The organism is Acidovorax sp. SUPP3434 (genome assembly GCF_030159015.1).
In the GTDB taxonomy this organism is placed as follows: domain Bacteria; phylum Pseudomonadota; class Gammaproteobacteria; order Burkholderiales; family Burkholderiaceae_C; genus Paracidovorax.
On record NZ_BQXL01000003.1, the window covers coordinates 225205 to 282875 of the forward strand.

Consider the following 57671-nt stretch of genomic DNA (forward strand, 5'->3'; position numbering starts at 1 on the left):
ATCGGCTTCTTCGACAGCCGCGCTCGCCTGTCGCCGCCGCTGCGCCAGCAGCGCGACCGCGACGCCCTCCTGGCCGCGCTGGCCGACGGCACCATCGATGCACTGGTGTCCGATCACACCCCGGTGGATGAAGACGCCAAGACCCTGCCGTTCGCCGAGGCCGAGCCCGGTGCGACGGGGCTCGAACTGCTGCTGGGCATCGCCCTCAAGTGGTCCGCCGACCACGGCGTGCCGCTGGCGCGTGCGCTGGCCACCGTCACGTCGGAACCCGCCCGCGTGCTGGGCAGCGCCCTGGGCACGCTGCAGGCCAGCGTGGGCCAGATCGTAGAAGGCGGCGTGGCCGACCTGTGCGTGGTCGATCCCGCCGCGGCCTGGACCGTGGAGGCCGGTGCGCTGCGCAGCCAGGGCAAGCACACGCCGTTCTCCGGCTACGAACTGCCCGGCCGCGTGCGCTGCACCCTGGTGGGTGGGCAGATCGCCTTCGAGCGCGGCAGCGAGTGAGCGTGCGCACCGCCGCCACCGGGCCCGCGGCATGAAGCGCCAGGTCCGCGCCGCATGGCGCCTGGTGCGCGTGCTGGCGCATCTGGTGACCGGGCTGGGCACCGTGGCGCTGCGGTTTCCCCGCATGCCGGAAAGCGAGCAGCATGCGCGCGTGCAGGCCTGGTCGCGGCAGATGCTGGTGCACGCCGGCATCACCCTCGACGTGCGCGGCACGCCCGCGCCCCATGGGCCGGTGCTGCTGGTGGCCAACCACCTGTCCTGGCTCGACATCACCGTCATGCATGCCGCGCGGCATTGCCGGTTCATCTCCAAGTCGGACGTCAAGGGCTGGCCGCTGGTGGGCACGCTCGCCACGGCGGCCGGCACGCTCTACCTGGAGCGCAGTTCGCGCCGCGATGCCGTGCGCATGGTCCGGCTGATGCAGGAAGCGCTGGCGCGCCGCGAGGTGCTGGCCGTGTTTCCCGAAGGCACCACGGCCGATGGCACCGCGCTGCTGCCGTTCCACGCCAACCTGCTGCAGGCTGCCGTGGCCGCCGACGCCCCCGTGCAGCCGGTGGGCCTGTGTTTCGTGGAGCGCGCCACCGGCGCGCCGACCACCGCGCCCAACTACGTGGGCGACGACACCCTGGTCGGCTCCCTGTGGCGCACCTTGACCGCAGACGCCTTGGTGGCGGTGGTGCACTACGGCCCGCTGGAGCAGGCGCAGGGCCGCGACCGCCGCGCCTGGGCCGACGATCTGCGCCACGCCGTGGACGCCCTGCGCCGCCCCTGAGCCACGCCCCAAGGCACGCCTGCCGGCATCGCAGCCATCGGCGGCTGCGCCAGTGTCGGTGTCAATGGGTGCGGGCGGGGTCTTCCAGCGGCAGGAGCCGGTTGGCGATCTGCGTGGACTTCACGATGGACGTGCTCGTCGTGGCATACGGCGCGAGCTTGCCCAGGCAAGGGTCCAGCGCTTCGATGTCGCGCAAATAAAGCCGGCAGAAGAATGCGTCGTCGCCGGTGACCTTGTCGCATTGCACGACTTCGTCGATTTCACGAATCACCTGCTCGACCCGGGATAGCTCTCCGGGCAGCGGGCGGACCCGCACGATCGCTGCAATCGGAAACCCAATGGCCTTGGGCGATACCTGGATGGAAAATTTCTCAATCACTCCCTGGTCGATCAGTCGCTTGATCCGTTCGGCGCAACTGGGGTGAGACAGGCCGACCCGCTCGCTGAGCGCTTTCACGGTGGTCTTGGCGTCTTCGTGCAAGGCGCTCAACAGATTCCGATCAATGTTGTCCATATTATTCAAATGAGGTGGCAGCTAAAAATATCTAATTTAATTAGGATGATTGGTATTTGAATCTCATTTTTTGCATTCCTCTCATTCATTCCCCCTTATTAGAATGGGTGCCGTTTCAGCAGAGGGGCAATATAAGCGACTTGGGGGAAATTGAAGGCACGATTTTCTCCGGGCTTATGCGGATCGGGCATGGCTTATTGCGTGCCAGGAATGCTGCTGGACTTTCAATGTGGCGCGCTCCCTGCGGTCCGGCTCGTGGCAAAGCGACATTTGCCGCCGAGAATCGACCGCGGTGCCGCCTTTTTAATGCAGAGATCAAATGATTAAAAACCAGCTCAAGACACACGGTTACTGCCAATTCATCCCCGAGATCGAATGCGATCCCGGCGAACTGAAAATCCTGCACCAGGAGTTCGATGGCCTGGAGCACGACCCCTATGCGCCTGCGCAGGTCCAGCGGTTCCGGCGGTATGGCAACGGGATCATCCTTCCGTGGGCCGACCAAGCCGACATCCATTGGATTCCGACGGTGCGGGACGACCAGGGCGCCCGCCTGTCTGGCTACGATCAGGGCGGCAACAACCCGGAGCACCCCGACATCCGGTACTTTCACGCCCTGAGCGAGGCCGCCAAGGCCACCGATTTCCTCTGCGATCTGGTGAAGAAGGATTTCTCGCACACCTTCTGGTCGGAGGCCGACCGCCGTGCACCCATCTACTTCGGCGTGCATTTCGTGAAGCTCCGGTCCGGGTCATCGTCCGACCTGGGCATCAGCTCACCCGACTGCTTCCACCAGGACGGCGAGCCTTTCACGTTCGCCCATCTGATGCGCCGCACGAAAAGCACCGTGGGCGGCTCCAATTACATCGGCACGGTGCAAGCGCGTGGCCTCGGGCTGCACGAAGTGCCCAAGGAGCAGGTCATCGCGGAATTCGAACTCTCGCAGTTTCTCGAGAGCTTCGTGGTGCATGATCCGCGCGTATCCCATTATGTGACGCCCATTCGTCGAAAAGAAAATGAAATGGGTGACGGAGAGCGCTGCGTTATACTCATCGACTTTTCCAGAATGAGGCAGAGCATTTAAACCATGGGTGTTTTTTATTCCTTGCTCCCGATCGTGCTGGCGCTGGCGGGCGGTTTCCTTTCCGGGAAAATCATTCCGCCCCGATTTTGCAAGCGGCTGATCGGTTGGATATTACCCCTGGTCTGGCTGCTGCTTTTCCTGATCGGCGTGGAGTTTGGCGAGGTCATTCTTTCTGCGCAATCGGTCGGGCAGGTGGTCAAGACGGCCGTGATCTTCGCCCTGCTGACCACCCTGGTGCCCTGCGGCCTGATTTTTGCGGCCGGCATTCGCAGCAGCGGCACGGCGGGCGCCAAGGCCGGCAAACTGGGCTTTCACACCATCTGGCCGCCGCTGAAGGAGTGCTGCATCGCCCTGTCCATGGTGGCGCTGGGCAGTGCCCTGTTTTTCGTCAACCAGGCGTATCTGGCCGGTGCCCTCTGGCTGCCATCGAGCTCCGCCATCCTGCTGGCCTTGATCGTGTTGGTGGGCATCGACCTGGCCCACGTCAAGCTCAGTTCCCACTGGTTTTCATGGGCCGTGCTGTCGGTGCCGGTGCTGGTGGTGATCGGCTCGTTCGTGGGCGCGGCCGCGGCGTCCTGGGCCACGGGCGAGGCCATGAGAACCTCGCTGGCGCTGTCGAGCGGCTTCGGCTGGTTCACCCTGTCGAGCGTCATGGTGGGGCACCACCTCGGGCAGACCTATGGGACCATGGCGCTGATGACCGACTTGTTCAGGGAGCTGATAGCGATCGTCGCGCTCTACGCCATCGGTCGCTACCAGCCCGCGATCGGCATCGGCAGCGCAGGGGCCACGGCACTGGATTCCACGCTGCCGATCGTCAAGCAGGCCTGCCATCCGGATGCGGTCCCGCTGGCCCTGGTGAGCGGCTTCATCCTCACCATCCTGGCCCCCGTCTTCATCGCCTTCTTCCTGTCGTAGACGGCCGCTGTTCGCCTTGGAGGGGGGCGAGGCAGGCCGCCGCCACCATCGACGCGCCCATCGCGGGATCAGGCCCGCGGAAACGCCACCACGTGGTCCACCTGCGGTCGAATGCCGATCCACTCGCCCACGGCGTGGTCATGGTGGCTCGGCACATGGGCCATCACCGTGAGGCCGTCCCGCAGCTGCAGCGTGTACAGGAACTCCGAGCCCCGGAACGACTTGCGGACGATGCGCGCCTGCACGGGCGAGGCGTCGTCGTGCACCACATCGTCGGCCCGCAGCAGCACGTCGCATTCCCCGCCGGGGTAGCTTGTGGGCAGGGGGCACTCGGCCGCATCGGTCAGGTCGCCCAGCGGCGTGCGGGCCACCACATTGTCCCCGCGCTGCTCGAGCGTGGCCGGCGCGAACACCCCGTGGCCGATGAAGTCGGCCACGAAGCGCGTGGCCGGGCGGTGGTAGAGCGCATAGGCATCGTCCCACTGGTGCAACTGGCCGCTTTCCATCACGCCGATGCGGTCGCCGATGGCGAAGGCCTCCAACTGGTCGTGGGTGACGAACAGCGCTGTGGCGCCGGCTGCTTTCAGAATGCCGCGCACCTCGTGCGCCAGGCGCTCGCGCAGGTCCACGTCCAGGTTGGAAAACGGTTCGTCCAGCAGCATCAGCTGCGGCCGGGGCGCCAGCGCGCGGGCCAGCGCCACGCGCTGCTGCTGCCCGCCGGAGAGCTCGTGCGGAAAGCGGGCGGCGCTGCCCTCCAGGCCCACGAGCCGCAGCACCTCTTCCACGCGCGCCGCCTGTTCGGCGCGCGGCAGGCGGTGGATGCCGAAGGCCACGTTGCGCCCCACGGACAGGTGGGGGAAGAGGGCGTAGTCCTGGAACACCATGCCGATGCGCCGCTGCTCCGGTGGCACGCTGCGGCCCGCGCCGCCGCTCACCACGGCGCCGCTGAGCCGGATCTCGCCGGCCGTCACGGGCTCCAGCCCGGCCACGGCGCGCAGCAGCGTGGTCTTACCGCAGCCGGAAGGGCCGATGAGCACGCCGATCTCGCCCGCTGCGAGGCCCAGGGTGACGCCGCGCACGGCGGCTTGCGCGCGGCCGGCGTAGCGCACTTCCAGTTGGGAGACTTCAAGGAACATGGCCGCGATTCTAGAAGGCGCCAATGCGTAGAATTCGCATTTGCATCCAGACGGCCCTGCCGGTCTGCCCCTCAGCGCTCGACCGAGGCCATCTTCGACCGGAATGCCCCGTCCGATTCTCCCGACCCTTCCCTTCAGGGCCCGTCCTTGCCACGCCTTCTTTCTGCCCTGCGATCCATTCCCCTGCTGCTGCTGGCCGCCGCGCTGACCTTGCCGGTGTTGGCCGTGCTCGCTTCGTGGCTGCCGGGCAGCGCCGGTGGCGCCGAGGCCGGGGCCATCCTTCGCGAAATGGCCGCCACCGTGCTGCCCAGCTACTTCGCCACCACCGTGTGGCTGGGCCTGGCCGTGGCCATCGGCGCGGCGGTGGTGGGCACGGCGACGGCCGCTGCCGTCACCCTGTTCGACTTTCGCGGCCGCCGCACGCTGGAATGGCTGCTGCTGCTGCCGCTGGCCATGCCGGCCTATGTGACCGCCTACGCGTACACCGACTTCCTGCAGTTCAGCGGCCCGCTGCAGGTGTGGCTGCGCGAAACCTATGGCCTGCAAGGCCGGCTGTTGCCCGAGGTGCGCAGCCTGGGCGGGGCGGTGTGGGTGTTCATCTTCTCGCTCTATCCCTATGTGTACCTGCTGGCCCGCACGGCACTGGGCGAGCGCGCCGCCCACCTCATGGAAGCCGCCCGCCTGCTGGGGGCGCCGCTGGAGCGGCGCGTGCGCACCGTCGCGCTGCCGCTGGCGCGCCCCGCGGTCGCGGCCGGCGTGGCGCTGGTCCTCATGGAAACGCTGGCCGACTTCGGCGTGGTGAGCTACTTCGGCATCCAGACCTTCACCACCGGCATCTACAAGGCTTGGCTGTCGATGGACAACCGCCTGGCCGCGGCGCAACTGGCCACCATCCTGCTGGTGCTCGTCATGCTGCTGCTGCAACTGGAGCAGCGTGCGCAGCGGCGCATGCGCTTTGCCGCGGGCGGGGCGGGCCGTGCGGGCTCCGCCGAGGCCCAGCCGCAGCGGCTGCAGGGGCTGCGCTGCGCCGCCGCCTGGGCGGTCTGCGTGCTGCCGGTGGTCTTCGGCTTCGTGGCCCCGGTGGCCTTCATGCTGCGGCCCCTGGCGGCCGACTGGTCCGTGCTGCCCTGGTCGCGCTTTCTGGAGTGGGCCGGCAACAGCGTGCGCCTGGGCAGCATCACCGCCGTGCTGGCCGTGGCCATCGCCCTGGTGCTGGCCTTCGCCGTGCGGCGGCGGGCCGGCGCGCTCACCCGCGGCGTGGCGCAGCTGGCCAGCCTGGGGTATGCCGTGCCCGGCGCCGTGATCGTCGTGGGCCTGCTGCTGCCCGTGGGCTGGCTGCAGGCGGCAGCCCCCCAGTGGGGCCTGCCATCAATCATCACCGCCACGGCGGTCGGCATCGTGTGGGCCTACCTCGTGCGGTTCTGCGCCGTGGCCCTGCAGTCCATGCAAAGCGGCTACGCGCGCATTCCCGCCAGTCTGGACGACTCCGCCCGCATGCTGGGCGCCGGCGGCGCCGGCCTGCTGGCCCGGGTGCACTGGCCCCTGCTCCAGCGCTCCACGGCCGCCGCGGCGCTGCTGGTGTTCGTCGACGTGATGAAGGAACTGCCCGCCACCATGGTGCTGCGGCCCTTCAACAGCGACACCCTGGCCGTGGTCGCCTACCAGTTGGCGCGCGACGAGCGGCTGGGCGAGGCTGCCTTGCCGTCGCTGGCGCTGGTGGCGGTGGGGCTGGTGCCTGTTGTGCTGTTGAGTCGGACGTTGCGGAGCCGGGGGTGAGGGGGAGATAGAGGGGGCGGCTTTTCAGAGCCTGTTTAAAACCACGCACCCGCACGGGGCGCGACTGCCTCGACCGAGGTCAGCTTGACGCGGATGTCCGTGTTTCAATCCAAGCGCCCGCACGGGGCGCGACGCTTATGCCCGCGCCACCATCACCGTGCGCATCAAGTTTCAACCCACGCGCCCGCACGGGGCGCGACGGATGTACGGATCGTTCTTCATGTCGTTCAGACGGTTTCAACCCACGCGCCCGCACGGGGCGCGACCAGGCGCCCGCAATGCACCACGTCACAGTTGGCGATGTTTCAACCCACGCGCCCGCACGGGGCGCGACACTTCTGGCGGTTTAGTAACCGGGCGCGTGCGGTGTTTCAACCCACGCGCCCGCACGGGGCGCGACGCGATCAGCTCGGCGGTGCCCTCGAAGTACGGCGCGTTTCAATCCACGCGCCCGCACGGGGCGCGACAGCCCGTGGCAATCTTGGCCGTGTTGGCAACGTTGTTTCAACCCATGCGCCCGCACGGGGCGCGACCCATGGCCGCGGCTGACGACAAGATCACACCCAATGTTTCAACCCACGCGCCCGCACGGGGCGCGACGACATTGCCATGCTTGTCGGCCAGTTCCTGATCCGAGTTTCAACCCACGCGCCCGCACGGGGCGCGACCGCATGCGAGCGTTCGACCTGCCCTCTCGCGTCGGGTTTCAACCCACGCGCCCGCACGGGGCGCGACGCATTCGTGCCGCAGAACGCTGGCGTGGGCGTGGTGTTTCAACCCACGCGCCCGCACGGGGCGCGACGTGGCGCCCCGAGCGTAAGTGACACGCCCCGACAGCGTTTCAACCCACGCGCCCGCACGGGGCGCGACTTTTGCAGATCGAGATCTCAGGATTCAATTTGCAGTTTCAACCCACGCGCCCGCACGGGGCGCGACGGGGCTCTTGGCCTCCAGCTTGATCGAGTCGTTGTGTTTCAACCCACGCGCCCGCACGGGGCGCGACCCGCCACGCGCTATGACCGCCGCAACAGCGTTCAGTTTCAACCCACGCGCCCGCACGGGGCGCGACGAGCACTACCTGGAGGCCGCTGTCCAGCATCGCGAGGTTTCAACCCACGCGCCCGCACGGGGCGCGACGATTGGCCCGGATACGGTGCTGGAATTCAGCCGTTCGTTTCAACCCACGCGCCCGCACGGGGCGCGACCGTTACCCCCATGGACTCCGCAACGGAGTCTTGAGTTTCAACCCACGCGCCCGCACGGGGCGCGACTTGGCCCCGTCTTCTTTGGCGGGGTGTGAGCGTTGGGTTTCAACCCACGCGCCCGCACGGGGCGCGACGCTCAACAGCGGCGGCAGCAGCTGGAAGTCGTTCACGTTTCAACCCACGCGCCCGCACGGGGCGCGACCATCTCGCATCCCGCGATCCGGAGCACCCCGCCCGTTTCAACCCACGCGCCCGCACGGGGCGCGACTTGTTAGGTGTGGCGGTGGTCCTGGGCGTCGGGTTGTTTCAACCCACGCGCCCGCACGGGGCGCGACGATGCGCGCTTCCGCAAACTCACGGGTGCTGCCAAAGTTTCAACCCACGCGCCCGCACGGGGCGCGACGGTCGGCAGTGGGGTGCAGGCCGGGGTTGTTCAGGTTTCAACCCATGCGCCCGCACGGGGCGCGACGCTGGCACCTATACCGACGCTGATAATGCACCGTTGTTTCAACCCACGCGCCCGCACGGGGCGCGACCCGAGCTGTCCCTGCTGGACATGATGCCGCTGCCGTTTCAACCCACGCGCCCGCACGGGGCGCGACACGGGCACCATGGCAGGCGCCAGGCCAGACACGATGTTTCAACCCACGCGCCCGCACGGGGCGCGACGGAGATCCTGGCCAGGGCCTCTTCCAGCTGCTGCTGTTTCAACCCACGCGCCCGCACGGGGCGCGACCCAGCGACCGGCAAGTCCTGGGCACACTGGCAGGAGTTTCAACCCACGCGCCCGCACGGGGCGCGACGCATCTGGCGGGCGAGGCGGTGGTGGCTCGTTCATGTTTCAACCCACGCGCCCGCACGGGGCGCGACGGCGCGCTCGCCGGCGGGCAGCCTGGCCTCGGCGTAGTTTCAACCCACGCGCCCGCACGGGGCGCGACCACTGCAGTGGCGCCAGGCTGTTTGTGGTCCGCATGTTTCAACCCACGCGCCCGCACGGGGCGCGACAAGCTCCTTGACCATTTGATCGGCAAATTTCGGCAAGTTTCAACCCACGCGCCCGCACGGGGCGCGACTTGCAAGGTCTTCGTGCCCTCGTTGAAAGAGCCCTTGTTTCAACCCACGCGCCCGCACGGGGCGCGACCAACGAGAGGGATTTTCATAGGATGTTGTCCAAAGTTTCAACCCACGCGCCCGCACGGGGCGCGACGTGCGAACCTGCAAGAGCAAATCGACAAGGCGCTGTTTCAACCCACGCGCCCGCACGGGGCGCGACCGGCAAACGGTGAATTGGTCGGTGCTACGAACTGGTTTCAACCCACGCGCCCGCACGGGGCGCGACGTATCAGCGTTGCCGTAGGCATGGCCCGACAAACCGTTTCAACCCACGCGCCCGCACGGGGCGCGACTCAGCGATGCACCGGCCGGCAGATGGGCGGGCGCTGTTTCAACCCACGCGCCCGCACGGGGCGCGACGTGACCCACAACCCGATCGACACGCGCGGCACGCAGTTTCAACCCACGCGCCCGCACGGGGCGCGACGCCGGCCCAGCCCGATACGTTCACGCTTGCAGAAAGTTTCAACCCACGCGCCCGCACGGGGCGCGACCGGCGGTGTGATTGGCCTCAGCGGGCAGGACGTTGTTTCAACCCACGCGCCCGCACGGGGCGCGACGTAAGCGTGGCGGCATCCAAGACCAATCAGGCCCCGTTTCAACCCACGCGCCCGCACGGGGCGCGACAACGCCTTCCTGGCCGAGGTGCGCGCCACGCCATGCGTTTCAACCCACGCGCCCGCACGGGGCGCGACTTGGCGATGTCGATCTGCCGGCGCCAGTACTCCAGTTTCAACCCACGCGCCCGCACGGGGCGCGACAAAAGACCCGCGCCGCTTACGTTCGGCGGGGCATGTTTCAACCCACGCGCCCGCACGGGGCGCGACGTGCGGACTCCTGAATTTCATTTTTCGCGGGCGTGTTTCAACCCACGCGCCCGCACGGGGCGCGACGCGGCGCCGCGGCTCAGGTACTGGCGCAGGAAGATGTTTCAACCCACGCGCCCGCACGGGGCGCGACGAACGTCTTTCCGCCCGACGTGGTGCCGCCAGAGTTTCAACCCACGCGCCCGCACGGGGCGCGACCAACAGCACCGCGGCGCGGATCGCGTCGTTGATCAGTTTCAACCCACGCGCCCGCACGGGGCGCGACCGAGAAAGGCGAGCCCCACCAGCTTCGGGCCGATGTTTCAACCCACGCGCCCGCACGGGGCGCGACTAGACCGCCTTGCCGTCCACCGACTTCTCAGGGCTGTTTCAACCCACGCGCCCGCACGGGGCGCGACGGCTGGGTCGTCACCCTGGCGGGCGACGACGGCAAGTTTCAACCCACGCGCCCGCACGGGGCGCGACCGTTGATGGCGTCATCACTCATCGGGCCAGCAAGACGTTTCAACCCACGCGCCCGCACGGGGCGCGACACGGTGGTGTCGTCGCGCTGGTCCAGGTAGGCCCAGTTTCAACCCACGCGCCCGCACGGGGCGCGACACACGATCCACACTCCCGGCCCCATCTCCTACGTCGTTTCAACCCACGCGCCCGCACGGGGCGCGACGGACAGCGAAGCCGATGGCCACGATGTGCCCAAGGTTTCAACCCACGCGCCCGCACGGGGCGCGACGCCTGAACCTGTTCGCGGATCCGGCGCCGGGCGTGTTTCAACCCACGCGCCCGCACGGGGCGCGACACGAGGGTCGTCTGCAGACTCCCCTGCCATATCGTTTCAACCCACGCGCCCGCACGGGGCGCGACTCGCGGCGACACAGAGCTTGTCGCCCGCGCAAATCGTTTCAACCCACGCGCCCGCACGGGGCGCGACAGACGGACCCGCTCACGGGTCTGCCGTACCTGTCGTTTCAACCCACGCGCCCGCACGGGGCGCGACTGGGGCAATCCTCCTTGGGCTGCAGGAGCGGGTTGTTTCAACCCACGCGCCCGCACGGGGCGCGACCCGGCCGCGTGGACATGACGGGCAGCACGCTGGCGTTTCAACCCACGCGCCCGCACGGGGCGCGACAGCTTCCACAGTCTGTGGCCGAGCAGATCTTCCAGTTTCAACCCACGCGCCCGCACGGGGCGCGACACGCCCGTGTGAACGGGTTGGACATCAGCATCGAGTTTCAACCCACGCGCCCGCACGGGGCGCGACGGCATCGAAGCCACGTTCATCAACGGCCGGTGGAAGTTTCAACCCACGCGCCCGCACGGGGCGCGACGGCGCGCCGCGGCGCTGAGCACCAGGCCGGCGCCGTTTCAACCCACGCGCCCGCACGGGGCGCGACGTTGCCATAACTCGTTCTCATTCGCGCCCGTAAGTTTCAACCCACGCGCCCGCACGGGGCGCGACGGCGGAGCATGCAGCGGCCGACGTGCGCCAGCAGCAGTTTCAACCCACGCGCCCGCACGGGGCGCGACTTGATCCGGCCGCACAAGGTCATCGAAGGCGCCGTGTTTCAACCCACGCGCCCGCACGGGGCGCGACAACGACTTCGCGGGCGCCGAGGACCAGATGTGGCGGGTTTCAACCCACGCGCCCGCACGGGGCGCGACTTTGCCTCACCCACAGTGATATAGCCTGCTGATTGGTTTCAACCCACGCGCCCGCACGGGGCGCGACGCGAGAGCACCATGCGCGGGGCTCGCACCATCGAGTTTCAACCCACGCGCCCGCACGGGGCGCGACGGGGCAATCCTCCTTGGGCTGCAGGAGCGGGTTGTTTCAACCCACGCGCCCGCACGGGGCGCGACAGCTGGCGAAGCACCTGGGCCTGTACGAGAAAGAGTTTCAACCCACGCGCCCGCACGGGGCGCGACAGGACGTGGCCGACGCCATCAACTTCAAGCTCAACGTTTCAACCCACGCGCCCGCACGGGGCGCGACGAGACGGACCCGCTCACGGGTCTGCCGTACCTGTCGTTTCAACCCACGCGCCCGCACGGGGCGCGACTTGGTGGCCTCGGCGCCCTTGTAGATCGACTCCAGGTTTCAACCCACGCGCCCGCACGGGGCGCGACTGCAGATCGGGGACACCACCATCACGCTGGCCAAGTTTCAACCCACGCGCCCGCACGGGGCGCGACGGCCCATTTATAACCGCCTGTCCCCACTAGCAAAAATCCCCTCTCTCCGCGAACCCCTTCCCTTTGGCAGGCGTACCAGCGCCTCTCCCACGTGCCAGGAGAAAAATCATCGATCAATCAAAGAGTTAGAACTCCGCGAAGCGCGATGGCCGTGCCCAGTCGCTTGGGGTTCGCAAAATGGCGCCGCTGGTGCCCAAGGCGTATCAGAGAATGAGCGGCGCGTTCAGGTCGAGAACGGGCTTGGCCCCCACGTGTTCCACCCGGTCTTTCCATTGTTGGCCCAGGTAGTAAAACCGCAGGCTGTCCGTGGCCGGGTCGATGATCTGGACCAAGCGGTTTTTCAGGGCCACCCATTGTGCCGAGTCCACTTCGATCTCGAACACCGAGTACTGCACGCGCTGGCCAAAATCCAGACACGCTTTGGCGATGTGCCGCAGGCGCCGGGCCCCCACCTTGTCCTGCGAACGGACGTCATAGCTCACAAGCACCATCATGATCGGCGATGCCTCATTTCCAAAGGAACGGTGGGTAGGCGTCGAGGTCGCCGCGCAAGTGGCGGGCCAGCAATTGGGCCTGAATGAATGGAAACAGCCCGATGGGTGCCTTCTCTTGCAGAAAAACGTGCCGCAGCGTTTCGCGCTTGCGCTCCTGGTAGGCCGTCAGCACCGTCTTGCGCGATTCTTCGCGCAGCAGCACGGCGCCGTTGTCCATCGTCTGAAAATCGCGCTCGCCGATCTGGCGCAAGTTGATCAGCGACAGCGCCAGCCGGTCGGCCAGCAGCGGCCGAAACTCCTCGAGAAGATCCAGCGCCAAGCTGGGCCGGCCCGGCCGGTCGCGGTGCAGAAAGCCCACCGCCGGGTCCAGCCCCACGCTTTCCAGGGCCGAGCGGCAATCGTGGGTCACCAGCGTGTATAAAAAAGAGAGCAGGGCGTTGACTGCATCCAGTGGCGGCCTGCGGCTGCGCCCGGTGAACCGCATGGCGGTGCCGGGCACGCGGATCAGGTGGTCGAACACCCCGAAGTAAGCCTGCGCCGCTTCGCCCTCGTACCCGCGCAGCAGGTCCACCGACAGTGTCTGGGCCAGCTTGCCGGCGATGCGTTCCAGACGCTGGCGGGCATGCGCCAGGGCGGCTTCGTCTCCGGCCGCCAGCTTGCTGCTGTGATCGCGCAGGGCCCGGCCCAGCACGGCGCGCTGGTTGTGCAGCTTGCCCTGCAGAAGATTGCGTACGACGCCGGCACACCCCTCGGGGTTGTCCGCGTTGCGGTATTGCGCGCGCCGCAGCAGGACGTTGCCGGACACCGGTCCTTCCACCCTTGCCAGAAACTTGCCGTTGGTCGTGAGAAAGCAGGTGCTGATGCCTTGTTCCGCGCAATAGCCGAGCAAAGGGGGCGACACCAGCACGCGGCCAAAGCACACCAGGCTTTCCAGCATGTGCACGGGCAGCCGGGCACGCACCGTTTGCTCGACTTCCATCACGATGTTCGCACCGTCCTTGTGAAGCCAAGCCCCTTCGGTGGTCACATACAGGGTGTTCAGCTGTCTGCGCATGGTGGCTCCGCCTCGCTGTCTTCTTTCAGTTGTCGGGCGAGCCAGTCGTTCACGCTGCTCTGGCGTCCCAGCAGCTTGGGCTGGCACAGGTCGAGCAGCGAGCAGGCATCGCAGCGCTTGGGGCTGTACTGCGCGGTGGGTGTGATGTTCGCGTCCAGCATGGCTCGTGTGGCACCGATGGTTTCCCGCGTGAGTTGGCGCAGGGCCTGATCGAACGGCACATCGGTGCGTCGGCGTGTCTCGCCATAGAACAGGGCGCCCTGCGCAATCGGCTGCTCCAGCATCGCTTCCAGGCACAGGGCCTGTGCGCACAGTTGCACTTCGTCCGCGCGATGGGCCTTGGGCCGCCCGCGTTTGTATTCCACGGGAAACGCCTGTTCGCCGTCTTCGTTCTCGTGGAACTCCACCACATCCGCAATGCCGGTGATACCCAGCCCCGGGTGCGCCAGCGGCATGGCCGTGACCGTGCGCACACCGCGTCGGCGCTCGCCCCGGGGCTTGTCGGCGCGCTCGTGAAGCACTCGCCCCTCTGCGGTGTGACGGCTTTCCGCCCACAGTTGCTCCACATGGATGAGGGCGCACTGGCGAGGGCAATACAGGTAGTGTTGCAGCGCCGAAAGGGGAATGAAGTCCGATGCGTCCACGGCCTGCCTCCAGGCGTGCGAAGCCGCGCTAGATCAGCTCACGAACGGCCACGCCCGAAGGAATGGCCGCTTGGTCGATCTCCACGCGGTAATCCGCGAACCGGCGTGGAGCGCTGTCTGCATCGGCCTGTGCCGGTGTGATCCGGACGGCATCGAACAGCACATGCGCTGGTGCATTGCCCATGGCGCTTTCATGCTCGAAAACGATCAGCTTGCGGGCCGCCATTTCGCCGCGTGCGGCCGAGCGGTCGTGTTCGAACATGTTGATGAGCGCGCGCCAGAACAGCGCCAGGTCTGCGTCGGAAAAGCCCGTGCGCTCGGCCAGCTTGGCCGAAACAAAACCGTGCGCGCGGTACAGCCCGTAGGGAATGATGTGCTTTCGACCCATGGTGCGGTTGTCGCCGCTCTGCGCCTCGGCCTCCTTCTCGGTGGTCACGGCCATGCGGGTGATCGAAATCTCCAGCGGCACCACGGGGTCGATGGAGGTGGCGAACGCCATCTGCACCGGCCCGCGCACCTGGCCCGCGTTGACACCTGTGGTCATCACCGCGCCAAAGGTGCGCACGTCGAAGAAGTTGTTGCACATCCATTGCGTGATGGCGCGTGCTTTCTCTTCTTCCTTGGGCAGTTTCTTGTCTTCGGGTTTCAGCGACTGGGCATCGTAGGCTTTGCGGTGCTGGTTGTTGAGCACGGCCTTTTCCTGCATGTAGATGGCATAGCCCGCGTCGGCCGGTTTGTCCAGGCTGACGAAGTTGCGGATCTTGCGCTTCAGGCACACGTCGGTCACCAGGCCCCGGTTGGTCTCGGGGTCCAGGCGCGGCAGGTTGCCGGCGTCTGGATCGCCATTGGGGTTGCCGTTGGTGATGTCGAAAAGGTAGACGAACTCGTAGCGGTGGGCAATGGCGGTCATGCGGGGGCTCCCTCGGTGTTGTCGGTGTTGGAATCTGCGGTGTCTTGTTCGGCCTCCGTGCCGCCTTTGGTGAAACGGCTTTGGGACTGGTGGTAGTACCCGATGGCGAAGCGGCCCTGGTCCTCGATGCGCAGGCTGCGCGGGAACTGCTCCCCCAGGCCATCGACGATTTCGCGGATGTCTTTTTCCAGGTTCACGGCCAGGCCCGGCTTGTCCTTGCGGAGCTTGCCCAGGTGGTTCTGCGTATTGCGCAGCAGCACCGGAAAGACGGATGCCGGCGTGGCCGATGCCGCGCCGTAATACCGGTCGCGGATGGTGGCATTGACTTGGCCGCCGAGCGCGCTGCGCTGCACCGCTTCCAGCACCGCGAACAGGCGGCCCAGCCGGTAGCCTGGGTTTTCGGATTGCTTGTCGAGACTCACGGGAACCTCCTCCTTGTGGATGTGTGTGTGGATGCCCAGCCGCTTCTCCCGGGCCAGGATGCCTTTGCAGATCGCCGCGCGCAGGCCCGAAAGATTGCCGTCCGAGCGGATGCGCATGAGGGTGTTGGCCAGCAGGCTGCGCGGATAGGGCCGGCCGCTCAGCACCGAGCGCATGAATTCGCCGGCCAGGTTGTTGAAGGCATCGTCCATCTTGGGCATGGCGCCTTCGCGGTTCGGTACCGTCGCAAGGAGGACGCGGCGCGCGGCCGGCGCGGTCTTCCAGGGAACAGGTTCGATCCGAAAGTCCTGCGCATGCTCTGCCAGGCGCTGGGCGAAGAGGCCCAGCGTGCCGGTCTCCCAGAAGCGGATGGAGATGCGCGAGGCGTTCGGAGCCAGCCCCAGCACGAACATGCGCGTACCGTCCTGCAGCTTCGGATTCAATTCGCTCAAGGGGCGTCCCTTGGCGATCTGCTCCAGCACCTCACGCACCCGGGCCGCTTCCTGGGAGTCGTCCGGCGGCGCGTTGAGCAGCGACTCGAACGTCAGTTCGGCTTCCTGCGCCTGATCGGCATCGTCCGCCTCCGCCCAGAACACTACGCTCGCATCGCCGATCTGGATGCGCTGGCGGTTGTGCTCGCCGCGCCGCAGCAGGTGGTTGAGCACGGTGGTGTAGGCAAAGGCGGCCTGCTCGGAAACGGGCGCGTTTTCGCCCTGGCTCTTGCCATACGACGTGAACGACTCCAAGTTGAACGACACGATGGACGCGCCCGCGCTTTGCGCGCCGTTCACGCCTTTGATGGCGGGGTGCAGGCGCGCCACTGGCAGTTGCTCGCCGGTCACCAGGCAGTGGGCCCGCGCGTGGGGCGCCGCATCTTCACTGCCCAGCAGCCGTGCGCGCACCGTTTGCGCGGCGGGGCGCTCGTGCAGGTGGGTGCGCTCGCCGTCCAGGCGAAAGACGACGTTGGCGTCCAGCATCTCCGGCGTGAAGGGGGCCTCGGCAAAGCGCGCCGGTGTCCAGCCGGACAGGAAGCCCAGCAGCGCCTTGAGTCCCGCATCCTCCGTGCCTGCCAGGCTTTCCTGGTGCAGCGCCTTGAAGGCTTCGTGCTCCTTGTCCGCACGCTTGCTCGTGGCACTGGCGCCCAGCACATAGCTGGTCTTGTCCCAAAGAAAGTTCGACTTGATGCCCACCGTGCGCTTTTCGGGCTGCGGTACGTTCATCGGGCGCGGCAGCGGCTTTTTTCCGGAGGTGTCGCGGATGTCGTTCACATCCACCACGCGCCCATCGGGTGCCAGCAGAATCTCGTAGCTGATCTTCTCGGGGCTGTAGCCGAAGGGCGAGAGCCCCTCTTCGCCGCGCGCCAGCAGGCGCTGGTAGTAGGTGTTGAGGGCCTGCAGGATCATGCCTTGACCTCTTCGCTGTGCCAGGGCGGCACCTCGATCACGCCGTCCGCCATCTGTGCGCGGAAGAAGCGGGGCGACATGCCCCGGTCGAAATCGATGTCGTGCAGCGTCCAACCCAGGTCGCGCGCCTCCTGCAGGCTTTCGTGCTTCTCGGGGATGGGGTCGCCGTCTTCGATCAGCTGGAAGTTCGCCGGAAACTCCCGCACGCCCATGCAGGGCTGCTGAAAGCACTGCCCCTTGCGTGCGCGGCGGTTGAAGATGTCCAGGTGCTTGCCGACCGAGTCCTCGGCCCCGGCCTTGGGGGTGAGATCGAAGTGCGCCTCGATCACATAGGCCACGTCGCGCAGGATGGTGGCAGCGCGCTGTTGCCGGTCCTCATCGACGTAATTCACCAGCCCCGCGGTGTCGCCGGCCTTCATGGCCTTGGTCACACTGGTCGGGGAGAGCTTGCCGCCCACTTCGTTGCGCCGGATCGATTCGAAGCGGATGGGTTTCAGCACGTGGATGCGGTCGACCTGCCATCGGATCGCCGGCTTCCAGTGGATCGCGTCGAGGATGCCGCGCGCGGCGGAAGGGGTGATGACGTCGTAGGAGACGCGTTCCACCTTCATTTCGGGGCGCGTAAAGCAAGCGCGTTCGCCCCAGACCTTGAGCTTCACTCCATATCCCATTGGCCCTCCCGGTTGTTTCATTGAATCATCGCTGGGCACCCCTACAGCGGGCTTACCAGTTCAGGTGCTCGGTGCGGATGAATGCCGGGTGATCCCAGCTCAATCCAAATTGCGGGTCGTAGAGGCCCTCATGGGCGAGCACCATGAACTGGTCGCCCCATTTTTGGGGCGCGACAGGAATGACCGCACCCGCCTCGTAGAGCGCATCGAAGCCCTGGCGGGGCAGTTGCACCAGATAGGGTTGCAGCTTGCGCGCGAGGCCGACGCTGCCTTCGGCGTGCTCCAGGTCGCGCAGCAGGCCTTTGGCGTCGTCGTCATACGGCACGATCACCGGCATCTGCACGCTGTCGATCATGCGGAATTTCGTGGCCAGCGTTTCCATGGGAAGGCTGTCGATGCGGCTTTCGCGCAGCAGGCCCATGAGGTTGGGTTTGTCGAGCGCATCGCCCCCTTTTTGCCAGTACAGCAAAGCGAAGTAGCGCCCGATGGCTTCGGGCGACAAAGGCAGGGACGGAGAGGCGCCTGCGGTTTGACGCAGCACTTCGCGGGCGGCCTGGGCGTATTGCTTCAGTTCAGGCGGTGGGGCCCAGTCTTCGTTGGCGTTGGCAAACACCAGCACGTCGCTGGCGTCCAGGGGCCTGCCGCCTTCGCGGTTGCAGCGGCCTGCCGCCTGGGCGATGGAGTCCAGGCCCGCTTCGGCGCGCAGCACGGTAGGGAAATCCACATCCACGCCGGCTTCGATCAAGCTCGTGCTCACCACCCGGCAAGGCTCACCATCCTTGAGCATCTGCCGCACCTCGGCCAGCACGGCGCTGCGGTGTTTGGCGCACATCAGCGTGGTCAGGTGGCGTGCGCCGGGCAGATCGGCCATGGCCTGGTACACGGCCCGCGCATGGCGGCGGTTGTTGACGATGCACAGCACCTGTTCGCGCGAGCGCATCTCGGTGGCCAGCGCCTCGTCGCTCAGCGTGCCCACATGCCGCACCCGCACGCGTTCGAGCTGGCGGAACAGCCGGTCCGGTTCCGGCGCCAGTTCGCGCACGCCCGTGAGCCCGCCCTCGAACGCCGGCGCCTCCAGGGCGGGCTGCGTGGCCGTGCACAGCACCACGCTCGTGCGGTAGTTGCGGGCCAGCTCATCGATGGCGGCCACGCAAGGCCGCAGCAACTGCAGCGGCATGGTCTGCGCCTCGTCCAGGATCACCACGCTGCCCGCGATGTGGTGCAGCTTGCGGCACTGCGAGGGTTTGGCCGCGAACAGGCTTTCGAAGAACTGCACGGCGGTGGTGACGACGATGGGAGCATCCCAGTTCTCCATGGCCAGCCGCAGCTTCTGGACCGACTGGTACTTCTCGGGGTCATTGCGCGGGGGCGGCTGCTCCACGAAGGCGCTGTGGTGCTCCAGCACGGCGGCATCGCCCAGCGGGCCCAGTGCCTTGCGGAACACGGCAGCGTTCTGCTCGACGATGCTGGTGAACGGGATCACGAAGATCACGCGCTGCAGCCCGTGGCGAATGGCGTGGTCGAGCGCGAACGCCAGCGATGCCAGCGTCTTGCCGCCCCCCGTGGGCACCGTGAGCGAAAACAATCCTGGCTCCTGCTCCGCCTGTCCTCGCACCTGGCGCAGGATGTCGGCACGCAGGCGGTTCACGCCGCTATCGGGCTGGAACTGGCCCAGGAAATGGTTGAGCTGCTCGCGCAGCGCCACGAGCGTGGGCGGCGCGCCGCCGCCACGGCGCAGGTCGGGGCGGTTTTCAGCGAGGTGGTAGAACGCCTCGGTATCGAGGAAGTCGGCATCCACCAGGCACGAGAACAGCATGCGTGCGAGAAACGCCAGCTGGAACGGATACCGGTCCTTGGCGTGCTGGCGGCCCTGGCTGCTGTAGGGCTTGAAGCCCGCAGGCGCCCCGAGGCGAGCGGGCAAGGCGATGTCCTGTTCCCAGGCGGGGTGCAGCGCCGGCAGGTCGGACGACAGCCGGTCGGCCAGGGCCGTGCGTTCGCCCTCGCCCTGCCCATTGGCCAGCCCCGCATGGTGGCCGGCAATGCCGTAGGCCAGCAGTTGCCCCATGTCCCCCAGGCGCTCCCGCGCGATGCGTGCCCCCCAGGAAGAGTGGTCCACACGCAGCGGACTGCCGCGCAGCCGTTCCTGAAAGGGCTCGGTGTACTTGCCCAGGTCGTGCAGATGGCCGATCACCCGGGCCAGCGACTCGCCGCCGAAAACCGCCGCGAATTCTCCGGCCCCTCGGCCCACGGCGTGCAGATGGTCCGGCAGGGGCTGCCAGCCTTGCGGGTCCGCGCTGGCGGTGGAATGCGCATAAAAGAGCGGCGTGCCAGTGCCTGGTTCTGGGTCGTTCAATGGTTTTCCTCCCTTTGGATCGGTGGCCGCAGTTCTTTATGGATGAGCTGTCGGCGGGGGCATTGTGGCGGGTGTGGGTGGCGCGCCGCCTGCGGGGTTTCCCTTTGGGGCGCTTTATTTTACTTGAAGTTACTTAACTGAGAGGCGGGCTGACCTGCATCGCCAGCCCTCCTGCGCCCCTAAGCCACCCCTAAGTCTCGTTGCCCAAACTGCCCCCATGCAACGACCCAACGAAAGGACTGCCATGAACTCCGTTCTCTCGACACCCCGCCGCCTGACCCTGGCCCTGTTGACGGCCGGCGCCATCGGTGCCACCGGCGCCGGGCTGGTGACCAACATGCACCCCAGCCGCGCCGCGATGCCGCCCGCTGTGACGCAGCCGGCGGCCATGCCGTACACGGGCGGCGTGGCGGCGCCGGACTTCGCGCAGATCACCGCGCGCAACGGTCCGGCGGTGGTCAACATCAGCGTGAGTGGTACCACCAAGACGTCCATGACCGATTCGGACGACGACGATGACGAGACCGCGGCCCACCCGCGCAGCGGTGCGCAGGGCATCGATCCGAACGATCCGATGTTCGAATTCTTCCGCCGTTTCGGCATGGTGCCGCCCGGCCTGCAGGCCCCCGGCCGCCAGCGCGAGGTGCCCACGCGGGGCGAAGGATCGGGCTTCATCGTGAGCGCCGATGGCGTGATCCTCACCAACGCCCACGTGGTCAAGGGCGCCAACATGGTCACCGTGAAGCTGACCGACCGGCGCGAGTTCCGGGCCAAGGTGCTGGGCTCCGACGCCAAGACCGACATCGCGGTGCTCAAGATCGACGCCAAGGACCTGCCCGTGGTGCAGCTGGGCAGCACGCGCAACCTGGCGGTGGGCGAGTGGGTGCTGGCCATCGGTTCGCCCTTCGGCTTCGAAAACAGCGTGACGGCCGGCGTGGTGAGCGCCAAGGGGCGCTCGCTGCCCGACGACAGCTACGTGCCCTTCATCCAGACCGACGTGGCGGTGAACCCCGGCAACTCGGGCGGCCCGCTGTTCAATGCGCGCGGCGAGGTGGTGGGCATCAATTCGCAGATCTACAGCCGCTCGGGCGGCTACCAGGGCGTGTCGTTCTCCATCCCGATCGAGGTGGCCGCCAAGGTCAAGGACCAGATCGTGGCCACGGGCAAGGCCAGCCATGCCCGCCTGGGCGTGTCGGTGCAGGAGGTGAACCAGGCCTTTGCCGATTCGTTCCAGCTCGACAAGCCCGAAGGGGCACTGGTGGCCGGCGTGGAAGAGGGCGGCCCGGCCGACAAGGCGGGCCTGAAGTCGGGCGACGTGATCCGCAGCGTGAACGGGCAGCCCATCGTGGCCTCGGGCGACCTGCCGGCCATCGTGGGCCAGGCGGCGCCCGGCACGCAGGCGCGGCTGGAGGTGTGGCGCCATGGCAAGCGCGAGGAGTTCACCGCCACGCTGGGCGATGCGAGCGACAAGGCCACCAAGATCGCCAGTTCGGAAAAGTCGAGCGGCAAGGGCCGGCTGGGCTTGGCGCTGCGGCCCTTGCAGCCGCAGGAGCGCCGCGATGCCGGCGTGGACGGCGGCCTGCTGGTGGAGGATGCCCGCGGCCCCGCCGCCCTGGCCGGCGTGCAGCCCGGCGACGTGCTGCTGGCCATCAACGGCACGCCGGCGCGGGGCGTGGAGCAGGTGCGCGAGGCGATGGCCAAGGCGGGCAAGTCGGTGGCCCTGCTGATCCAGCGCGACGGCGACAAGATCTTCGTGCCGGTGCCGCTGGGCTGAAGCCCCGTCCTGCGCGGCGGCATTGGGCCAGCCGCTATGCTTGGCGGCCATGGACGCCGCCGCCTGTTCGCAACCCCCACGCACCCGCGCCGCTGGCGCTGCGATTGCCGCAGCCGCCGCCGGCGCGGTGGCGTTTGAGACCTGAAAAGAAGAGGAGGGCCGCCCCATGCGCCTGCTGCTCGTGGAAGACGACACCATGATCGGAGAGGCCGTGCACGATCTGCTGCGCGCCGAGCATTACGCGGTGGACTGGGTGCGCGACGGCGAGATGGCCGACACCGCCCTGCGCACGCAGACCTACGACCTCGTGCTGCTGGACCTGGGCCTGCCCCGGCGCGACGGCCTGGCGGTGCTGCGCGACCTGCGCGCGCGCAAGGACCGCACGCCGGTGCTGGTGGCCACCGCGCGCGATGCGCTGGCCCAGCGCGTGGAGGGGCTGGACGCCGGCGCCGACGACTACGTGCTCAAGCCCTACGAACTCGATGAACTGCTGGCCCGCATCCGCGCCCTCACGCGGCGCGCGGCCGGGCGGGCCGAGCCGGCCTACGAGCACAAGGGCGTGCGGATTTTGCCGGCCACGCGCGAGGTGACGGTGAACGGCGCGCCCGTGGTGCTGTCGGCGCGCGAATGGGCGGTGCTGGAGCCGCTGCTGGCGCGCCCGGGCATGGTGCTGTCGCGCACCCAGCTCGAAGAAAAGCTCTACGGCTGGAAGGACGAGATCAGCAGCAACGCCGTGGAGGTGTATGTGCACGGCCTGCGCAAGAAGCTGGGCGCCGAACTGGTGCTGAACGTGCGCGGCGTGGGCTACATGGTGCCCAAGGCATGATGCCGCCCGCCGCCCAGGACCCGCCCCACAGCCAGCCCCCGGGCCCCGGCGGGCCGGCGCCGCGCGCGGGCGCACCGGCGCATTCGCTGCGCGCGCGGCTGCTGTGGTTCCTGCTGGCGGCGATCGTGTGCACGGCGCTGCTGCAGATCCTTTTGTCGTACCGCTCGGCGCTGTCCGAGGCCGACGAGATATTCGACTACCACATGGAGCAGATGGCGATGGCCCTGCGGCCCGGCCTGCCGGAGGTGCCGGCCAACGCGCCCGGGCCGCTGGTGCACGACGATGAGAACTACGAGTTCGTCGTGCAGGTCTGGTCGGCCGAAGGCTTGCGCGTGTTCGAGTCCGCCGTGGGCGCTGCCCTGCCGCAGCGCGCGGTGCTGGGCTTTTCCAAGGTGAAGGCGCACGGCACCACCTACCGCGTGTTTTCGGTGCAGACGCGCTCCCAGGTCATTCAGGTGGCGCAGGACATGGCCGTGCGCAAGGCGATGGCGCGCGACCTGGCCCTGCGCACGGCCGGGCCCATCGCGCTCATGGCGCCGCTGCTGGCGCTGGCCGTGTGGTGGGTGGTGAGCGGCTCGCTCGCGCCGGTGGAGCGCGTGCGCCGCGAGGTGGCGCAGCGCCAGGCGGACGACCTGTCGCCCGTCGACGGCGATGCGCTGCCCGCCGAGGTGCAGCCGCTGGTGGACGAGCTGAACCTGCTGTTCGCGCGGGTGCAGCGGGCTTTCGAGGCGCAGCAGCACTTCGTGGCCGATGCGGCGCACGAGCTGCGCTCGCCCCTGGCCGCGCTCAAGCTGCAGGCACAAGGGCTGCTGCGCGCACCCGATGCCGAGGCGCGGGGCGTGGCCGTGGCCCGCCTGTCGGCCGGCATCGACCGGGCCACGCGGCTGGTCGAGCAGCTGCTGGCCCTGGCGCGGCAGGAATCCAGCGTGGCCGCCGGGGCCCCCGCGCAGCCCGTGGTGCTGGCCGACCTGGCGCTGCAGGCCGTGGCCGATGCGGCGCCCGCCGCGCAGCAGCGCGGCATCGACCTGGGCCTGGCCCGGGCGGATGCCACCTCTATTGCGGGCCATGCCGAGGCCCTGCGCATCCTGCTGCGCAACCTGGTGGACAACGCGGTCAAGTACACGCCCGACGGCGGCGTGGTGGACGTGCATGTGATCGCCGATGCGCCCGCGAACGGCGCGGAGCCGGGCGGCGCCGTCACCCTGGTCGTGGACGACAGTGGTCCGGGCATCGGCGAAGGCGACCGCGAACGCGTGCTGGGCCGGTTCTACCGCGCGCCGCAGGCGGCCGAGGGCGGCGCGCAGGTGCCGGGCAGCGGTCTGGGGCTGGCGATCGTGCAGTCGATCGCGCGCATGCACCAGGCGCAGGTCGCCTTGGAGGGCTCGCCGCGCCTGGGGGGCTTGCGGGTGTCGGTGCGGTTCGATGCGCTGGCGGGGGCGGCACCCTCCGCGCCGGCCTCGCAGGCGCCATCGGCCGGGGATGGCGCTTGACCGGCTTCGCCGTCCTCTCGGGTCTGGGCCACGCGGTCTTCGTGGCGGTGGGCCTGCTGATCTACGTGATGGGCACGCGCATCGGGCGCCAGCGGCGCCACCCCTCCGCGGCGGTGGCCTGGGTGCTGGCCATCGTGGCCTTTCCGTACGTGGCGGTGCCGCTGTTCGTGCTGTTCGGCGCCCGCAAGTTCGCGCGGCCCCTGCGCCGCCCGCGCAAGGCGCAGCAGGAGACCGCCGCGGCCGCCGCGCAGCCCGCCGGCCCGCCCTGGGCCGCGCGGCTGCTGGCCAGCATGGAGCTGGAGCCGGCCGTGCGCAACGCGCGCGTCTTGCTGCACGCCGACGGCACGCAGGCCCTGCGCACGCTGCTGGCGACCATCGCCTCGGCGGGGCACCGGCTGGACGTGTGCACCTTCGTCTTCGGCGACGACCCGGTGGGCCGGCAGGTCGCACGGGCCCTGGGCGAATGCGCGCAGCGCGGTGTCGCCGTGCGGCTGCTGCTGGACGCGGTGGGCAGCCTGGCCACGCCCGGCGCGCTGGTGAAAACGCTGCAGGCGCAGGGCGTGCAGGTGCGCCGCTTCATGCCCATGCTGCACAACCCGATGCGTGGGCGCACCAACTTGCGCAACCACCGCAAGCTGGTGGTGGCCGACGGCGAGCGGCTGTGGAGCGGCGGGCGCAACCTGGCCTGCGAATACTTCCTCGACCAGCCCGGCCACCCGGCCTGGATCGACCTGAGCTACGAGGTGCACGGCCCCCTCGCCCTGCAGGCCGCCGCGCAGTTCGAGGCCGACTGGAGCACCGCCAGCGGCCGCCTGGTGCGCGCCGCGCTGCCCCAGCCGCTGCCGCCGGGCCCGCCCGATGGCCCGTTGGCCCAGTGGGTGCCCAGCGGGCCGGACCACGCCGACGACACCGTGCATGCCCTGCTGCTGGCCGGCGCCTACCACGCGCAGGAGCGCATCGTGGCCGTGACACCGTATTTCGTGCCCGACGATGCGCTGCTGGACGCCTGGTGCATGGCCTGCCGCCGCGGCGTGCGCGTGAGCCTGCTGGTGCCCTGGCGGTCCAACCACCGCCTGGCCGACTGGGCCCGCGAACGCGCTCTGCGCGAGCTGGGCCTGGCCGGCGCCGAGGTGTGGCTGGCACCGGGCATGGTGCATGCCAAGGCCGTGCTGATCGACGACGACCTGGCCCTGTCCGGCTCGCTCAACCTCGACGCGCGCAGCCTGTTCCTCAACTACGAGGCGATGACGGCCTTCTACGGCCCGGCCGAGGTGCAGTGGCTCTCGGACTGGTGCGCGCGCCAGATCGCCCTGGCGCGGCCCTATGTGCCCCGGCGCCCGTCCTGGCCACGCGACATCGGCGAGGGCGTGGTGCGGGCGGTGGGCTTTCAGCTGTAGGACGGCCGTTCGCCCGGCGCGGGGCTCCCGCGCAGCGGTGTTTTGCTATTGTTTTTATAGCTTTATCGGCAATAAGTACTAGGGCATGAGGCGGTTTTTATATCGAAACCGCCCGGTGAGCGCGTGCGGGCGCAAGGCGGGCCGGGCCCGAGCTCACGCCCGGCCCGCCTTGCGCCGCAGCCGCCGCCAGCCGATCACCATGCCCGTGGTGCTCAACGCCGCGCCCCCCAGGCCCAGCACCAGCATCACCGCGTCCCACAGCGGGCGCCGCTCCAGCAGCGGCACCCAGTCCCAGCTGTGCAGCATGGCGAAAAGCCAGCGGCTGGCGCGGCGGTGGCCGTCCAGGCGGCCCAGCACGGCGCCGGTGAGCGGGTCCACGTGCACCCAGGTGGCGTGTTCGTCGGCGAACACCGCGCGCAGCACCGGCAGGGGTTTGGCGGGCGCACCCGTCATGGTGTGGGGCGCGCGGGCGTAGTAGTACAGGTCGTAGTGCGCCAGCGTGTCCACGCGCACCAGGGGCGCAGCCACCAGGCGGGCGATGGCCTCGCGCAGCGAGGCGGCGTCGATGGCGGTGGGCGCGGCCGTGGCGGCATCGAGCACCTCGGGCGCGCCTTGGGCGGGCTGTGCCAGCACCAGCGTGCGGCCCGTGGCGCGCACCCAGCGCAGTTCGCGCGTGGCGCCGCCAGACTGGGCTAGCAGCGCGGCCAGCGAGGCCGTGGGCGGGTGCGGGCCCTGCGGCGGGCCCATGGCCAGCGGCCCGCCCTGCAGGGCCGCCGGATTCAGCGGCGGCGCGCCGCTGTCGAACAGCTTCCACGGGTTCATCGACATGAAGCCGCTGAAGATCCACGCGATGGTCGCCGCCGAAAACACCAGTCCCAGCGCATGGTGCCAGCGCATCGCGGGCGTGGGGTAGGGCGTGCGCGCGCCGCTGCGGTAGCGCCCGCGAAAGCGCCAGCGCTGCAGGCCCACGACGGTGCCGGCCAGCGCCGCCAGCGTGCCGGCCACGGCGAGCGTGTTCACCGTGGCGCTCCAGTAGGGCTGCAGCGCGTTGCCGCGCAGCGGGTAGAGCCAGTGGATCCACGTGCCCACGTAGCCCCACAGGCGCTCGGTGCGCGGCGCATCGCGCACCACCTCGCCCGTGGTGCCGGACACGTAGAGCACGGTGCCGTCCGCATCGTGCAGCCGCACGCGGTGCAGCGGCCGGTGCATGTCCAGCCCGCGCGAATGGGTGAACGCATCTTCCTGCAGCGTGCCCTCGTAGTCCGCGGCCACGCCGGGGCCGGCCCAGGCCGCGGCGCTGGCCAGCGCGCGTGGCGCATCCACCGCGCGCAGCACCTCGCCCGTCGCCGCGTCGATCACCGTGGCGGGCGAGCGGGGCGGCGCCCCTTCGGGCCGGACCAGGTACACCGCGCGCCCGCCGCTGGCCACCGCCAGGCGCAGTTCGGCCAGTGGCACCAGCGCCAGGCCGGCGGGCGCCAGCGCGGCGTCGGGCTCCCGCAGGCCCGCGCCGTCGCCCAGCGGCGGCAGGTGGGCGGTCCGCTCGGCCTCGGTGAGCTGGGGGTAGCCCACGTACATCATCACGATGCCGGAGATGAACCACATCGCGAAGAAGCCGCACAGCAGCACCCCCAGCCAGCGGTGGGTGAGAAACAGCCAGCGCTTGGCGCGCACAGGGCGGGTCCAGTCCATGGTGCGTTTCCCGTCGGCGGTCAGAACGCCACCTGCAGCGACACGTCCACCGTGCGCGGTGCGCCCAGGTACACCTGCGCGCTGCGCGCTTCGGCCGCATCGATGCGGTCGGTGGCGTTGCGCAGGTGGCCCGAGAGCGTGGCGGTGGGCGAGAGCTTCCACGACAACCCCAGGTCCAGCAGCGTGTACGAGGGCCAATACTGCGTGTTGGCCGCGTCCGCATAGATACGCCCTACGCGCCGCGCCCCCGCCGTGGCCTGCAGCGCGGGCGTGACCGCGTAGCCCAGCCACAGGTTGGCCACGCTCTCGGGCGTGTTGATGGGCGTGCGGCCGGCCAGCGACACGCCGCCCTGCACGAACTGCTCGTAGCGGGCGCGGGTGCGCATCGCGTTGGCCTGCAACTGCCATCGGTCGGTCAGGCGCAGGCCCACGGCGACCTCTGCGCCGCGCGACGACTGCTCGCCCACCAGCACGGTGAACGCGGGGTTGTTGGGGTCCTGCGAGGCGATGTTGCGCCGCGTGATCTGGAACGCCGCCACCGTGGCCGTGCCCCGCCCGCCCCAGAAGTCGAACTTGGCGCCCGCTTCCAGCTGCCGGCCCGTGGTGAGCGCGCTGTTGTTGGCCACGTCGGCGAACGAGGCCGTGGACAGCGAGCCCGACGGCGGGTCGCTCGCTGTGGCGTACTGGGCGTACACGTTGGCGCCGGGGGCCACGTCCCACACCACGCCCAGGCGGCCGGTGGTGGGCGTGTAGCTGCGCTCGAACGTGGCGGGGCTGGTGGCGGTGACGGCGCGGCGGTTGGTCAGGTCCAGCGCGATGCGCTCCTGCCGCAGCGCCGTCACCAGGTTCACGCCGGGCACCAGGGCCGTGCGGTTCTCCACGAACACCGCGGTGGTCTGCACGCGGTTGTCGCGGTCGGCGCGAAAGCCGGGGGCCATGCCGGGAATGTCGAAGAACCGCTCGGTCGTGAAGCGGTACGGGTCCACCGTGCTCACCATGCCGGCCAGGCTGTTGGGAAAGCGCGTCTGCCGGTTCACGCTCACGTCCAGGCCGAAGGCCCAGTCGCTCGCCCGGCCCGCCAGCGTGCCGTGCCAGGTGGCCTCGGTGCGGTTGCCCACCAGCTGCTGGTCGTGCCGCTGCAAATAAGCGCTGCCGCGCGAGACCAGGGTGTTGGCCGCGTTGAACTGGTAGGTCTCCACGTTGCGGTAGTCGCGCAGCGCGTCGTAGGCATAGAGCGTGTTGCGCCACTGCAGAACGTCGGACACGCGCCACTGCGCCACCGAGCGCAGCCACTGCACGCGGTGGGCGTACATGCCGTCGCTGCTGTTGTAGTTGGCAAAGCGCGTCCCGGGATCGATGCGCAGCGCGCCCACGGCGGGGTTGAGCACCGGCGTGCCCCAGTAGGGGCGGTCCACCGCGTCCTTCTGGTACTCGTACGCCAGGAGGTGCGTGAAGCCGCCGCCCAGGTCGGACAGCAGCGATGCGGCCAGCTGCGTGGACCGGGTCTGCGTGCCCGTGGTCCAGCTGCCGGCGTCGCGGTGGTTCACGTCGATGCGCGCGAAGTGGCTCGGACCTGCGCCGCCGTCCTGCGGCCCCGCGATGCGGCGGTTGAGGCCCGCCGAGGCTTCCTTGAGCCCATACGAGCCCGCGCGCAGCCGGCCTTCCGCGAAGTCGCCGCTGCGGTCGGGCGTCTTGGTGATGTAGTTGAGCGAGCCGCCCACGGCCCCCGCGCCGTACAGGAAGCTCGACGCGCCACCGACGGCCTCCACCCGGTCGTAGATCCAGCTGTCCACCGCGCGCGTGGCGCTGCCGTACTGCACCGTGATGCCGTTGTACAGCTGCGTGACCGAGTTGTTGCTGAAGCCCCGGTAGCTGGCCGCCATCGAGCCCGGCGCGTTGTGCGCGGTCACGCCGGGGATCGCCCGCAGGATCTCCTGCGTGTCCTGCGCGCCACGGGCTTCGATGGTGGCGCGGTCCACCACGGTGACCGAGGCGGGCGTCTCGCGCGGCGTGAGGCCCAGGCGGCTGCCGGTCTCGGCGGGGGTATCCAGGTTCAGCCGGCCCAGGGGCTCGGCCGGCGTGCCCGAGACGGTCACCGGCGCCAGCGTGGGCACGGACGACAGGGGCGCGTCCTGCGCCGGGGCGGCGGCGGGCCCGAAGCCGGCCAGCGCTGCCAGCACCGCGTGGGCCAGCGGCGAGCGTGCCTTGCGCGGTGTTCGGGCCGAAATCGGCTGCGGCTGCAGCGGTGGCACGGGCAGGGCGGAGGAAAAAAGGGAAGTCGTGGTCATGGCATCGATCAGCACGCGGATCGCCCGCGCCCGGCGCGCGCCGCCCGCCGCGCAGTGGCGGCGGTACGGCAGTGCGCCCGGCGGGCCGGATCAGCAAAGGGGAGGGGAAATGCGTTCGCGCGGGGCGGCAGTCACCCACCCACGGGCGGATGGCCGCGCTGCGGCGAACGCAGGGAGCCGGCGAGGCTCAGGCGTGCTGAAAGACCGGGGGGCCGCGCGCAGGCAATGGCGCGGCCGTGGCGGCTGCGATGCGCGCCGCCGCAATGGCCTGCATGGCATGCCCGAGCGGCAGCGGCTGCGGCAGGGTTTGCACCGCCACCACCGGGGGCGGCGCGCCGTGGGGAATGCACAGGGGGCAGTCCATGGCCGTCTGCCCCATCTCCACCGGCCCGTCGTCGGTCTGCACATAGACCTTGACCATACCGGACGTGGAGCAGACCCACTCCATCGCCCGCGCATGCAACAGCGGCGAGGCCGTGGCCACCGCCATCGCCGCCATGAAGCCCATCAACACCCAACGGCGCAGCGCGCGCAGCAGGGCGATGGAAGTCGGTTGCTTCATTTTTGATAGCACTATGCCGGGAGGTTGATTGCGCTGGAGGCCTTTTTGGCTCAGATCCGCATCCGTGGAGCGGCGCCATCGGATCGTCGGGTCGGGCCGCTGGATTGTAGGCCGGGGCCCCGGCTGCGCGGTGGGGTCGGCGGCGCGCGTGCCGGCAGGGCCGACAATCGGCCTGGCGCCCGTCCACCCTTCGTCATCCGTTCACCTTCATCCATCCTATCCATCCACGCCGTTCGCGTGGGAGGCGTTTTCCATGAACCAGGCCGTCCGTCTCGTCGCGTTCCTCGAAGCTTTCAAGGGCCTGCTCGTCCTGGCCGCAGCCACGGGGCTGCTGTCACTGGCACACCGGGACATCTACGCCATCGCGGTGAAGCTCATCGAGCATGCGCACCTCAACCCCGCGGCGAGGTACCCGCAGATTTTTCTGGATGCGGCCCGCAACGTGCAGGACTCCCGGCTCATGCTGCTCGCCCTGGGCGCTGCCGCGTATGCCGCGCTGCGGCTGGTGGAGGCGTACGGCCTGTTCAAGGAACGCCCCTGGGCCGAGGTGCTGGCCGCGGGCAGCGGGGCGATCTACCTGCCGTTCGAGTTCATCGGCTTCCTGCACCACAGCAATGCGCTGCACGCGGGCATTTTCCTGGTCAACGCGCTGGTGGTGGGGGTGATGGTGCGGGCGCTGCTGCAGCGGCGCGCTGCGCGGCCGGGCGGTGCGCCGCAGGGCCTGCACGGCCGCTGACGCCGAAGGCGGGCGGCGGCGCCGGGGCGGCTACCATGGCCTTTTCCCCGCGGAGTTCCCATGCGCAAAGCAATGACCGTCCTCGCCGTCGTCGGCACCCTCGCCGCCCTGTACTTTGCGTACCGCTACGGCGTGTATTGAGCACGTACCCGGCGCGTCCATCATCGCCACGGCCGCCTGCGCCGGTGGAACGAACCCATTACAGAGACAACAGGCCATGCCCATGAAACCCACCCGACTCGCCATCGCCGCCGCCCTTTCCCTGGCGGCCCTCGTGCCACACGCGGGCGCCCAGACCCCCGCCAAAAAGCACGACGATTTCTTCTGGCTCGGCGAGATCAACAAGGCTACTGCCGTCATCAACACCGACGAAGGCCTGCTCGACAAATCGCTGTCGCCGCTCGTCTACAAAGGCATCACCCAGGTGCTGGCCAACGGCGACAAGCCGGGTGGCAAGCGGCCCTCATTGGTCATCACCTTCGAGCCGTTGCTGATCGAAGCCGCCGGCCCCCAGATCACGCTGCTGCACGCCGGCCGATCGAGCCAGGACATGCTGGCCACCGCGCGGTCCGCCATCCTGCGCGATGAAATGCTCCACCTGGCCGAGGCGCTCAGCCAAACCACCGCCACCCTGATCGAACTCGCCGGCAAGCACCGGGCCACCGTGGTGCCCAACTACACCAACGGCGTGGCCGCCCAGCCCAACAGCTACGGCCACTATCTGCTGGGCATCGCCGCCGGGCTGGAGCGCGACGCCCAGCGCATCCGCGAAGCCTATGCCCGCATGGACCGCTCACCCATGGGCACCACGGTGCTCAACGGCACCAGCTGGCCATTGAACCGCCAGCGCATGGCGGACTACCTGGGCTTTTCCGCCACGGTGGACAACGCGTACGACGCCGCGCAGATCTCCGCGGTGGACCAGCCCGTGGAGGCCGGCGCCATCGTCATGGCCATCGCCCTGCATGCCGGCAGCTTCATCGAAGACGTGATGACCCAATACGCCCAGCCCCGCCCCTGGATCCTGCTGCAGGAAGGCGGCGGCAACACGTATGTCTCCAGCGCCATGCCGCAAAAGCGCAATCCCGGCCTGCTCAACAGCACCCGCCGCGACGCTTCCACCGCGCTCAACCTGGGCATGGGCCCCGCACTCCAGGCGCACAACATCCCCCCCGGCATGAGCGACCCCAAGGAGGTCCGCACCAACGCCGCGATGGTGCAGGCGGCGGTCGGCGTACTGAACAATTGGACGCGTATCCTCAACAACCTGGTGATCGATCCCCAGCGTGCGCTGGAGGAGCTCAACAGCGACTGGACCGCCTCGCAGGAACTGGCCGACGTGCTGATGCGCCAATACAAGCTGCCCTTCCGCGTCGGCCACCATTTCGCCTCGGAGGTCGTGGAATATGCCAAGGCCAAGGACATCAAGCCTCTCGCGTTTCCGTATGCGCAGGCGCAACGCATCTACGCCGATACGGTGAAGGGAACGGAGTTCGCACAGGTGCTGCCCCTGTCCGAGGCCGAGTTCCGTTCCACGCTCGACCCCGTGGCGATCGTCAGGAACCGCCAGACCGCCGGCGGCCCGCAGCCCGCCGAAATGGACCGCATGCTGCGCCAGGCCACCCAGCGCGTGGCCGAGCAGGACGGCTGGATCAAGGCCCGGCGCGCGCAGATCGCGGCGTCGCTGGCGCGGCTGGATGCGGATTTCGAGAAGTTGGGCGGTGCCCGCTAAGGTGCTCGCGCTCATCGCTGGCGCCGCGCTCGCTCTGATAGCGAGTGGCGCGATGGCCTCGCCACAGCAGCCCCCTCAGCGGGAGGCAGAGCCAGCTCGCGAAAACTTCTACCTCGGCACGCTGGGTACCGCTGAATGGGGCCTGGTCTCGATCTTCGGCCCTGATGGCACAGAGCGACACGATTGGCCAAAGACCGGCATGGGCAATTCCGGCCCATCGGTGCGGTTGAGCTTTCCAGGTGCCGGGCTTTTCGGCCTGCGCGTGTGCAACGGGTCGACATTCCGATACCGGTGGTGGGCCGAAGATGGCGGCATTCGTGCCGAGCCAGTTTTCCAGACGATGGCTGCGTGCGGCGATCAGCCACTGATGCAGATGGAGGCCTGGGCCCATCGGCAGTTGTCGCAAATTCGCCGATACAGCCTGTACACCGCAGCCGGTGGCACCTTGAGACTCAGGCTGTCTTTTGCCGATGGCAGCCGTTGGGAGCTGCAAGGCTGGCCGTAACGCGGTCAGTGCCGCGCGGCTTCGACGCATTTCGAAACAGTCGCGCACAAGGGCCGGGCTATGGTGCGACGGTCACAGGTAGGTTGTGGCCATCGTTCCATCCATGCACCAGGAGAAGAAAACCCATGGCACTCGTTCCATGCCCCGAATGCAACCGGCAGATTTCCGATCAGGCGACCGCTTGCCCCGGCTGCGGCCATCCGCAGGCACCCGCCATCAGCAGGCGCTCTGCCTTTGAATCCGGCACCCACGAGGGCCGCCACGCCGGTACCGTAAAAGCCGGCATTGCCGGGATGACCGCCGCCAGCCTGGGCGGCTGGGCCGCGCGGGCGGTGGCGGTGGTGGTGCTCGGCATCGTCGCGGTCGTGGCGATGCTCAGCCGCTGAGACGCGGTTTGCGGGCGCTGGCCCCGCATGCCTTGAACCGACCGTCCCTGGAAACTCCGGCTCGCCGCCATGCGCTGCGTCCGCTCACCGTCGGCGGTCTGCCCCAGGTGATCGAGGGATGGCTGGCGCAAGCCCCCTAAAAACGCGACTTTCCGCAGATCCAGGGCCGGAACGCTTGTAAGAAACCCGTCAGAAACGCATGATCCCGGGTCTTTTTCGACCTGCTGCCAGTTGATCCATGGTTTTTGCGTTCTCCCCGCCTGTTCCCCCCTTTCTGGATATTCGGAGATGTGCTGCCCGATGGGCCCTCTTCATTGCGCTCGCCGCCCTCTCGCAGGGCGCGTGGGCCATGCAGATCTTCGTGAAAACCGTCTCCGGAAGGACCATCGCTCTGGACGTTGAGCCCAGCGACTCGATTGAGAACGTGAAGGCCAAGATCCAGGACCAGGAAGGCATTGCGCCCGAGCAGCAGCGGCTGATCTTCGCGGGCAAGCAACTGGAAGACGGCCGAACCCTCTCGGACTACAACATCCAGAAGGAATCGACCCTGCATCTGGTGGTGCGCGTTTCAGGCGTCGAGGATGCGTTCACCGGTGCGTCGCCCTCGGGCACCGGTCAGATCACCGCTTCGCTGGCAGGCGTCAGCGGCTGCACGTTCGACACCGCGCAGACCGCGTTCGAGGTGCCATCCAGCCGCCCCGCGAGCGCGCAGTTTCCCCAAGGCGTCTTCCGCTTCGTGGCCACCACCTGCGCGGGCAAGGTCACGGTGACGTTGAAGTACCCGCAGGCGCTGGCAGCGGGCAGCCGCTTCATGAAGTACGGCCCGCGCACGGCGGGCGCGGCGCAGTCGGAGTGGTTCGAATGGCCGGGCGCCCAGATCAATGGGGACACGGTGACCTTCGATATCGAGGACAACGGCCCCGGCGACGCCGATCCGGCCGTGGGCACGATCTCCGATCCGGGCGGGCCGGCGGTGATCGCCGCGGCGCCGGCGAGTGCCGCCGCCATTCCCACGCTGTCGCACTTCGGCTTGGCGATGCTGACGGCCTTGCTGGGGTTGCTGGCATGGCATCGGCGGCGGTCTGCCTGAGCTGATTGCGTGTCTGGTGCCGAGGGAGCCATTGCACTGGCGCCTTGGTGGCAACGCAGCGTCATGGCGCCATTGAAATGCCAGCGCACGCATGACATGAACAGCTTGTTCGAACTGGGCGCGCGCTCAACGACAGGCTTGTGCAAAGGCTTCCCACGATAGTCCGGTGCCTCGTGTGAGGTCGCTCGTCACGCGGTCAATTCGGCGATGGCGCACCCCGTCTCAGCAACGGAGCCTGTGCTGCTGATCCCTGGCATCCTTGCGCTCCCGCCTCACCCAGTCCAGGTCGTAGTACCGGCTGCCGGCCCGCCCCATGCTGTCCAGCATCTTGACCCGCTCTTCCAGCGCAGAGCATGTGCTGTTGTTGGGCTGGGAGGGCTGTGGTGCTGGCAGGGCGTGGCTTTGAATGGGCGCCGCCGCATCTGCCTCGGCTTGCGCCTTCTGATGAATACCTCAACGGCAAGGCTCGCAACATCGACAACAAGAAAGACAAGCGTCAGGAGGCTGGCGCCATGCCCTGCCTGTTCGGCTGGCATCTGATCGACCCCAGGCAGCGAACCATCGCCATTGCCGAAGGCGAGCTCGACGCCATGAGCCTGCACCAGGTCGGCATCCCGGCTTTGTCGGTGAATGCCGGAGCAGGTAACCACCAGTGGATCGAGAGTGACTGGGAGCGATTGGAACGATTCAGCGACATCCTGGTCTTCTTCGACTGCGACGAGGCCGGCGAGAAGGGCGCGCGAGAAGTCATCCAGCGTTTGGGCCCCGACCGCTGCAGACGCGTGCGCTTCGTTGACGGCAGCAAGGATGCCAACGAGTTCTTGCTGAAGGGCGCCGAGCATGCTGATTTCGAGGAGTTGATCCAGCAGGCTCAACCTTTGCATCCGGCTGGTTGGAAAGGCGAACTGGTGCGTTTCTTCAAGGACGCGGCAACCGTGGCATTTTCGAACGCTATGTGCGACGTGCCGATGCTGGCCGCCTCGCTGAAATGCCGATGCCTAAGCCCCAGGGGTTCGCGGCCGAAGGCAAGTTCTTCGCCTGATACGGCCCCCGCATAGGGTTTTCCAGTTTCCGCCCAGCGCCGGAATCATCCGGTGTGTGGAAACAAAGCAGCGTAAACCTTTCGGCAGGCCTCCCACTACCTCATCCCCTGTGGACTGGGGCGCAGTGGCCATCGCGTTCTGCACCACCCGGCAGTCAGCACGAGATATCGGCACCGCACACGGCATCTCGCACACGGCAGTGCAGAAGCACGCGAAAGCCAAGGGATGGACCAGGCCTGAGAAGAAGCCCGGTTTGGTCCCTGTGAAAAAGAAAACACGGCCCGAAGTCGCGCCCGTTGTCGAGACTCCGCCGGATGAAGATGCCGGAGAGGGGCAGAGCAGCGCGGCGCTCACCACGCGCCAGCAGCGCTTCGTCGACGAATACCTGGTGGATCTGAATGGCACGCAGGCCGCCATCCGAGCTGGGTACAGCCCGAAGACGGTAGCGGAGCAGTCTTACCATCTCCTCAGGAGACCTCATATCGCATCGGCTGTGGCTGCTGGCCAGGCCGCCCTGCAGAATCGCACCCAGGTGACGGCTGCAAGGGTGGTGCAGGAGATCGCGCTGATCGCCTTTGCCGACCCCCGCGAGCTGGTCGGGACCAAAGTCGGCTGCTGCTGGCACTGCTGGGGCACCAACTTCCTGCGCCAGCGCACCCAGGTCCAGCGCGACACTGACTTCGAGCTGTGGCGCAAGAAGGCCAAGCCGGACGAGGTGTTCGACGAGGAGGGCGGTACCGGTTTCAACCCGCACCTGCCGCCCAACCCTGAATGCATCGAGTGCTGCGGGGACGGTCTGTCGCGCGACGTGATCAAGGACACACGCTAGCTGTTGTCAAGCCAGGGTGTTAAAGTTGAATTCAATGGATTTAAACCCATATGTTGTAGCGTGTTGCTGTAATTGTGTACAGTAAGCGGCTCGACGAAATTTGCTATGAAAGGAGGACGAGATGGCTTATGACGCAAAGGCAGTAGCCAACTACTTCCTTGATTTGGCGAAGGCGAAGAACACAAGTCTGACGCCGATGAAGTTGCAGAAGCTCATCTTCATGGCCCATGGTTGGCACTTGGCGTTCTACAGCGAGCCGTTGATCGTCGATCAGGTCGAGGCTTGGCAATTCGGACCTGTGGTGCCATCGGTGTATCACGAGTTCAAGCACGAACGCAGTGGCGCAATCTCCAGCATCGCCACCGAGTTCGACATGGAAGAGTTTGATTTTGTCGTCCCTTTCGTGCCTAAAGATGATGAGCGGGCGAGGAAAATCATGGATCGTGTCTGGACTGTTTACGGTCACATGAGCGCGATGAAGCTGTCCAATTTGACGCACTTGCCTGATACGCCATGGGCGAAGGCTCGTGCGGGGTATGCGGACGATGCGCGCGGAATTCCGATTGAGAACTCTCTGATCAGGGAGTACTACAAAGATCAACTGGACAAAAACATTGCCAGTCGCCAAGCCGCAGCCTGAGCCGGATCTGTCGCTTCTGGATGCCGGAGATACTGCGGCAGATACGGTAGAGACCGCTCGACTCTACCAAAAGGAACTTGCCACATTTGATTCTCCTGATCTGGAGTCCGACGAGGAGCATGAGCGAAAAATTCGCCGCCGGTTTCAGGTAAAGCAACTCGAGCAGTTCGAAGGGATTATCGAGTCTCGAAAGAAGTATGCCAGCAAGATTTTTCTGTTGGTTGTCTGGTGGCTTATTGGGCTGGGAGTTGTGGTGCTGCTCTCAGGGTGGAAGATATGCGGATTCGCGCTCGAGAAGGCAGTGCTTCTGGCATTGATAGGTGGTACGACATTGAACGTGCTCGGCATTTTCACGATCGTTACCAACTTCCTTTTTCCAAAGGGCGGGAACACGCTTTTGCCGTTGAACGATGTGCTGGGCCCCTTAAAACCGCAAACAAAGACAGTGATAGGGCGGAGGAAGAGTAGTTCGACTCCAGAAGCATCCGAAGCGCCACCCACCGGCAAATAGAGCCTCCTTTGATCAGCGGCCTTTTTTCGACCCGGCGACGTCGGGCTGATTTCACCGATCCTTGACGCACCGTAAGAAGGCGCCTCACCCAGTAAGAATTCTTTTGCCGTCCGCCGCTCTCAGTGCACTCGCGCGGCCCACTTGCCTGCCATTGCCAACCCAGCTCCAAGAAGAGCGCCGAAGATAGCGAGTGCCATTCCCTCAGCGCTTGTGGGGATCGGTAGCGGCACTGCGGCAAGTGCTTTGTCCAGCTCTACGAGCACCCCGGTCTTGCGTTCGATGCGATCAACACGGGACGCCAAACGCAAGCCCACCAAAGTAAGAAGGCCGCACACCGTGAACATCGCGCGCCCGAGGACCCGCCAGCAGCGCGGGCACCAAAACAGAATTTGTAGCAGGCGGTCCACAGTGTCTCGGCTCTAAGGATGAAGAGGGTCAGCTGCCTGAAGCCGGACTCGACAAAAGCAACTGTCCAAACATCGCATACCCACTGGCTCCAAGTTCGTAGAGTTCTTTCCCAAACTTCACTACCTTTAAACCGCTGTCCGCCACCTTCGCCGCTTTCGAAATCAACTCCATCCCACGAGTGACAGCTCCTTGCGCTTCCGGCCCAGCCGCTGTCGTCTCTGCAACAAGTTCCTTGGACGCATTTCTCATTTCTCCAGATTGCTTGTTCACAGCGTCAACGATCGGTTGCACACCGTTGACTCGGTAAAGCATGAGCGCAATTCGAAGTTCTTCAATCTGGCTTTCAAGAAGCTCCCTCAATCCATCGGGTAACTCATTTTCTTTAAGGAAAGCATCCTGTTCAGCGATGGCTTGGAGTAACGCGGTCATTGCGCTCTCGTCAATATCGTTCTCGTCGAGTTTATTTAATACCCATCCCATCCACGCTAAATTTGCCCGTACGTCAGCAGCCGTTACTTTTGAGTGGATATCTCCCCAATGCCTGTGTAAGTACGCAGATTGAAAAGCTTGATTGAGTCCATGCAATGTGTCCTTAAAAAGCTCTTCAGGGACGCCCAAATTCTTCAATCTCGATTCGAGAATCTTGATTTCCTTACGAATGCCCCGGAGGGCAAGCATTACTGTGTCTTCTGAGACAGATGCACCATTGGAAGAGAGCCATTTATTCCAACCTACCACTTGCTGCTCACCATGTGCCAGTGGCAAAAACGCTTCGGTGACTGCATTTATCCGGGATGCTGGGTTCATTGAATACCTCCGCGCTGCACTCTAGCAGGCGGAGCACGCGGTGCCCCAGTAGGGTTTGCGCGCTTCCCCGAGCGCCGGAAGACTGGGGGGATGCAAAACGATTCCTTCGGTGGTATTCCCGTCACCACAGATAGCTTTGGCGGGCAACTCGCAGATGTAGACCAGCCGAAGCGCAGGCGCACGCTCGCATCCGTCGCAAACGACACCGTAATCGAGGCGGCGAACGCGGCTGCGGGCGGCGTGTCCGCGGCGGCCAACTTTGTGCGGCCCGGCAATGCGGTCTCCGGTTGGATCGACAAGAACATCGTCGAAGCCGGCGAGGCCAACCAGAGCGATGCCGTGAAGGCGGAGAAGCAGCGCTTCCGCCAGGACGTGGCCAACGCCAGTGGCGTGGTGGACGAGGTGGGCGCAGTGGGCCGCTACGTGGTCAACAACCCCCTGCAGGCGGCTGCGCAGGCGGTGGGCTCCTTCGCTGGCCCTGGAGCAGCCGTGAAGGGTGGGCGCACCTTGGCATCCATCGCCGGCCTGAATGCGGCGCGCGGTGGCTTGGCCGGCGGTGCGGCTGCTGGTGCTGCCATGGCGGGTGGCGATGCCGCGGGCACGGCCTATGAGCAGTCGACCAAGGCTGGCGCCACGGACGAGCAGGGCGTGGCGGCCGCCCGTGAGGACATCGCCAAGTTCAACGAGAAGAACCCCAACCGCCGAATCCAGGCGATGCAGTTGGCGCAGAGCGTGAACAAGCGGCAGAAGCGGATCCGGGAAGCGGAGGAGGGGGTCTACCTGCCGAGCAAGCGGCGTGATGCGCTGGAGGCCGGACGGTTCGCTGCGCCGGATTGACTACGTACGGATTTCGTTCGCAGTCGTGGACTGTCGCACAAAGTGGTCCCGTCTCGCCAGGCCGCCGCCGGCCGCGCCGCCGTGCACAACGCCAAGGCCTACGTAATCCTGGCTGCGCCCGCCGCCGTGCCGGGCGACGCTTGCGCCAGCGCGCGGGCCTGGGTCGATGACTGGCTTAAGGGGAGGGCGATGCAATGAAATTTCGAAAGATCGAAACTTCTGACTGTTTGCGTGGTTGCCGCACTCGGGGGCTGCACCAGCGCGTCTACAGTTAAGGTCCAAGAAATCAACATCCCGATCCCGGTGGCTTGCGAAGAGCCAGAGCCCGACCGGCCGGCCATGCCCTCTGAGGCCCTGCGCCTGGGCGCGTCGGTGGATGACTTTGCGCGCGCAGCGATGGCGGCAAACGAGAGGCGGGAGGGTTATGAGGGGCAGTTGCCGACAGCGCTGACCAACTGCCGCGCGCCCGTAAAGACCGATCTGCGGAGTGAGTAGCCTCCGCCTCGTCGGGGGCTGGCGGCGGCCTCCTGGCTCCCCCAGAATGGAGGTATTCGACAACGGAGGTCCATCATGATTGGAGACGCTCAGCGTATGCAGTCCGATTATTTCGAAAAACGCTTTGATCATCTCAGATTGATGTCAAGCGAAGCTGAGAAAGCGGCTTGGAATTACCTCCTGGCTATTAACGGCGGAGGGGCTGCAGGGATGCTTGCGTTTATCGGCGCCGTTCCAGGCTATCGACAAATTTGGATGTCTTATTTAATTCTCGCCGTATTTGTGTTGGGGCTGGTTTTTGTTGGCGGGTCACATGTAAATCAGAATATACGCATCAATCGTGCATTAATCGGCTGGAGGTCCGATTGGCTGAGCGTAGCGGAAGGAAAAATCCTTTGGCTGGACATGTTGAAGCGGGACGGTCTTCGTACTGAAAATAGCTTTTTGTCTTGGTTTATTGGATTTTCCGCCTTGGCATGCTTTTTAGTGGGTGTGATACTGGCGGCGATACTTTTTTATTTCCGATCATCCACTATGCCTATTTGACGGAGGGGGGATTCCCCAAATGAATGGTTTTGGTGCAGACAACGGGATACTATCCAAGATCCCGGGCGAGGAAATTTCCGCCGGGCAGCAAGTTGCTCCCACCCGCCGGCAGCGGCCGGCCCCCCACCCTGACCGCCGTCATAGATACTCCTGCCTTCGGCAAGGTGCGGATCACCTACCGCCTGAACCCATCCGCGAATGCGGCACCGGCAAGCTTCCCGAGGTGTCCGCCTTCCATATCTGGTACGGGCACGTTAGCATCGGGAACACGCTGACCGCGGCGATGCGGCACGACAGCGAGGCCCCTCATGACCCTGCACCGACAGATCAGGAGATAACGGCTCAGGGGACAGGAGGACCCGTCCAAGCTAATACCTCGTGGCGATTAAAAAAGTTGAACTGCCACACACTGCCACCGTCCTCAAAAATTTGATGCGCATAAGTGAAAGTGCCTCCGTTGAGCGACTTCCGAGGCATGGACCTTAAGGCGTTATCCACAGCGATATAACTATTTGAGGGCTCAAAGACTGACACCCAAGCAGCCAGTCCGAGTGCTTTGCCGGATTCCGAAAAGTAAAGCCCCTTCGTAATGCGAGTAACTGAGCGGCAGTACGAAGCCTGGTCAAATTCAATCGCAATCTGGCGGCCGGTTGGAGTATTAGTTAACCGGCCTTCAAAAATCGTCGTTTGCAATATCTTATTTTTTTCAAGCGTTGATGCAAGATGGTCAATGATCTGGTTCGCATTCCGTCCACCATCACCGGTAACGAGCCCAAGCAAGATTTTTAGATTTTCGTCATCACTTGAACCGCCGTTGTTACAACGAAGGCAGGCTTTGATGATGTTCATCTGAAGCGCCGCGCGCTCATTAGCCGAGTACAACTTTGCAGGAGGAAGATGTTCTCGTGTGACATCGCCGTGCATGCCGCAAATGGCGCACTGGCCTAATCGAGGCTTTCTCGGCAAGGTGACTCCCCTGTTAGGGCGCCGACGTCAGGAGATATGCTGACTGACCATTCGGCGACGCGGATGCACTGTCCTATGTCCCCGCCATGTCCCCGAAGGGAGGGCGCTGAACGTAAGCCGTTGATTTGTAAGTAAATCAGTGGTCCCCTCGACAGGAATCGAACCTGTATCTAGCGCTTAGGAGGCACTCGTTCTATCCATTGAACTACGAGGAGGACGGGCGATTGTAAAGGCGTGGCCGTGGCAGCTTTTCCCCGCTGTGCTGAGACCTCCGCAAAAGAAGATCGCGCCCGGCACGGGGCCACAGGCCATGTGAGCGCCGCATTTCCGCAGCGGCAACGCGCCCCCGGGCGGTGCGCCGCTCTAAAATGCCTCCGCAATGATTTCACCGATGACGCCTCCACAGTTCCACGCCATGCTCCAGGCGGAGGGACTCTCTCCCGCCATGGAGGCCCTCAACCGCGGTGTGCCGCATCGGTACACCGGCGTCTTTCAGGTGATCGAGTCGCAGCTCATCAACGTCTTTCTCTACGACAAGCAGCACCAGATCCGGCCCGAGGCGCTGGCCGTGGTGGCGCTGGACAACAGCTTTTGCCAGTTCGTGCTGCGCGATGGCTCGCTGCTGGTGGACAACTCGATGCATGACGAGCGGCTGCTGGCCAGCTCGTTCCGCGGGGTGGTGGTGGCCTACCACGGCGTGCCGGTGACCGATCACCGCGGCGGCCTGTACGGAACGCTGTGCCATTTCGATCTGGTGGAGCAAGGGCTGGCGTCCGCCCAGTTCGAATTGCTGCAGGCCGCGGGGGGCCTGCTCTATCCCTATCTGCCGCACGGGGATGGCCGGGTGCAGAACGCGCCCCAGTTCGCCCGCGCGGCGGCGGGCTGATGGGCCCCGTCAGTCGTACCGCACCGTGTAGATCAGGTCCACCGCGCTTTGTGCGCCGGTCTGGCCACGCAGCGTGAGGCTCTTGGTCAGGTCGTAGAAGATGTACAGCGTGCCCAGGGCGCCCGAGAGGCTGCGCTCGTAGGTCACGTACAGGTCCTTGGACAGGCGCTTGCCGAAGGTGAGCGCGGCGGCGGAGGCATCCTCGCCCGAGCCGGGGCCCTTGAACCCGATCTCGTCGAGCCCCACGCGCTTGGCGAAGTTGCCGGCACCGGCATTGCCGTTGCCCCCGAGCAGCGCCAGCGCCGCCTGTTGCAGCAACGCGGCCTCGGCGCCGCCGGCGGCGCCGCTGCGGCCCAGCACCACCCAGGAGAGCTTTTCGGCGTCGGGCAGATCGGGGTCGGAATAGAGCCGCACGCGCGGCGCCTTGGCCGAGCCGGTGACCTGCACGCCGGCGCGCACGCTGATGTTCGGCCGGATGGCGAGGATGTCCAGCGCGGGGTTGTCGTATGGGCCGTTGAAGCGTGCCAGGCCCGTCTCCACATCGAGCGACTGGCCCCAGGCGCGGTAGCGGCCTTCCACGGTGCGCACCTCGCCGGTGACGCGCGGCGGCGCCCCGGCGACGGTGGCGCCGCGGATTTCCAGCTCGCCCGCCAGGCGGGTGGTGATGCCGTGGCCCTGCAGCGCAAAGTCGTCGCCCAGGTTGAGGGTGACGGCGATGTCCGGCGGCTTGGCGGCTTCCACGCGGCCGGCGGCCTGGCCCGCGCGTTCGGCCTGCTTGACGGTTTCGCGGTCCTTGGCGGCGGAGCGCACGACCACGTCGGTGCCCAGGCTGGGTGCGCCGGCCTCGGGCAGGATGATGGTGGCGCGGTCGGTGGTGAGCTTGCCGCGCAGCGTGAACTGGCCCTGGCGCAACCGCGCCTGCAGATTGCCGGACACGCTGACCTGGCGGTCGGCGCGCACCAGCACCTGCAGGGCGCGCGCCTCGGCGTCGAAGTCCATGGCGATGCCGGAGCCGGTGGCGCCGCTGCCGCCCGTGGTCCACGACACGCTGCCTTTGCCGGTGAGCGTGCCGCCGTCGCGTGGGGCCGCGGTGCGGTTGCCGCTGAAACCGGCGATGCGTGCGTTGCTGCCCTGGCCGCCGTTCACGCGGAATTCGGTGATGTCGAGCCGGTCGCCGTTCAGCGTGGCACGCAGGCGCCCGTCCTGCAGGTCCACGCCGTCGATGAGCGAGCGCACCGACAGTTGGTCGGCGCCGAGCGTGCCGCTCCAGCGGGGTGCGGCGCGGTTGCCGGCGAGGGCGACATTGGCGTCCAGCGTGCCCTTCACGCGCCAGCCCGGCGGTGCCAGGGCGGACCACACGCCCACGTCCGGCAACTGGGCGCGCACGGTGGCGGCCAGCGGTGCGTCGGCAGGCCATTGCCAGCCGCCATCGGCACGGGCCAGGCGGGTGCTGCCCTCGGCCTGCACGCGGCCTGCACGTTCGCTGTCCCACTGCACGCGGGCACGCACGGTGTCGCCCTCGGCCTGCAGCTGCACTTCGGCCTGCCGCACGCCCGCTGGCGTGCCGGGCCCTTCGCTTGCCTGCGCGCGGCCGGTGCCCTGGCCCTGGCCGCTGCTGTGCACCACCGTCGTGGTGGGCGCGGCACTGCCGGCCAGCACGCGGATGTCGCCGCTGGCGCGCCGCACGCTGGCACTGGCGCGCAGGGTGTCGCCCGCATCCACGTCCCAGTCGCCGTCGAACACGAGGTTGCCGGCCAGGCCCAGGCGCTGCAATGCTTCCTGGCCTTGGGGGCCGAACGCTTCCGTCCAGGCCATGGGCAACCCCTGCAGGCGGCCCTGCGTGCGCAAGGCGATGGCGCCATTGGCGGCCTGGGCAAAGCGGACGGGCTCCCAGTGCAGCGTGACCTGCCCCGGTGCCGGGCCGGAGACGGTGGCCTGGCCGCCCGAGGTCTCCACCTGCAGGCTGGGCGACTGGCGCAGAGCAACGGACAGCGGCTGGTTGAACTGCACCGTCCAGGGGCCGGGCAATTGGTCGTCGCGGGCCTGCGCACGCAACTCGGTGATCTGCGCGTTCCATTGCCCGGGGGCGGCCGTGCCCGCGGTGCCGCGCAGGCGCAGGTCCAGTCGGCGCCGGTCCACGCGTGCCTCGCCGTCCAGCGACAGCGTGGACTGGGGCAACCCGCCGGCCAGTTCGGCGCGCACCGCCGTGAGCCGCACGGCCATGGGTGCGGCGGAGCCGCTGGCGGGCAGGGAGACGTCGAAGCGCGGCGCGGCCAGCCGGGCCTGCCATTCGAACCGCTCGCCGGCACCGGCGCGGGCCGTGCCTGCGGCGGCCGGGGCCAGCAGGCCCGCCGCCTGCAATTGGCGCTGCAGGGTCTGCCAGCCGCCGTTCCAGCGGGTGGTGAGCTGGGCGTCGCCCTGCATGGATGCGCCGCGCAGGGCGGTGGCCAGGCCGGGCAAGGACTCGATCCAGCGCTGCACGCGCTGCGCATCGGCCACCCGCAGATCCAGCTGGCCGTTGCCCGCCCGGGGAGCGATCTGGCCGTCCATCTGGGCCGTGGCACCCGGCACGGTGGCCTGCAACTGTCCTTTGACCGACAGGTCGGCCGTGCCGATCTGCAACTGGCGTGCATTCACCTGCGCCTGCAGGGCATCGAGCTGCAGGCGGGCGAGCGCCAGCCGGCTGCCTTGCCAGGTGCCTTCGGTGGCCAGCCGCTCGACGCGCAAGGCTGCCGGCGCGCCGGCACGCCGGGGTGCCGCGGTGCCGGTGGCACGCAGGTCGGCGGAAAAGCGCACCAGCGGTTCGCCGTCGCCGCCTTCGCTGCGGGCCTGCGCCTGCCCGGCGACGGGGGTGGAGTCCAGGGTGCTGTAGAGGGCGCTGGGGCGAAGGCCCCGCACTTCGGCACGGCCTTCCATGGCGCGCGTGGCGGGGGTGAAGCGGCCCTGCAGTGCCACGCTGCCGTTGCCGATGCGCGCGGTGGCGTCGGGCAGGGTCCACTGCGTGCCGTCGAAGGCGGCCTGGGCATCGATGCTTTCCAGGGGCAGCCGGCGCTGGTCCCACGGGCCCGGCACGGCGTTGCGCAACTGGGCACCGATGGCCCAGCCTGCGGCGGTGGCACCGGGTGCGGCAGCAGCGGCCGGGTCCACGCGCAACTGCCCGCTCAGCGAGGTCACGGGAGCCTGCGGCCACAGGGCGGCCAAGTCGAGCGATTCGACATCGGCGCGCGCCTGCAGCACGGGCTGCGCAGCCCAGGGTGCGATCTCGGCCTGCACGTCGGCACGCATCGGTTCGGCGGGCGCCGCGGGGCGGGCTGCGGGCTTGCCGGGTTTTGTGGATGGGCCGGGGCGGGAGGCTCCCGCTGCCGGCGGAGCCGCTGTCAATGGCTCGGCGGCCTGTGCCTGCAATTGGGCGGTGATCTGCAGCCGTGCGGCTGCGGTGGCCAAGGTGCCTTTGGCCTCGGCATGGGCCTTGGCTTCGATGTCGTCGCCGCCGCCCGGCGATGCCGTGCGCACGGTGCCGTCGGCCTTCAGCTCCAGCGCCATCGGCGCCTGGGCCTGCACGGTGGCCTGTCCGGAATAGTGGCCCTGGGCGAAGGCCACGCTGTCCAGCGCCAGTCGGTGGTGGGTGCCGTCGTAGCGGTAGTGGCCTGCCAGCCCCTGCGCGGTGACCGGGCTGGGCGCTGCCCAGGTGATGGTGTCCACGCGGAACGGCAGGTCGATGCGCAGCGGCAGTTCCAGCGATTGCAGCGGCTGCGGCGGCGTGTCGGGTTCGGTGCGGGGCGGGCCCTGCGGGATGATCTTGACCTCGGCCGCATGCACTTCGCCCAGCGTGAGCTGGCGCTGCAGCAAGGGCGCCAGCTGCCAGGCAATGCGCGCATCGTTGACTTCCACCGCCAGCGTGGGGCTGCTCCAGCGCAGCCAGCCGATGTGGCCGCCGGCGCGCAGCGAGCCGGTCACGTCGCGGGTTTCGAGTTGCTGGTCGGCGGGAAGGTAGCGTGCCGCGCGGTCCAGCGTGGTGGCCAGCGAGGCCTGGCCGCCGGCCCACCACCAGGCCGCACCGAGGACGAGGGCGACCAGGGCCAGCAGCGCGGCGAGGGTCCAGGCGGCGATGCGCCAGCCGCGGCGGCGCCGGGGCGCGGGAACGGGGGCCGCGGCGGCGGCGTAGGGGTTTCGGGGAGGGCGCGTCGCCATGGGTCTTTCAGAGTGCGGTCAGAAGCTGAAGCCCAGCCTCAGGTGCAGCCGCAGTTGCTTGGCCTGCACGCCATAGGCCACGTCGGCCTGCAGCGGCCCCACGGGGCTGCGCCAGCGCAGGCCGGCGCCCACGCCCACGCGCGGGTCCAGGTCGCCCGCGCGGTCGGCCACGGCACCGGCATCGATGAACATGGCGGTTTCGAAATCGGTGCGGTTGCCGCGGAACTCGATGGGCCGCTGCCATTCGGCGCTGGCCACGGCCAGGTAGCGACCGCCATACAGCTGGCCGTTGGAGGTGCGCGCCCCGATCTCACGGTAGCCGTAACCGCGCACCGTGGTGTCGCCCCCGGTCAGGAACAGCGTGGTCACCGGGATCTCGGCCGCGCGGCGCGCGAGCACTGCACCGCCTTCGGCGCGCAGGGCCAGCCGGCTGGTGCGAGTGACGCCTTCGCCCATGTCCACGCGGCCCATGGGGTAGAACGACTGCCACCGCAGGTAGGCCCGCACGAACGGGTCGCGCTCGGGCCGCAGCGTGGTGCCCACGCCCAACTCCGCGGCCAGGCCGAAGCCCCGCGTGGGATTGGTGGTGTTGTTGAAGTAGCGGCCCGTCCAGCCGTAGTTGGCGCTGATGGCCGCGCTGGAGGGCGGCGCGTCCGTGCCCTGGCTCTTGGCGGTGTCGTGCTGCAGGAAATAGCTGCGGTCGATGTGGTCGGTGCTCTTGCTGCGGCCGCCCCGCAGTCGGCTGCTGTTGACCTCGTAGTCGCCCGTGGTCTCGCGCTGCACCTGCGCGCCGGTGAACCAGCGCCAGCCGTCCTCGCCGGGCAGGTCGGTCCAGTCGGTGGACAGCAGCTTGTTCTTGCGGTCCACCGAGACCTTGCTGACGGCGCGCCAGCCGATGCCGGGCAACTGGTTGTGGATGTGGTCCACGCTCAGCCGCGGGCCGCTGTCGGTCGACAGGCCCACGCCGAACACCACCTTCTGCAGGGGTGCCTCGCGCACCTGGGCCACCACGGGCGCGGCCTGCGGGTCGTTGCCGTCGGTTTCCAGCGAGAGGAACACGGCGTCGTAGTAGCCGCTGCTGGCCAGCCGCATCTGCGCATCGAGCAACTGGGCTTCGCTGTAGTCGGCGCCCGTGGGCAGGCGGGCAATGCGGCGCGCACCGTCGGCGCTGTAGCGCTCGCCGCCCTGCACGCGCAGCGCGCCGAAGCGGTAGGGCGGTCCGGGGTCGTAGGTCACGCCCAGCTGGGCTTCGTTGCGGTCGGCGTCGATTTCCGCGCGGCTCTTGGCGATGCTGGCGGTGGGATAGCGGGTGGCCTGCAATTGGCGCAGGCCCTGGGATTTGGCGCCGTCCCAGGCGTCCTGCGTGAAGGGCTGGCCGGGCGCGAGCGACCAGCTGCGCTGCACACGCGCGCGCCGGTTGGCGAACTGGGGCGAATCGGCCTCGGTGCCGGTGAAATCGATGTCGGCGCGGGCCACGCGGGTCTGCGGGCCGGGCTCCACCTTCACGGTGATGGTGCGCGGCGCGCCGGCGCTGCCGGGCGTCTCCTGCATCGTGATGGTGAGCGTGGGGCTGAAATAGCCCAGGGTGCCGAGCAACTCTCGCGCGTTGGACTCGGCCGCGCCCAGCAGGCGGGTGATCTCGCTCGACTGCAGGTCGGGCAGCTGGCGAAAGCGCTGCAGCTCCATGTGCCGCGTGAGGTATTCGCGCACGGCATCGGGTGCGCGCACTTCGAGTGAGAACGCATCGGGCCCGGTGCCCGCACCGGCATCGGACTGGATGGTGTTGTTGTCCACCGTGCCTTCCTTGGCGCCCGGCAGCAGGCTGCAGCCTTGCAGGGCCACCAGGCTCGAAAGCAGCAACGCCGGCCACAAGGCCGGCGTCGGAAATCGTCTCGAAGAATGCGTTGCGGGGAGGGACACGTAAAAGAGGGCTTGGTGGGGCTGGAAGGGGGTGCTGCCAGGCCGTCGCATCCGGGGTGCGCAACGGCAATTGGGGGCACTATGGCCTGAAAAACGCACCGCCGCTGTCAGACAGCGGCGCGCGCTGGGTGGTCCCGGCGGTCAGGCGGTCACTTGGACAGCAGCCGCATGGTTTCTTCCAGGCCCTTGAGCGACAGCGGATACATGCGCTGGCCCACGATCTGCTGGATGATGCCGATGCTCTGCCGGTACTGCCACACGCCCTGGGGCTCGGGGTTGATCCAGGCGAACCGGGGAAAGGCATGGATCAAACGCTGCAGCCACTCGGCGCCGGCCTCTTCGTTGTCGTATTCCACGCTGCCGCCGGGCTGCAGGATCTCGTAGGGACTCATGGTGGCATCGCCCACGAAGATGAGCTTGTAGTCCTTGTTGTACTTGCGGATGATGTCCCAGGTCGGAAACTTCTCGGCGAAGCGGCGGCGGTTGTTCTTCCACATGAAGTCGTACACGCAGTTGTGGAAGTAATAGAACTCCAGGTGCTTGAATTCCGTCTTCACGGCCGAGAAAAGTTCTTCCACGCGCTGCACGTGTTCATCCATCGTGCCGCCCACGTCCATGAGCAGCAGCACCTTCACGTTGTTGTGGCGCTCGGGGACCATCTTGATGTCCAGGTACCCCGCGTTGGCCGCCGTGCTGCGGATGGTGTCCGGCAGATCCAGCTCCATCTCGTGCCCTTCGCGAGCGAACTTGCGCAGCCGCCGCAGCGCCACCTTGATGTTGCGCGTGCCCAGTTCCTGCGTGTCGTCGTAGTCCTTGTAGGCACGCTGGTCCCACACCTTCACGGCGCTCTTGTTCTTGCCCGCGCCGCCGATGCGCACGCCCTGCGGGTTGTAGCCGCCGTGCCCGAAGGGGCTGGTCCCGCCCGTGCCGATCCATTTGTTGCCGCCCTCGTGGCGTTCCTTCTGCTCTTCCAGGCGCTTCTTGAGCGTCTCCATCAACTCGTCCCAGCCCATCTTCTCGATGGCGGCCTTCTGCTCGGGCGTGAGCTCGCGCTCCAGGATCTTGCGCAGCCAGTCGGCGGGGATGTCCTTGCGAAAGTCGGCCACCATCTCCACGCCCTTGAAGTAGGCGCCGAAGGCCCGGTCGAACTTGTCGAAGTGCTTCTCGTCCTTCACGAGTACGGTGCGCGCGAGGTGGTAGAAGTCGTCCAGGCTCCAGGCGTCGTCGGAATTCGGGCCCACCACGCCGGCCTGCAGGGCCTCCAGCAGGGTGAGGTATTCCTTCACCGACACCGGCAACTGGCCGGCGCGCAGGGTGTAGAAGAAGTCGATCAGCATGGGTTGAAGCCTTTTAGCCCTGTGGCGCTTATTCCACTAGGGCATGCTGCTGCAAAAGGTATAGCAACTGGGCTTTGGCTTCCGGCCATTCGCCCGAGCGCATGCTGTACATCACCGTGTCGCGGATGGTGCCGTCGCGGCGCAGCGCGTGGCCGCGCAGCACGCCGTCTTTTTTTGCACCCAGGCGCTCGATGGCGCGCTGCGAGGCGAAGTTGTAGTTGTCGGTGCGCCAGCCCACCACGTGGCAGCCCAGCGTGTCGAAGGCGTGGCCCAGCAGCAGCAGCTTGCACGTGGTGTTGACATGCGTGCGCTGCACACTCTTGGCATACCAGGTGAAGCCGATCTCCACGCGCTTCACGGCCGGCACGATGTCGTGGTAGCTGCTGGTGCCCAGCACTTTGCCGGTGTCTTCCTGCACCACGGCGAAGGCGAAGCGGTGGCCTTGCTCGCGGCCGGCCAGGGCGGTCTCGATGTAGGCGCGCACGTCCTGCGGCTCGGGGACGGAGGTGATGCGCAGCGTCCAAAGCGCGCCGTCGGTGGCCGCGGCGCGCAGGCCCTCTTCATGCGACAGCGCGAGGGGCTCCAGGCGGATGCCGCGATCGCGCAGGGTGACGGGTTCGACGAAAGCCATGGAAAGAATCACTCCTTGTCGCTGGGTGCGCGGCTGGCGCGCCAGCGCCGCGCCGCCTGCAGGCCGAAGCCGCCGCCCAGGCCCACGAGGGCGATGCCCGCCAGGCTGGACGGGCCGTAGCCCGAGGTGAAGATGTCGAAGCCCAGCAGGTGGCCGATCCAGTAGCCCGCGAGCGCGCCGCCCACGAAACCCACGGCGTCGGACAGGCCTTCCATCAGCAGGCGGCGTGCGCTGCTCATCGCGGGCCCTTCATCGGTTGCGCTGGTTCATGAAGACCAGCTTCTCGAACAGGCCCACGTCCTGTTCGTTCTTGAGCAGGGCACCCACGAGCGGCGGCACGGCGACCTTTTGGTCGGCGCTTTGCAGGGCTTCGAGCGGAATGTCTTCGGCCACGAGCAGCTTGAGCCAGTCGATGAGTTCGCTGGTGGACGGCTTCTTCTTCAGGCCCGGCAGGCCGCGCACGTCGTAGAACGTCTTCATCGCCACGGCGAGCAGTTCGGCCTTGAGCGTGGGAAAGTGCACGTCGACGATCTTGCGCATCGTCTCGGCTTCGGGGAACTTGATGTAGTGGAAGAAGCAGCGGCGCAGGAACGCGTCGGGCAGCTCTTTTTCGTTGTTGGACGTGATGAAGACCAGCGGCCGGTGCTTGGCGCGGATGAGTTCGCGCGTCTCGTAGCAGTAGAACTCCATGCGGTCGATCTCGCGCAGCAGATCGTTCGGGAATTCGATGTCGGCCTTGTCGATCTCGTCGATCAGTAGCGCCACGGGCTGGTCGGCGGTGAAGGCCTGCCACAGCACGCCCTGCACGATGTAGTTGCGGATGTCCTTCACGCGCTCGCTGCTGTCGGCATCGCCCAGCTGGCTGTCGCGCAGGCGGCTCACGGCGTCGTACTCATACAGCCCCTGCTGCGCCTTGGTGGTGGACTTGATGTGCCACTGCAGGAGCGGCATGCCCAGCTCGCGCGAGACCTCTTCGGCCAGCATGGTCTTGCCGGTGCCGGGCTCGCCCTTGACGAGCAGCGGGCGCTGCAAGGTGATGGCCGCATTCACTGCGAGCATCAGGTCCTGGGTGGCAACGTAACTCTGTGAGCCTTGGAATTTCATGGGCCGTAAATAGGGTAATCGTTGATAAAAGGCCTGGAAAGGCGCTGGCTATAATCGTTTTCTGCCCGAGCACCGACAAACTTCCACGAGATTGTGCGCGCAAAATGAACAAGAAGTTGACCACGATATTTGCCCTGGCTGTCGCTTGCGTGACCGCGGTTTCGCAGGCCCAGGAGACCAAGGGCGATGCCAAGGCGGGCCAGGGCAAGGTCGCCATGTGCATCGGTTGCCACGGCATCCCGGGCTACCAGGCCAGCTTTCCCGAAGTGCACAAGGTGCCCATGATTTCGGGGCAGGGCGAGCGCTACATCGCCTCGGCCCTGAACGCCTACAAGAAGGGCGACCGCAAGCACCCGACCATGCGCGGCATTGCCGACTCGCTCACCGACCAGGACATCGCCGATGTGTCCGCGTACTACGCGGCCCAGGTGCGCGAGGGTGCCAACCTGCCGGCCAAGCCCACGCGCGAGCCGAGCGTGCAGGTGGCGCAGCTGCTGCAAAAGGGCGCGTGCGTGTCCTGCCACGGCGATAACTTCGCCAAGCCCATCGATCCGTCGTATCCCAAGATTTCAGGCCAGCATGCGGACTATCTGTTCGTGGCGCTCAAGGCCTACAAGGCCGACCCGAACAACGCGCACCTGGGCCGCTCCAACGCCATCATGGCGGGCATTGCCAAGCAGTTCACGAATGCCGAACTGAAGGCGCTGGCGGGCTACATCGGTTCGCTCGACGGCGAGCTGCAGGTGATGCCGCAGTCGCGTTTTCGCTGACCGTCGCGCGCCGGGGCCTCGCCCCGCAGCTGTCCGTCCCAACCCGCCTTCTGGCGGGTTTTTCTTTGGCTGAAAGATGGCTCAGGCCATGCCCCGGGGCGGGTGCGCAGCAGGGCCGATGGAGGTCCGGATCGGCGTGGAGGGGCGTTATATTTTGGTGTGCCCTGTCTTTCGTTCCATCCCATCAACGCATCTCCATGAGGCCAACGCATGAGCATTTCCGTCGCCGGTCGCCAACTACAGAATTCCTCTGCCTTGTCGGAGTCGGGGCGGCACGCCCTGGCCTTCGTGGACGGCGGGCCGCAGTGGCTGGACTGGGCCATCGCTTCGCCCGGGGCCCATTACCACTTCCCCGATGAGACCGCCCTGCTGGATGGCACGCAGAAAGGACTGCACGGGTCTCCCATGGCGCTGCTGCCCGGCTTGGGGCTGGCGGTCAGCCCGGTCAAGCTGATGACGCTGGGGTCGAGCGACCTTCGCACCCTGGCGCTTGCCGAAGCCGGCGATGCCAGCCCTGCGGTGGTCGCGCAGGTCCAGCGCGTCCTGCAAGAGCATCGGCTGCTCACCGCCGCAGACCTGCGCAGCGCGCAGGCGTTCCTGGCCTCGCTGGGCGTGGCGGGGGCCCCGGTGTTCCAGTGCATCGATTTCATGGACTGGGTGGCGCTGTGCGAATTGCCGGGCGGATCCTTTGGCGGGCCCGCGCCTTCGCAGCCGCTGCAGTCGGAGGCCGCGACATTCGGCGTGGATCAGGCGCGCACGCCCCGCGAGTTCGCCGACTACTACCGCGTCTATCTGCACCTGGCGGCCCATCTGCCCGGCCTTGCGCAGGCGTCCGCAGCGCAACGCAGCGAGGCGGCGAAAGCGGCGCTGTACGCCTTGCTGCCGGCACTTCTCGGCGCGCTCGATGGTCCGGTGCTGAGTGCGGTGCCGACGGCGCCGGCAGAGGTGCGGATGGCGGTGCACAGCTGGCTGGCAATGGGCAGGCGCATCGGCTTTTCCCGGCCGTCCGAGGGCGTTCGGTGCATCGTCGAGGGCGCCAGGTACCGGGGTGAGACCGGCGCGGCGGCCGCGCGGATCGTCGACACGGCCCTTCAGCAGGCGATGGCGGTGCTGGCCGCGAATGACCTGCGGTCGGCGCGGCTGGGCCAGGACGGGGCGACGATGGCCGCGCCAGTCGGCCCTGCGAACGCGCAGGTCGAGTTGCAGGTGTCCAGCGCTGGCCTCGTTTCCCTGACGCGCCTCGGCGGCACGGACGCATAGCCACCGCTGCAGGCCCGTCCGGGGCCCTGCGGGGTTCTCACTCGCGCGGGGACAGGTCCATGAGTTCCAGGGGTGCCGGCCGGCCGAATTGGTAGCCCTGGGCCTGGGCGCAGCCCATGGCGCGCAATTGGCGGGCCTCGCCCTCGGTTTCCACGCCCTCGGCCACCACGGCCACGCCGAACCCCTTGGCGATGTGGAGCACGGCGGTCACGATGGCCGCGTCCTGGGGCGAATGCAGCAGGTTGCGCACGAAGCGCTGGTCGATCTTCAGGCAATCGAACGGCAGCCGGCTCAGGTAGGCCAGCGAGGAATACCCCGTGCCGAAATCGTCGATGGCGATCTTCACGCCCAGCGCGCGGATGGCGGCCAGGCGTGCCTGCGTCACGCCGTCGTCCTCGATCAGTACCGATTCGGTCAGCTCCAGCGTGAGGTGTTCCGGCGGAAGTCTGCTGTCGCGCAGCACCTGCTGCAGCGTGGCGGGGAAGTCCGACTGGATGAGCTGGCGCGCCGACACGTTCACATGGATGTCGAAGCCCTCCGGCAGGCGGTTCAGTTGGTCCGCAATGGCCTGCGTGGCCGCGCGCAGCACCCAGTCGCCCAGGGCCAGGATGAGGTCGGATTCCTCGGCGATGGGAATGAACGTGCCGGGCGGCACCAGCCCGCGCGTGGGGCTGTTCCAGCGCACCAGGGCTTCCGCCCCTGTGACGCGCCCACTGGCCAGGTCGATCACGGGCTGGTAGTGCACGAGGAACTGGCCTTTTTCCAGCGCCTGGCGCAGTTCGATGGCCAGCCGCGTGCGCTCCATCGACTGCTCGACCATGCAGGGCTCGAACACCACGCACTGGTTGCGGCCGCGCCGCTTGGCCTCGCCCAGCGCGATGCTGCCGTTGCGCAGCCATTCCGCCAGATGCTCGCCCGCCAGGGAGCCCGCGACCACGCCCACCGAGGCATTGAGCATGACCTCGTCCGCCCCCACGGAAAACGGGGTGGAGAACAGGCCCAGCACGGCCTTGCCGATGGTGTCTTCCGCCACCGCGTGCCCGTCCAGGTGCAGCAGCGCGAACTCGTCGCCGCCGAGTCGCGCCATCAGCACGGTGGCCGGCAGGTGCTGGCGCATGCGCTCGGCGATGGCCTGCATCAGCCGGTCGCCGGTGCCGAAGCCCACGCTGTCGTTGATGGCGCGAAAGGCATCCAGCCCCACCAGGCTCAGCACGGCCCAGCGCGGGGATTTCCAGTCGGCTTTCTCCAGCAGGCCGCGCCGGGTGAGCAGGCGGGTGAGGGGATCGCTCAGCAGTTGCTCGCGCATCTGCTGGAAGGACTGGCGCAGCCGGTCGGCCATCTGGTTGAAGGCCTGGATGAGGGTCGTGGTCTCGCGCAGTGCGCTGGTGTGCGGCAGCAGGCCCGGTTCCCAGTCGCCGCGCGACAGGCGGTTGGCGGCGTCGGCCGTGAGCAGGATGGGGCGCGCCACGCGCTGCACTGCCCACAGCCCCAGCAGCAGCCCGAGCAGGGCGATGCCGCTCGCCGCCAGAATGGAACGGCGACTGATGACGCGCGTGTCGCCCAGCAGGTCCGACTCGGGCAGCAGCACGACGATGCGCCAGTCGATGCCGGGCTGCTGCGTGAACGGGGTCACGCGGGCGAAGTAGCGCTCGCCGTTGTATGCGAACTGAAAATCGATGCCCGCATCGGAGCGGGCGTGGGGCAGGGCGGCGGCGGCGGCGCGGATGGGCGCGCTGGCGCTCCGGCCGGCGGTGAGCCGCTCGCGCTCTCCGCCGCGCGGGGCGGGCTGCTCCGATAGCACCGAGCCGCCTTCGGACTGCGCCACCAGCCGCTGCTCCGTGTCCAGGATGAAGATGTGGCCGTTCCCGCGCAAGGGGTCGTCCCGCAGGAACTGGTTGAGCGTGTCCAGGCGCACATCGGCCTCCATCACGCCCACCATCTGGCCGCTGGCGATCACGGCGGAGGCGGCCGAGATGGTCACATCGGCGCGCTCTCCGGCCGTGGTGTAGATCGGCGACCAGCCCGCCTGCCCGGACCGGGCCACGGGCACGTACCAGGGCCGTGTGCGCGGATCGTAGCCGCGGAACGAGGCCGACACCGCGTCGGGCGTGCCGCTCTGGTACACGTGCATCAGGCCCTCGGTGGAGCGGTCCTTGAGGATGAGCCGAAAGCCGTCCGCTTCGCGGCGCATGCCGGTGTATTCGCCGTCGCGGCTGCCGAAGCTGAGCAGGCTGATCTGCCGCTCGTCGCGGTACAGGGCGTCGAACACGGCGCGCAGGTGTTCGTGGATGGGCCGCATGTCGCCCGGCTGGTACAGGCCGTGGCGGCCGATCGCATCGGCGATGTCGCGCTGGATCTCGAAGGGCCGGGAGAGAAAGCGCGACAGCCGGTCCCGGGCGGTGAGCGTCACGGCGTCCAGCAGCCGCACGCTTTCCTGGTCGATCAGGTGGCCGATCTGCCGCTGCTGCGTGAAGGCATGCAATGCCACGGTGGCCGCGAACAGCACGGCGAACGGGACGGCAATTGCGGTGCGCAGCGAAATCTGCCACCGGCGCATGTCAGGCCCCCTGGTCGGGTGCGAGGGCACCGCGGGTGCGTGGGCACCGTGCACGGTGCGGCCTGGCCCGAGGAGCTGCCGCGGCGGCGGGCGACGCTGCCAGCCGGTCAGCGATCTGGAGGGCGGTTCTGGACATGGCGGCGTGCGGCAGGCGGTGAGCCCTCAGTCCCGGGTGGCGCGCCGCTGCACGCAGGCGACATATGCATCGCCATCGGGCGGGCGGCCGGAACGCTGGCTTTCCCACAGCATCTGTCCCAGGCATTCCATGGCGGCATGGTGCGCATCGAGCAGCGAGTCCTTGCGGGCGGCCAGCAGTTCGACCGCCTGGCGGATGCCGCGGGGCTGGTCGATGCTGCACTGCTCGCTGATCGACAGGTGCATGGACAGATGCAGGAAGGGGTTGGTGCGGTCCGGCGTCTCGTCGTAGTTGCGGGCCAGGGCTGCATCGACATCGGCCAGATCGGCGTGGTATTCGGGGTGCTCTGCGATCCACAGGCTGGCCAGGGTCTCGATGGCTTCCATGGGCTGGCCGGCCTGGGATTTGGCGTACACGGCGCAGAAAAAGCGCCGCACATCGGCTTGGGACGGATTGAACATGGCAGCCAGCGTAGCACGGGCAAAGCGGGTTTCAGGCAGGGGTTGCACGGGAGGAAACCGTGCATTCCGGCATGCGGTGCGCCGCTGCGCCCCGCATCGCCGGCGCGGCCGGCCGCAAGCTGTCAGAAGGTCTCCCAGTCGTCGGCGTTGTGCTTGCCGCCTGCTGCGGGCGTTGCTGCTGCGGCGGCGGGGGGCGCGGCGATGGCGCGGGGCTTCGGGGCGGGGGCCGTGGGGGCCGCGGGGGCCTTGCCCGCCGGCGCTTTGGCGGCGGGAGCCGACAGCCGGGAGGGCGCGGTCTTGGGCGTGGGCCGGGCTGCTGTGGCCGCCTGTGCGGGCAAGGCGGCCGTCGGGCGAACCGGCGCCGAGGCAGGCGGGGCCATTACCGCAGGGCGCGGCGCTGCCATGCCGCTGCCGGGGGCCAGCTTGAACACGGCCACGGCCTGCACCAGTTGGTCCGCCTGCACGCGCAAGCCCGAGGCTGCGGCCGCGCTTTGCTCGACCAGGGCGGCGTTCTGCTGGGTGGCCTGGTCCATCTGCACCACGGCTTCGCCGACCTGGGCGACGCCATCGCTCTGCTCGCGGCTGGCCGCGCTGATCTCGCCCACGATGGCGGTCACTCGGCGGATGGAGGTCACCACCTCCTGCATGGTGGCACCGGCCTGGTCCACCAGGGCCGTGCCCTGTTCCACGCGCTCCACGCTGGCGCTGATGAGGTTCTTGATTTCCTTGGCGGCATCGGCCGAGCGTCCGGCCAGGCTGCGCACCTCGCTGGCCACCACGGCAAAGCCGCGCCCCTGCTCGCCCGCGCGGGCGGCTTCCACGGCGGCGTTGAGCGCCAGGATGTTGGTCTGGAAGGCAATGCCGTCGATCACG

The 57671-nt window shown here is 67.8% G+C and carries 46 protein-coding genes, 1 tRNA gene and 1 CRISPR repeat array (2 of these 48 only partly in view); of the genes, 23 read left to right on the forward strand and 24 right to left on the reverse strand.

Translation table 11 applies throughout. The annotated features are described in order from the left end of the window. On the forward strand, positions 1-501 hold the end of the coding sequence (locus AVKW3434_RS07425) for a dihydroorotase (RefSeq protein ID WP_272567375.1). 801 nt of this gene lie to the left of the window's left edge; only the last 501 of its 1302 coding nucleotides appear in the window; its start codon lies beyond the left edge, outside the window; its stop codon occupies positions 499-501. Positions 502-532: 31 nt separating this feature from the next. Further along, positions 533-1273, forward strand: a complete 741-nt coding sequence (locus AVKW3434_RS07430) for a lysophospholipid acyltransferase family protein (RefSeq protein WP_284405337.1) — start codon at positions 533-535, stop codon at positions 1271-1273. 61 nt (positions 1274-1334) lie between these two features. Here the strand turns inward: AVKW3434_RS07430 and AVKW3434_RS07435 are convergent, their stop codons facing one another. Further along, the gene (locus tag AVKW3434_RS07435; protein ID WP_284405338.1) at positions 1335-1787 is read right to left on the reverse strand and encodes an Lrp/AsnC family transcriptional regulator; all 453 of its coding nucleotides are present in this window, start codon (positions 1785-1787) and stop codon (positions 1335-1337) included. A 319-nt stretch (positions 1788-2106) separates the two neighbouring features. On the opposite strand from AVKW3434_RS07435, the gene AVKW3434_RS07440 reads away from it, so the two are divergent. Together AVKW3434_RS07440 and AVKW3434_RS07445 are read left to right on the forward strand one after the other, a co-directional pair. Then, positions 2107-2871 (forward strand): 2OG-Fe dioxygenase family protein, encoded by a 765-nt coding sequence (locus AVKW3434_RS07440; protein WP_284405339.1) that lies wholly within the window; start codon positions 2107-2109, stop codon positions 2869-2871. Between the two features lie 3 nt (positions 2872-2874). Next, positions 2875-3789, forward strand: a complete 915-nt coding sequence (locus tag AVKW3434_RS07445) for a LysO family transporter (RefSeq protein ID WP_284405340.1) — start codon at positions 2875-2877, stop codon at positions 3787-3789. A 68-nt stretch (positions 3790-3857) separates the two neighbouring features. Here the strand turns inward: AVKW3434_RS07445 and AVKW3434_RS07450 are convergent, their stop codons facing one another. Continuing rightward, positions 3858-4925: an ABC transporter ATP-binding protein gene (locus AVKW3434_RS07450; RefSeq protein WP_284405341.1), complete on the reverse strand. Its 1068-nt coding sequence runs from the start codon at positions 4923-4925 to the stop codon at positions 3858-3860. 147 nt (positions 4926-5072) lie between these two features. On the opposite strand from AVKW3434_RS07450, the gene AVKW3434_RS07455 reads away from it, so the two are divergent. After that, positions 5073-6701, forward strand: coding sequence for an ABC transporter permease (locus tag AVKW3434_RS07455; protein ID WP_284405342.1), 1629 nt, complete (start codon positions 5073-5075; stop codon positions 6699-6701). A 33-nt stretch (positions 6702-6734) separates the two neighbouring features. Then, positions 6735-12039: direct repeats of the CRISPR family, unit length 32 nt; unit sequence GTTTCAACCCACGCGCCCGCACGGGGCGCGAC. A 203-nt stretch (positions 12040-12242) separates the two neighbouring features. Here the strand turns inward: AVKW3434_RS07455 and cas2 are convergent. From cas2 to AVKW3434_RS07490, 7 genes are read right to left on the reverse strand one after another with little or no spacing between them, the layout of a single operon-like run. Beyond that, complete coding sequence (gene cas2, locus AVKW3434_RS07460) at positions 12243-12533, reverse strand: CRISPR-associated endonuclease Cas2 (RefSeq protein WP_272565093.1); 291 nt, start codon at positions 12531-12533, stop codon at positions 12243-12245. A gap of 13 nt (positions 12534-12546) precedes the next feature. Continuing rightward, complete coding sequence (gene cas1c, locus AVKW3434_RS07465; RefSeq protein WP_284405343.1) at positions 12547-13587, reverse strand: type I-C CRISPR-associated endonuclease Cas1c; 1041 nt, start codon at positions 13585-13587, stop codon at positions 12547-12549. Further along, positions 13572-14231, reverse strand: coding sequence for a CRISPR-associated protein Cas4 (gene cas4 / locus AVKW3434_RS07470; protein WP_284405344.1), 660 nt, complete (start codon positions 14229-14231; stop codon positions 13572-13574). The genes cas1c and cas4 overlap by 16 nt, the downstream gene beginning before the upstream one ends. A 28-nt stretch (positions 14232-14259) precedes the next feature. Next, positions 14260-15141, reverse strand: coding sequence for a type I-C CRISPR-associated protein Cas7/Csd2 (gene cas7c / locus AVKW3434_RS07475; protein ID WP_284405345.1), 882 nt, complete (start codon positions 15139-15141; stop codon positions 14260-14262). After that, the gene (cas8c, locus tag AVKW3434_RS07480) at positions 15138-16964 is read right to left on the reverse strand and encodes a type I-C CRISPR-associated protein Cas8c/Csd1 (RefSeq protein ID WP_284405346.1); all 1827 of its coding nucleotides are present in this window, start codon (positions 16962-16964) and stop codon (positions 15138-15140) included. Before cas8c ends, cas7c begins: the two co-directional genes overlap by 4 nt. After that, positions 16961-17635: a type I-C CRISPR-associated protein Cas5c gene (gene cas5c / locus AVKW3434_RS07485; RefSeq protein WP_284405347.1), complete on the reverse strand. Its 675-nt coding sequence runs from the start codon at positions 17633-17635 to the stop codon at positions 16961-16963. Before cas5c ends, cas8c begins: the two co-directional genes overlap by 4 nt. A gap of 52 nt (positions 17636-17687) precedes the next feature. Next, positions 17688-19988 carry a CRISPR-associated endonuclease Cas3'' gene (locus AVKW3434_RS07490; RefSeq protein WP_284405348.1) on the reverse strand — a complete coding sequence of 767 codons (2301 nt, stop codon included), beginning with the start codon at positions 19986-19988 and terminating at the stop codon, positions 17688-17690. Positions 19989-20232: 244 nt separating this feature from the next. On the opposite strand from AVKW3434_RS07490, the gene AVKW3434_RS07495 reads away from it, so the two are divergent. From AVKW3434_RS07495 to AVKW3434_RS07510, 4 genes are all read left to right on the forward strand, one after another. Further along, complete coding sequence (locus AVKW3434_RS07495; RefSeq protein ID WP_284405349.1) at positions 20233-21762, forward strand: DegQ family serine endoprotease; 1530 nt, start codon at positions 20233-20235, stop codon at positions 21760-21762. Between the two features lie 166 nt (positions 21763-21928). Continuing rightward, on the forward strand, positions 21929-22588 hold the full coding sequence (locus tag AVKW3434_RS07500; RefSeq protein ID WP_272565085.1) for a response regulator transcription factor: 660 nt from the start codon (positions 21929-21931) through the stop codon (positions 22586-22588). Then, positions 22585-24078, forward strand: a complete 1494-nt coding sequence (locus AVKW3434_RS07505) for an ATP-binding protein (RefSeq protein WP_284405350.1) — start codon at positions 22585-22587, stop codon at positions 24076-24078. The genes AVKW3434_RS07500 and AVKW3434_RS07505 overlap by 4 nt, the downstream gene beginning before the upstream one ends. Further along, on the forward strand, positions 24075-25475 hold the full coding sequence (locus tag AVKW3434_RS07510) for a phospholipase D-like domain-containing protein (protein ID WP_284405351.1): 1401 nt from the start codon (positions 24075-24077) through the stop codon (positions 25473-25475). Before AVKW3434_RS07505 ends, AVKW3434_RS07510 begins: the two co-directional genes overlap by 4 nt. Before the next feature lie 153 nt (positions 25476-25628). Here the strand turns inward: AVKW3434_RS07510 and AVKW3434_RS07515 are convergent, their stop codons facing one another. The 3 genes from AVKW3434_RS07515 to AVKW3434_RS07525 form a co-directional block, all read right to left on the reverse strand. Next, positions 25629-27164: a PepSY domain-containing protein gene (locus AVKW3434_RS07515; protein WP_284405352.1), complete on the reverse strand. Its 1536-nt coding sequence runs from the start codon at positions 27162-27164 to the stop codon at positions 25629-25631. A gap of 20 nt (positions 27165-27184) precedes the next feature. After that, positions 27185-29452 (reverse strand): TonB-dependent receptor, encoded by a 2268-nt coding sequence (locus AVKW3434_RS07520; protein WP_284405353.1) that lies wholly within the window; start codon positions 29450-29452, stop codon positions 27185-27187. A gap of 187 nt (positions 29453-29639) precedes the next feature. Continuing rightward, complete coding sequence (locus AVKW3434_RS07525; protein WP_284405354.1) at positions 29640-30014, reverse strand: DUF2946 family protein; 375 nt, start codon at positions 30012-30014, stop codon at positions 29640-29642. A 253-nt stretch (positions 30015-30267) separates the two neighbouring features. On the opposite strand from AVKW3434_RS07525, the gene AVKW3434_RS07530 reads away from it, so the two are divergent. The 9 genes from AVKW3434_RS07530 to AVKW3434_RS07570 all read left to right on the forward strand — a co-directional run bounded on the left by AVKW3434_RS07530 (position 30268) and on the right by AVKW3434_RS07570 (position 37486). Beyond that, positions 30268-30750 carry a DUF2127 domain-containing protein gene (locus tag AVKW3434_RS07530; RefSeq protein WP_284405355.1) on the forward strand — a complete coding sequence of 161 codons (483 nt, stop codon included), beginning with the start codon at positions 30268-30270 and terminating at the stop codon, positions 30748-30750. Positions 30751-30967: 217 nt separating this feature from the next. Next, positions 30968-32482 (forward strand): lyase family protein, encoded by a 1515-nt coding sequence (locus AVKW3434_RS07535; RefSeq protein WP_284405356.1) that lies wholly within the window; start codon positions 30968-30970, stop codon positions 32480-32482. A 52-nt stretch (positions 32483-32534) separates the two neighbouring features. Further along, complete coding sequence (locus AVKW3434_RS07540) at positions 32535-32987, forward strand: META domain-containing protein (RefSeq protein WP_284405357.1); 453 nt, start codon at positions 32535-32537, stop codon at positions 32985-32987. A 125-nt stretch (positions 32988-33112) separates the two neighbouring features. Then, positions 33113-33373 carry a hypothetical protein gene (locus AVKW3434_RS07545; RefSeq protein WP_284405358.1) on the forward strand — a complete coding sequence of 87 codons (261 nt, stop codon included), beginning with the start codon at positions 33113-33115 and terminating at the stop codon, positions 33371-33373. Positions 33374-33734: 361 nt separating this feature from the next. Beyond that, positions 33735-34463 carry an IPTL-CTERM sorting domain-containing protein gene (locus tag AVKW3434_RS07550; protein WP_284405359.1) on the forward strand — a complete coding sequence of 243 codons (729 nt, stop codon included), beginning with the start codon at positions 33735-33737 and terminating at the stop codon, positions 34461-34463. A 383-nt stretch (positions 34464-34846) separates the two neighbouring features. After that, complete coding sequence (locus tag AVKW3434_RS07555; RefSeq protein WP_284405360.1) at positions 34847-35521, forward strand: toprim domain-containing protein; 675 nt, start codon at positions 34847-34849, stop codon at positions 35519-35521. A 109-nt stretch (positions 35522-35630) separates the two neighbouring features. After that, positions 35631-36335, forward strand: a complete 705-nt coding sequence (locus AVKW3434_RS07560) for a terminase small subunit (RefSeq protein ID WP_284405361.1) — start codon at positions 35631-35633, stop codon at positions 36333-36335. Between the two features lie 121 nt (positions 36336-36456). Continuing rightward, positions 36457-36975, forward strand: a complete 519-nt coding sequence (locus tag AVKW3434_RS07565; protein WP_284405362.1) for a Panacea domain-containing protein — start codon at positions 36457-36459, stop codon at positions 36973-36975. Beyond that, on the forward strand, positions 36950-37486 hold the full coding sequence (locus AVKW3434_RS07570; protein WP_284405363.1) for a hypothetical protein: 537 nt from the start codon (positions 36950-36952) through the stop codon (positions 37484-37486). The genes AVKW3434_RS07565 and AVKW3434_RS07570 overlap by 26 nt, the downstream gene beginning before the upstream one ends. 435 nt (positions 37487-37921) lie before the next feature. Here the strand turns inward: AVKW3434_RS07570 and AVKW3434_RS07575 are convergent, their stop codons facing one another. Further along, positions 37922-38701 (reverse strand): hypothetical protein, encoded by a 780-nt coding sequence (locus AVKW3434_RS07575; protein WP_284405364.1) that lies wholly within the window; start codon positions 38699-38701, stop codon positions 37922-37924. Positions 38702-38791: 90 nt separating this feature from the next. Here AVKW3434_RS07575 and AVKW3434_RS07580 point away from each other — a divergent pair, with 90 nt between their 5' ends. Both AVKW3434_RS07580 and AVKW3434_RS07585 read left to right on the forward strand, forming a co-directional pair. Continuing rightward, complete coding sequence (locus AVKW3434_RS07580) at positions 38792-39538, forward strand: hypothetical protein (RefSeq protein ID WP_284405365.1); 747 nt, start codon at positions 38792-38794, stop codon at positions 39536-39538. A gap of 570 nt (positions 39539-40108) precedes the next feature. Beyond that, on the forward strand, positions 40109-40579 hold the full coding sequence (locus AVKW3434_RS07585; RefSeq protein WP_284405366.1) for a hypothetical protein: 471 nt from the start codon (positions 40109-40111) through the stop codon (positions 40577-40579). 342 nt (positions 40580-40921) lie between these two features. Here the strand turns inward: AVKW3434_RS07585 and AVKW3434_RS07590 are convergent, their stop codons facing one another. Further along, positions 40922-41428, reverse strand: coding sequence for a hypothetical protein (locus AVKW3434_RS07590; protein WP_284405367.1), 507 nt, complete (start codon positions 41426-41428; stop codon positions 40922-40924). 257 nt (positions 41429-41685) lie between these two features. Beyond that, a tRNA-Arg gene (locus AVKW3434_RS07595) sits at positions 41686-41760 on the reverse strand. Between the two features lie 176 nt (positions 41761-41936). On the opposite strand from AVKW3434_RS07595, the gene AVKW3434_RS07600 reads away from it, so the two are divergent. After that, a complete protein-coding gene (locus AVKW3434_RS07600; RefSeq protein WP_272565074.1) occupies positions 41937-42431 on the forward strand; it encodes a guanylate cyclase in 495 nt (164 codons plus the stop codon). Between the two features lie 9 nt (positions 42432-42440). Here the strand turns inward: AVKW3434_RS07600 and AVKW3434_RS07605 are convergent, their stop codons facing one another. The 6 genes from AVKW3434_RS07605 to AVKW3434_RS07630 form a co-directional block, all read right to left on the reverse strand. Further along, positions 42441-46622, reverse strand: a complete 4182-nt coding sequence (locus AVKW3434_RS07605) for a translocation/assembly module TamB domain-containing protein (RefSeq protein ID WP_284405368.1) — start codon at positions 46620-46622, stop codon at positions 42441-42443. Between the two features lie 18 nt (positions 46623-46640). After that, positions 46641-48593, reverse strand: a complete 1953-nt coding sequence (locus AVKW3434_RS07610; protein ID WP_502869040.1) for an autotransporter assembly complex protein TamA — start codon at positions 48591-48593, stop codon at positions 46641-46643. A gap of 98 nt (positions 48594-48691) precedes the next feature. Further along, on the reverse strand, positions 48692-49879 hold the full coding sequence (locus tag AVKW3434_RS07615; RefSeq protein ID WP_284393297.1) for a vWA domain-containing protein: 1188 nt from the start codon (positions 49877-49879) through the stop codon (positions 48692-48694). A 28-nt stretch (positions 49880-49907) separates the two neighbouring features. Further along, a complete protein-coding gene (locus AVKW3434_RS07620) occupies positions 49908-50510 on the reverse strand; it encodes a GNAT family N-acetyltransferase (protein ID WP_272565070.1) in 603 nt (200 codons plus the stop codon). 8 nt (positions 50511-50518) lie between these two features. Next, positions 50519-50749: a hypothetical protein gene (locus AVKW3434_RS07625; protein ID WP_284393299.1), complete on the reverse strand. Its 231-nt coding sequence runs from the start codon at positions 50747-50749 to the stop codon at positions 50519-50521. A gap of 10 nt (positions 50750-50759) precedes the next feature. Then, on the reverse strand, positions 50760-51614 hold the full coding sequence (locus tag AVKW3434_RS07630) for an AAA family ATPase (protein ID WP_284405370.1): 855 nt from the start codon (positions 51612-51614) through the stop codon (positions 50760-50762). A gap of 104 nt (positions 51615-51718) precedes the next feature. On the opposite strand from AVKW3434_RS07630, the gene AVKW3434_RS07635 reads away from it, so the two are divergent. Together AVKW3434_RS07635 and AVKW3434_RS07640 are read left to right on the forward strand one after the other, a co-directional pair. Next, the gene (locus AVKW3434_RS07635; protein ID WP_284405371.1) at positions 51719-52384 is read left to right on the forward strand and encodes a c-type cytochrome; all 666 of its coding nucleotides are present in this window, start codon (positions 51719-51721) and stop codon (positions 52382-52384) included. 210 nt (positions 52385-52594) lie between these two features. Further along, complete coding sequence (locus AVKW3434_RS07640; protein WP_284405372.1) at positions 52595-53644, forward strand: hypothetical protein; 1050 nt, start codon at positions 52595-52597, stop codon at positions 53642-53644. A gap of 37 nt (positions 53645-53681) precedes the next feature. On the opposite strand, the gene AVKW3434_RS07645 is transcribed toward AVKW3434_RS07640, so the two are convergent. The 3 genes from AVKW3434_RS07645 to AVKW3434_RS07655 form a co-directional block, all read right to left on the reverse strand. After that, positions 53682-56201: a bifunctional diguanylate cyclase/phosphodiesterase gene (locus AVKW3434_RS07645; protein WP_284405373.1), complete on the reverse strand. Its 2520-nt coding sequence runs from the start codon at positions 56199-56201 to the stop codon at positions 53682-53684. Between the two features lie 162 nt (positions 56202-56363). Then, positions 56364-56798 (reverse strand): DUF1841 family protein, encoded by a 435-nt coding sequence (locus AVKW3434_RS07650; protein ID WP_284393307.1) that lies wholly within the window; start codon positions 56796-56798, stop codon positions 56364-56366. A gap of 122 nt (positions 56799-56920) precedes the next feature. After that, positions 56921-57671, reverse strand: the final stretch of a protein-coding gene (locus AVKW3434_RS07655) for a methyl-accepting chemotaxis protein (RefSeq protein WP_284405374.1). It continues 1079 nt past the right edge of the window; the window shows 751 of its 1830 coding nt (coding positions 1080-1830); the start codon falls outside the window, past its right edge — the gene reads right to left on this strand; its stop codon occupies positions 56921-56923.

Excerpts from the sequence above, each read along its gene's own strand:
- AVKW3434_RS07430 (WP_284405337.1), top strand. The coding sequence starts at position 533 with ATGAAGCGCCAGGTCCGCGCCGCATGGCGCCTGGTGCGCGTGCTGGCG.
- AVKW3434_RS07435 (WP_284405338.1), bottom strand. The coding sequence starts at position 1,787 with ATGGACAACATTGATCGGAATCTGTTGAGCGCCTTGCACGAAGACGCC.
- AVKW3434_RS07440 (WP_284405339.1), top strand. The coding sequence starts at position 2,107 with ATGATTAAAAACCAGCTCAAGACACACGGTTACTGCCAATTCATCCCC.
- AVKW3434_RS07445 (WP_284405340.1), top strand. The coding sequence starts at position 2,875 with ATGGGTGTTTTTTATTCCTTGCTCCCGATCGTGCTGGCGCTGGCGGGC.
- AVKW3434_RS07450 (WP_284405341.1), bottom strand. The coding sequence starts at position 4,925 with ATGTTCCTTGAAGTCTCCCAACTGGAAGTGCGCTACGCCGGCCGCGCG.
- cas2 (WP_272565093.1), bottom strand. The coding sequence starts at position 12,533 with ATGATGGTGCTTGTGAGCTATGACGTCCGTTCGCAGGACAAGGTGGGG.
- cas1c (WP_284405343.1), bottom strand. The coding sequence starts at position 13,587 with ATGCGCAGACAGCTGAACACCCTGTATGTGACCACCGAAGGGGCTTGG.
- cas7c (WP_284405345.1), bottom strand. The coding sequence starts at position 15,141 with ATGACCGCCATTGCCCACCGCTACGAGTTCGTCTACCTTTTCGACATC.
- cas8c (WP_284405346.1), bottom strand. The coding sequence starts at position 16,964 with ATGATCCTGCAGGCCCTCAACACCTACTACCAGCGCCTGCTGGCGCGC.
- cas5c (WP_284405347.1), bottom strand. The coding sequence starts at position 17,635 with ATGGGATATGGAGTGAAGCTCAAGGTCTGGGGCGAACGCGCTTGCTTT.
- AVKW3434_RS07495 (WP_284405349.1), top strand. The coding sequence starts at position 20,233 with ATGAACTCCGTTCTCTCGACACCCCGCCGCCTGACCCTGGCCCTGTTG.
- AVKW3434_RS07500 (WP_272565085.1), top strand. The coding sequence starts at position 21,929 with ATGCGCCTGCTGCTCGTGGAAGACGACACCATGATCGGAGAGGCCGTG.
- AVKW3434_RS07505 (WP_284405350.1), top strand. The coding sequence starts at position 22,585 with ATGATGCCGCCCGCCGCCCAGGACCCGCCCCACAGCCAGCCCCCGGGC.
- AVKW3434_RS07515 (WP_284405352.1), bottom strand. The coding sequence starts at position 27,164 with ATGGACTGGACCCGCCCTGTGCGCGCCAAGCGCTGGCTGTTTCTCACC.
- AVKW3434_RS07520 (WP_284405353.1), bottom strand. The coding sequence starts at position 29,452 with ATGACCACGACTTCCCTTTTTTCCTCCGCCCTGCCCGTGCCACCGCTG.
- AVKW3434_RS07525 (WP_284405354.1), bottom strand. The coding sequence starts at position 30,014 with ATGAAGCAACCGACTTCCATCGCCCTGCTGCGCGCGCTGCGCCGTTGG.
- AVKW3434_RS07530 (WP_284405355.1), top strand. The coding sequence starts at position 30,268 with ATGAACCAGGCCGTCCGTCTCGTCGCGTTCCTCGAAGCTTTCAAGGGC.
- AVKW3434_RS07535 (WP_284405356.1), top strand. The coding sequence starts at position 30,968 with ATGCCCATGAAACCCACCCGACTCGCCATCGCCGCCGCCCTTTCCCTG.
- AVKW3434_RS07540 (WP_284405357.1), top strand. The coding sequence starts at position 32,535 with ATGGCCTCGCCACAGCAGCCCCCTCAGCGGGAGGCAGAGCCAGCTCGC.
- AVKW3434_RS07545 (WP_284405358.1), top strand. The coding sequence starts at position 33,113 with ATGGCACTCGTTCCATGCCCCGAATGCAACCGGCAGATTTCCGATCAG.
- AVKW3434_RS07565 (WP_284405362.1), top strand. The coding sequence starts at position 36,457 with ATGGCTTATGACGCAAAGGCAGTAGCCAACTACTTCCTTGATTTGGCG.
- AVKW3434_RS07575 (WP_284405364.1), bottom strand. The coding sequence starts at position 38,701 with ATGAACCCAGCATCCCGGATAAATGCAGTCACCGAAGCGTTTTTGCCA.
- AVKW3434_RS07580 (WP_284405365.1), top strand. The coding sequence starts at position 38,792 with ATGCAAAACGATTCCTTCGGTGGTATTCCCGTCACCACAGATAGCTTT.
- AVKW3434_RS07585 (WP_284405366.1), top strand. The coding sequence starts at position 40,109 with ATGATTGGAGACGCTCAGCGTATGCAGTCCGATTATTTCGAAAAACGC.
- AVKW3434_RS07590 (WP_284405367.1), bottom strand. The coding sequence starts at position 41,428 with ATGAACATCATCAAAGCCTGCCTTCGTTGTAACAACGGCGGTTCAAGT.
- AVKW3434_RS07600 (WP_272565074.1), top strand. The coding sequence starts at position 41,937 with ATGACGCCTCCACAGTTCCACGCCATGCTCCAGGCGGAGGGACTCTCT.
- AVKW3434_RS07605 (WP_284405368.1), bottom strand. The coding sequence starts at position 46,622 with ATGGCGACGCGCCCTCCCCGAAACCCCTACGCCGCCGCCGCGGCCCCC.
- AVKW3434_RS07610 (WP_502869040.1), bottom strand. The coding sequence starts at position 48,593 with ATGCGACGGCCTGGCAGCACCCCCTTCCAGCCCCACCAAGCCCTCTTT.
- AVKW3434_RS07615 (WP_284393297.1), bottom strand. The coding sequence starts at position 49,879 with ATGCTGATCGACTTCTTCTACACCCTGCGCGCCGGCCAGTTGCCGGTG.
- AVKW3434_RS07620 (WP_272565070.1), bottom strand. The coding sequence starts at position 50,510 with ATGGCTTTCGTCGAACCCGTCACCCTGCGCGATCGCGGCATCCGCCTG.
- AVKW3434_RS07625 (WP_284393299.1), bottom strand. The coding sequence starts at position 50,749 with ATGAGCAGCGCACGCCGCCTGCTGATGGAAGGCCTGTCCGACGCCGTG.
- AVKW3434_RS07630 (WP_284405370.1), bottom strand. The coding sequence starts at position 51,614 with ATGAAATTCCAAGGCTCACAGAGTTACGTTGCCACCCAGGACCTGATG.
- AVKW3434_RS07635 (WP_284405371.1), top strand. The coding sequence starts at position 51,719 with ATGAACAAGAAGTTGACCACGATATTTGCCCTGGCTGTCGCTTGCGTG.
- AVKW3434_RS07640 (WP_284405372.1), top strand. The coding sequence starts at position 52,595 with ATGAGCATTTCCGTCGCCGGTCGCCAACTACAGAATTCCTCTGCCTTG.
- AVKW3434_RS07645 (WP_284405373.1), bottom strand. The coding sequence starts at position 56,201 with ATGCGCCGGTGGCAGATTTCGCTGCGCACCGCAATTGCCGTCCCGTTC.
- AVKW3434_RS07650 (WP_284393307.1), bottom strand. The coding sequence starts at position 56,798 with ATGTTCAATCCGTCCCAAGCCGATGTGCGGCGCTTTTTCTGCGCCGTG.